Here is a 57,671-nt window from a genome sequence, read left to right as displayed (position 1 = left end):
GAGGTCGCCCGTTCAGCGGCAGATCACCGCGGAAATCCTTGCCACCTGCGCCTTCCGTCAGCGGTGACGCGTCGGCGGCTGCTCGTGCCGGCTGCTCCACGCTTCCAGGTAGGAGCTCACGGCCGAGTCCCACACGTTCGGCGCGGACTCCGACGACTGCCGCTGCGGCGGCGGCACGCTCCCGTGGTCACCACCGGGCTGCTGCCGCTGCGAGGACTTCTGCTCCTCGGTCGTGCGCACGGTTGTGTGGTCCACCTGGCCGGTGGCGGTCGGCGGCGTCGGGCTCACCGTCATCGTCGTGACGGCGGGTGGCGCTGACGACGGCTTCGACGGCGCCACCGGGACCTGCACCGGCTGGTCCGCCGAGCCGCTCTCCGGCGCGGGCCACAGCGCCCACGTGCCCAGCCCGGCCAGCGCGACGACCACGGCGCCCGCGAGCACCACGTACCGCGTGTTCCGGCGGTTCGACACCGGCGGCGCGGTCTGCGTCCGCTCGGCCGCCGCCTCCGGCCCCGCGGCGGCGAACATCGCGTCCAGCCCGACCGGCAGCTCGCCGACGATCGACTGCGGCTGCGTGAGCGGCCCCGCCGTGTGCGGCGCGGCGGTGAGAGACGCGGTGGCGGGCGCCGGGTACAGGCCACTCGGATCGGCCGCAGCGGCCTCGGAGTCGGGCTTCGGCCGCGTGACGAGCGGTGGCCGTTCGCCGTCGATGCGGGGCATCGGCGCCGTCTCGGACAGGCTCACCAGCTTCGCGACCGAGTCGAGCTCATCGCGATCTTCGCCGGGCCCCGTGCCTGCCATCAGACCTCCACACCGCCGCGGCCGCGGGCCTGCGGCTCGACCGGCGGCAAGATCCTATGAAGTTCCGCCCGATCGGGTAAACCCGCCCCCACTTGCGCACCCAGTGTGACGAACGTTCACTGGCCCGCGGGACCCCTCCCGACCGATGCCGGTTAGCGTGCGCGCTCCGAGATGAGGGAGGCCTGATGCGGGTTCGTTCGGCTGTCGCGCTGGGCGCGTTCGGCCTGGTCGCGGCGGGGTGCACGACGGGCGGGCACGCGCTGCCCGCACCGCTGCCGCCGGTGCCCTCCGCCACGCGGGCGCTCGTGGCGTGGTCGCAGGCCGTGTGCACGAACGTGCGGGGGCTCTCCGGCCTCGCGGGCGGGATCGACGAGGTCAACGCCACCGCCGCCGATCCGGCGCAGGCCGATTTCCTCTCGTCCTCGATCACGTCCTACCTCGACCCGGCGACCGGCCTGCTCAGCCGGACCCAGAGCGGGCTCGCGGGTGTGGCGCCGTCGGGGATCAAGGCCGCCGACTCGTACGTGACGCAGCTGGTCAAATCGCTCGACACGCTGGCGAAGAAAGCGCCGTCGGACCCCCAGGCGACACCGACGATCGCGCAGGCGCGGGACTTCGCCGCCGCGGCGGCCCAGCTCAGGCCCACGGCGACCGACCTGACGAGGGCGGTCCGCAGCGATCCGAAGCTCAACGCGTCGTACAACGTGGCGCCCGACTGCGGGCCGGAGCGCCAGTTCGGACCCGTCGACCCGGCCGCGCCCACCCGCCCGCTCGTGGTCTGGGCGGACACGATGTGCGGCGCCGCCGCTTCGGCCGCCGCGCTGAAGGCACGCAAGATCGAAGACCTGATCATCACCGACCCGCGCTACGCCCGGTTCAGCAGCTACGACCTCGGCAGCTTCGTCTCCTCGGCCGGCTCCACCGTCTCGACGCTCGTCGAAACCCTGGGCCAGGTCGAGCCGACCGGCATCCCCGCCGCCGACAAGTACCACGACAGTCTCCTGGCCTCGCTGCGCGCCGTGGCGCCGAAGCTGCCGAAGACCGACCCCGGCGCGCTGGGTCTGGACCAGTCCGTCGACGAGCTGAAACCCCAGGCCCAGCAGGTGATCGGGGTGCTGGCGACCATCGCGATGCCCAAGCCGGACCTGCCGTCGGTCGCGGGCGCGACGCCTGTGCTGGCGCATTCGCACGACGTCGCACCGCAGTGCCGGCCACTCGGGTCACCCGCGCCGGCCCTGCCGCCCGCCGCCAACGGGTCCGACTTCGGCGCGTGCGCCTCCGGCGGGTGCCAGGTCCTCGTGACCGGCCAGGCCGACATCACCGTGAGCGGCATGACGTTCACGGCCTCGGTCACCTCCGGCGGCGTCCGCTTGCTGCAGGAGCTCAGCGAGATGGTGCTGGGTGCCGGCGGTTCGGGCTCGTTCGGCTACTCCGGGCGCACGGTGACGGTCCGCGTCGTCGACGTGCTCGACGGCAAGGCCGTGCTGGACATCTCGACGAAGTGATCAGCGCCGCAGGGTCACCTCGAAGTCGCGGAACCCGTGGCGCCGGTAGAACGCGCGAGCGGTTTCGTTGGCGGAATACGCGGTGACTTCGAAACAATCAGCACCGCGGTTTTCGGCCCACTCGGAAAATCGCGAGATGAGCGCCGAACCGACACCCTGACGGCGCGCGCCATCGGCGACCCGCATGCTTTCCAGCACCGCCGTGACCACGCCGGGACGCAACGGGCCGGGCCGCCGCAGCCGGCCGACGAGGTGCCCGAGCACGCCGGATTCCCCCTGTGCCAGCAGGCAAAGCGCGGTGTCGTCGGCCAGCAGGCCCGTGTAGTACGCCGGTCCCTCGCGCGCGGGCCAGGTGAGGTCCATGTGCTCGTCGCGGCGGCCACCGTCCTCGCGAAACAACGCGGTCACCGAGGAAACGAGCGAAGAAAGCGATTCCGGGGAAACTGCGGTAATGGTGTGGTCCATGCACAAAACCGTAACCACGTCGATTGGTCCTGTAAATATCGGCTCTGACCGCGTGCGGCGAAAACGAGGTGGCAGCCGCCCGGATGATCAGTAGTCTGCCCGGGCTGCCGACACCAGGAGGACCACGCGATGACCTCGTTCCCGCTCTACGATCCGTACGACCAGGGCCTGCTCGACGTCGGCGAGGGGAACCGGATCCACTGGGAGGCCAGTGGCAATCCCGACGGCAAACCGGTGGTGTGCGTCCACGGCGGACCCGGTGGAGGCCTCACCTCCAACAGCCGCAAGGGGTTCGACCCGGAGAAGTTCCACGTCATCCAGTTCGACCAGCGTGGCTGCGGGAAGAGCGAGCCGAACGTCGCGGACCCGGCGGTGATCCTGGAGCACAACACGACTCACCACCTGATCGCCGATCTGGAGCGCCTGCGTGAGCACCTCGGCGTCGAGAAGTGGATGCTGTTCGGCGGTTCCTGGGGCCCCACGCTCATGCTCGCCTACGCCGAGCGCCACCCCCAACGCGTGTCGGAGATGGTGTTCATCGCGGCGTTCACCTCAACCCCCGACGAGGTGGACTGGCTCTACCGCGGCGCCGGGCGCCTGCTGCCGCGCGAATGGGAGGACTTCCGCGCCGGCGTGCCCGAAGCCGACCGCGACGGGGATCTGCTCGCCGCGTACTCCCGGCTGCTCGCCTCCCCCGACCGCGCCGTGCAGCTCAAGGCCGCGCGCGACTGGTGTGCCTGGGAGGACGCCGTGATCGCCCACGAGGCCAACGGCCGCCCCGGCCAGTACGGCGACCAGCCCGACCGGGAGCTCATCACGCTCGCCCGAATGTGCGCGCATTACTACGGCCACCACGCGTGGCTGGGTGAGACCGAGCTCCTCGACAACGTCGGCCGGCTGCGCGACATCCCCGCCGTGTTCATCCAGGGTCGGCTCGATCTGAGTGTGCCCCTGCTGGCGGCCTGGCGGCTCGTGCGGGCGTGGCCCGCGGCCGAGCTCGTCGTGATCGACGACTCGGGCCACACCGGCAGCCCCGCGATGGGCGAGGCCGTGCTCAACGCGATCAAGCGCTTCGAACCGGCCTGAGGTCAGCCGCGGTCGAACGTCACGTCGAGCCGGTCCGGGCTGCCCAGGCTCAGCCCCACCTGCCGCCGGATCTCGGCGCCGGGTGCGAGCCGGAACCGCGTCGTGCGGGCCAGCAGTTCTTCGAACGCCAGGGGCAGCTGGATGCGGGCGAAGTGCAGCCCGACACAGCGGTGGATGCCGAAGCCGAAGGACACGTGCGGTACGTTCGGCCGGTCGAACACCAGCTCGTCCGGGCGCTCGAACTGTGCCGGATCCCGGTTGGCGGCGGCGAAGAACACCGCCAACCGCTCCCCCGCTTTCACCGGCGTTTCCCCGATTTCCGTGTCCTGGGTGGCCGTGCGCGCCATGAACGCCACGGTGGTCTCGAGGCGCAGGAACTCTTCCAGCTCTCGTTGCCGGCCCTCGGGGCGAGGCAGGATGGGCTCGATGTCGTCGCGGGTCGCGAGGTGGTAGGCGATGTTCGCGATCACGCCGCGCGTGGTGTCGAGGCCGCCGAGGAACAGCGTGGTCACCATCCCGAGCCGTTCTTCGAGGGTGAGCGGGCGGCCGTCGATCGTCGCCGTGACCAGCGCGCGCAGCACGCTGTCCTCACCGTCGGGCGTCGCTTCGGCCTCGGCCAGCGCCTCCATGGCCAGGCCCGCGAGCGTCTGGAAGGCCTCCGGACCGCTGGTCACCGCCGCGTCCTTCGCCGCCGCCACCCCGCGGTCCACGAGCTCGCGGTTGTCCGTCGCGAAGACGATCCGCGCGAGCGAGGCGGCGCTGAACGGAATCGCGAAATCCGCCACGACGTCACACTCGCCGCGGTCCACAAAGGACTCCACGGCCGTGCGCGCGAGGGCGCGCAGCTGGGGCTCGTACCGGGCGAGGGCGGCACGGGTGAAGAACGGATTGAGGATCCGCCGGTATTCGCGGTGGCCGGGCGGGTCCGTGTCGATCGGGATCACGCGCACCGGCACACCGCGGATCGCGGGCTGCGCCGAGTTGAACAGTCCCGGCGCGGCGCAGACCGCGCGCACGTCGTCGTAGCGCGTGAGCACGTGGTAACCGCCGTCCGCGTCGGTGTGGAGCACGGGACACCCGGTGCGGGCGGCCGCGGCCGCCGCAAGCAGGTTCTCCTGTTGGTCGTCCGCGTACAGGTCGACGTTCGCCAGGATCTCCTCGACCGACTTGGCCACGTGTCCTCCCCGTTCCCTGAGGACTCACCACCGTAGGGGCGCGCGGGGATCCGGGGCATCGCCGCACGGGCGGAAATGCTCGTGCGTTCGGGTCACGGACGCCGGTCGGGCCGATCGGCCAGCAGCGGCAGCGCGGGATTCCACACCGTGCCGTCGGCGTGGTCGCGCCGCCGGCGTGCGATGCCCGACAGCGCTTCCAGCACCACCCGGTTCGCGAGGAACGACGTGATCTCGGCGTGGTCGTACGGCGGCGACACCTCGACCACGTCCACGCCGACCACCGGCATCTCGTAGGCGATGCGCCGCACCGAGTCGAGCAGCTGGCGGGCGGTCAGCCCACCCGGCTCGGGCGTGCCCGTGCCCGGCGCGTGCCCGGGATCGCAGACGTCGATGTCCACCGAGAGGAACACACCGTCGCAGTCGTCGGTGGCGATCGCGAACGCCTCGGTGAGGCAGGCGGTCAGGCCGCGCGTCACGATCTCGGTCATCTCGTAGGACCGCATGCCCTGCGCGGCCATCCAGTCGAGCGTCTCCGGGCCGGGCCAGTAGCCGCGCAGGCCGAGCTGCAGGAACCGGTCGCCGCGCACGGCCCCCGACTCGATGAGCCGGCGCATCGGCTGACCGTGGCCCACGAGCGAGCCGAACGCGATGTCGCCGGTGTCGGCGTGGGCGTCGAAGTGGAGCATCGACACGCGGCCCCGGCCGAGGTGCTGCGCCACCCCGGCCGCGTCGGGCCACGCGATCGTGTGATCTCCGCCCAGTACCACCGGAATCGCACCCGCCGCGGTGACCGCGTACACCGCTGCCTGCAGCGCGCGCACCGAGCGTTCGGCGTCGCCGGAGTACATCTCGACGTCGCCGGCGTCGAACACCCGCAAATCCTGCAACGCGTCGACTCGCAGGGCCAGCGACGGACGCGAACCGTCGGCGGGCAGGTAACAGCTCTGGCGGATGTACTGCGGGCCGAACCGGGTGCCCGCGCGGTGCGAGGTGCCGCCGTCGAACGGCGCGCCGAGGATCACCACGTCGGCGTCCGGGTAGGTGGCGGGGTCGGCCCAGTCGCACGGCGCCACGCCGACGAAGGTGAGGTCCGGGCCGAACTGGGTGCCGTAACGGGCCATGACGTCCTCCTTGCGCGCCAACCTACCGCCGCCCCGCGCGGGTTTCGCGCCGTTGCGGTCAGCTCGCGAAGTCGACCGACCGCCCGAGCTCGGCCCAGCGGGCGTCCTCGGCCGTCAGCTTCGCCATGCCGGCCCGCATGACCTCGACGGCGTCGCTGCCGAGCACCAGGTGCAGCGGCGGCTCGGCCATCTCGGTGACCTGGAGGAACACGCGGGCGACCGCCGCCGGGTCGATCGGCTCGATGCCCCGCTTGCCGCGCAGGTGCGCGATCAGCGGTCCCATCGAGGGCTCGTACTCCGGTTTGTAGGGCGGGATCTCCATCGACGGTCCGGACCAGTCGGTGCGCATCAGACCGGGCTCGGCCATGGTGACCTTGATCCCGAGACGGGACACCTCGTCGTTGAGCACGCCCGAGAAGCCCTCGGTCGCGAACTTCGCGCTCTGGTAGGCGGAAAGCCCGGGCGAGGTGCCGCGGCCGCCCACCGACGTGACCTGGATGAAGTGCCCCGATCCCTGTGCCAGCAGCACCGGCAGCGCCGCCTTGGTCACGTGCACCGTCCCGAAGAACACGGCCTCGACCTGCGCGCGGAAGTCGGCCAGCTCGACCTGCTCGATCGGCGCGATGTTCGCGTAACCGGCGTTGTTCACCACCACGTCGAGCCGCCCGAACCGCTGCACCGCCGCCGCGACGGCCGCCTCGGCCTGCGCCGGGTCGGTCACGTCCAGGGGGTGGCGCAGCAGGTGCTGGCCGTAGCGCTCGTCGAGGTCCTTCAAGGAATCGACGTTGCGCGCTGTCGCGACGACGTCGTGGCCCGCGGCCAGCACCTCTTCCACCACCGCGCGGCCCAGACCGCGTGAACCGCCCGTGACCAGCCACACCTTGCTCATCGTCGTTCCCTTTCGCCGCACGCGGGGCACCTCCCCGCACCACCAAGTTAGCGCAACGTCGTTCTCTTAACAACACAACACCGTTGCGGTAACCTGTGCACGTGGTCACGTCGGAGTTCCAGCGGGCGCGGCGCCCGGAGCACAAGGAGCAGCGCCGCGAGGCGATCCTCGCCGCGGCGCGCACGCTCGCGACCCGCGACGGCGTGCGGTCGGTGACGCTTGGGGACATCGCCGGCGAAGTCGGCGTGCACAAGTCCGCGCTGCTGCGGTACTTCGAGACGCGCGAGGAGATCTACCTGCAGCTCACGGCCGAGGGCTGGCACGACTGGGCGGACGCACTGCACACCGCGCTCGACGGGACCACCGGCGCCACACCCGCCGACGTCGCCGAGGTCGTCTCCCGCACCCTGGAGGAGCGGCCGCTGTTCTGCGACCTGCTCGCCCACGCGCCGCTCACCCTCGAACGGCACGTGTCACTCGAAGCGGTGCGGGCGTTCAAGGTCCACACGCTCACGGTCGTGCAGGACATCGGCACCGTGTTCGCCCGCGCGCTGCCCCGGCTGGGTGCCGACGGCGGACGCCAGGTCATCGGCGCGGTGACGTCGCTGGCCGCCGCGTTCTGGCAGTTCTCGCACCCGCCCGAGACCCTCGCGCAGGTGTACCGCGAGGCTCCGGAGCTCAGCCACGGCGTGCTCGAGTTCGCGCTGCGCCTGCGCCACCTCACCGAAGCCGTGCTCGTCGGGCTGGTCGCCTCAGCGCAGGACGCGTAACCACAGGTTCGTGGCGGGCGGCGCCTCGGACACGCACTTGCGTTCGAGCCGCACGAAGTCACCGCCGGACCGCTCGAACAACCGCACGCCGTCGCCGAGCAGCACCGGCAGGACCGTCACGAGGATCTCGTCGAGCACCCCGGCGTCGAGGCATGCGCGGGCGACGGTGGCACCGAGGACGTTCACGTACTTCTCCCCTGCCGCCGCCTTCGCCGCCTCGACACCACGGCGCAGGTCGCCGACGAACGTGACTCCGGGCCGTGCCTCGGCCGGCCGGTGCGTGAGCACGAACTCCGGCCCGGCCCAGGCGCCGCCGAAGGCCTTGCCCTCGGCTTCGGTGCCGCGGTACGGATCGTCGCCGCCGTAGGTGCGGCGGCCGACGAGCAGCGCCCCGATCTCGGACACGAGCCGGTCGACCTCCGGGTTCGGCCCGAAGAACTCGTTCACCCACTGCATGTCGCCACCCGGTCCCGCGATGAAACCGTCGAGCGACATCGCCGCCGAGTACAGCAGCTTGGCCATGACCCACCTCCGTCGGACGTTTCCCGTATCGACGGGCGGGGCCGCGGAAACTCATCGGTGCGTCGAGGCCGAGGCGTCGGGGACCGCGATGCCCTGGACGATCGGCGGGTGGGTCAGTCCTTCGGGGCCGCCGCGAGGACGAGCAGCCCGGCCACCGGGGCGATCGCGAGCGCGGCGGAGGCGCCCCACGCGTCCGCGACCTGCCCGACGAGCCACGCCGCTGTCGCAGAACCGGCGGCGCTGGTGGAGTTGTTCCAGGTCAACGCCTGGGTGAGTGCTGCGGGTTCAACCGACTGCTCGGTGAGGACGTTGAGCAGCACCAGCGTCGGCGGGACCGCGGCTTCGGTGATCACCAGCGCCGTGGCCAGCCACAGCGCGGACGGCGCGAAGGGCAGCAGCAGCGCCGCACCCGTGAGACACGCCGCGGCGCGCGCCAACTGTCGTTGCGGCGGCGTGCGGTGGCGGCGCAGCCCGTAGAGCCAGCCGGCGACCAGCCCGCTGACGCTTCCGGCGGCCACGATCGGCGCGGCCGGGGCCGCGTGCTCCGCGGCGAAGGAACTCACCGACACCTGCACGGTCCCGAAGTACAGGCCGAGGGCGAGGTTCGCGGCGGCAAGGCGGAAGACCGGCCGGCCCTTGCGTCGTTTGTGGACGCAGCGGGGTACCGGCGCGGTCCGGCGTTGGGCGGCCAGCGCTGCGCCCCCGGTGAGGATCAGACCCGCCGCCGTTGCCGTGGCCAGTGCCGAATCACCGGCCGCCGCGAGTGAGGTGACCAACACGGGCCCGAGCAGGAACGCGCCCGCGTTGGCGAGTGACTCCAACGAGAACGCGGTGGGCAACTCATCGGCCCGCGCGCCGCGCAACAGGAACGCCCACCGCGCCCCGGACAGCGCACCGAGCTGCGGCACCACCGCTCCGGCGCAGGTCGCCGCCACCACGTACCCCGCGGCCGTGCCCGCCGTGAGGACACCGGCGATCGCCGTTGCGTGCGCGAGGAGGCTGACCGGCAGCACGCGGGTCTGACCGAACCGGTCGACCAACCGCGCCACCCAGGGGCCGCCCACCGCCTCCGCGAGGGCGAACCCGCCGGCCGCGAGGCCCGCCGTGCCGTAGCTGCCGGTGCGGGCGTGCACCAGCCACACCACCCCGAGCCCGGTCATCGCGATCCCGGCCCGTCCGACCGCGGCCGCCGCGAAGAACGCCGCGGCTCCGGGTGTGGACAGCAACGACCGATAACCACCGACAACGCGCCGCATGGGGTGCCCTCCACCGCCACCCGACGGGGCGGGCCGCCCGGCACGAAGCAGGGCCCCGCCTGAGGACCTCCAGACCACGGCGCGGCGGGCCAACGCCGTCTGCCGCCGCCCTCGTCACCGGGGGAAACCGGGTGCCCGGACCAAGACGGGTCCGGACGACTGGGGCGAACCTAGCAGGACCCGCCCGTCACTCCGGACGCGGTCCGACGGCGGGCAGCAGGTGTTCGCGGGCGTCGGCCAGGAACGCGGTGGCGCGGGGGAAGTCGTGCAGTTGCGTGCCGAGGATCTCGAGCGCGGGCACCAGCGATGCGGCAGGCACCCCGCGGGAATCGAGGATGTCGCCGGTCCACGCGAGGAACGCCGTGAACAGGCTGCCCTCGCCGGTGTAGAGGGCGGTGGCGAGGAAGTCGACGATGTGGGCGAGGTCCTCGGCGGTGTACTGGCGTTGCAGCTCGGTGTAGTCCCGCATCGCCGGGATGCGGTCCTCGAGTCCGGTGTAGAGCGCCTTGACCAGCTGCGCGGCGGACCGAGAGACCATCGTGTACTCCTGGTCCGCGAGGTGCGGCAGGTCGTCGATGGGCTGGTGCGGCGGCTTCGGCCTCGGCAGCCGGCCGCGGGTGAGGCGGTCGGCGGCCGCGCGGGCATCGGGCGCCCAGGCCTCGGCGCCGAAGAGCCGCGCGTACCGGCCGTCCGGGCCGAACGCGGCGCCGCCGGCGATCACGGGGGTGCCCGCGGCCTGGCAGGCGGTGATGGTCGCGTGGGCGGCGGGCAGCCGCGTGGCGAGGGAACCCGAGAGCGCCACGGCGTCGGGACCGGTGCGGTGCAGGTGCGCGATCAGGTGCGGGGCCGGAACCTGCGCGCCCAGGTAGTCGACGCGGAATCCCCGCAGCCGCAGCACTTCCGCGAGCAGCCGGGCGGGCATGGCGTGCCATTCGCCGTCCACGCAGGCGACCGTGACCAGGCCGCGCGCGGGCTCCGGTCGCAACGAGCGCGGAAACGCGGCGAGCACCCGCTCGTTGATGGCCGTCGCCGCGTGTTCCTGGGCGACGGTGAACCGGTTCGCGGCCCACTCCTCACCCACTTTCCGTTGCACCGCGCCGATCACGTCGAGCAGGACCGCTTCGGGGTCGCAGCCGTCGTCGAGCGCGGCGGTGACCGCGTCGCCGGCCCGGTACTCGTCGCCCTCGGCCACGGCGTCCCACAGGCGGTCGGCGTACGCGCGCAGATCCGCGCTCCGCACGGCGGTCATGCGTTGTTCTCCTTCGGGTTCCGCCGTGCGCGGGGCGCGGTGATCGCCAGCACGGCCATGTCGTCGTGGGACGAGCGCGCCACCCACTGCGACGCGAGCATCTGGATCCGCTCGACCACCGCTTCCGCGGGCAGCCCGCCGCACTCCGCGAGTGTGCGGCGCAGCCGGTCCTCGCCGAACATCTCGTCGCCCAGCGGTCCGCCGCGGGCCTCGGTGATGCCGTCGGTGTAGAGCAGGCAGGTGTCGCCGGGACCGAGCACGACCTGCGCCGAGGTGGACTCGATCTCCGGCAGGACCCCGATCAGGCTGCCCCTGGTCGCGACCTCCTCGACGGCGCCGTCGGTCCGGACGATCAGCGGCGGCAGGTGTCCCGCCGCGGTGAGCCGCAGGTGCACGTCTTCGCCGCTGCGGCGGACGGACGCCAGGACGAGCGTGACGAACCGCGAGCCCGCGGTGTCGAGCAAGCCGCCGTTCACGAGCTCCAGCATCCGGCGGTGGTCGGCCGCCATGGGCCGCAGCGCCTGGAGCATCGTGCGGATCTTGCCGGTGAGCACGGCGGCTTCGAGGCCCTTGCCGCACACGTCGCCGAGCACCGCCAGCGACTCCCCACCGGCGGTGTCGTGCACGTCGTAGAAATCGCCACCGACGCGTTCGGTGTCCCGCGCAGCCCGGTAGCGCCCGGCGAATTCGACACCCCCGCGCTGCCGCAGGACGGGCGGCAGCAGGTCCCGCATCAGCGTTTCGGTGATCGTCGCCTGCTGCGCCAGCAGCCGCGCCGCCGACAGCGCGGCCCCTGCCCGCGCCGCGAACATCCTCGCGAACGCTTCCTCGTCTTCGGTGAACAGCTCGCGACCCACACCACGGAGCAGGATCAACGCGCCCGCCGGCACACCGTGGCCGGGCAGCGGCGTGATCACGATCGACCCGACCGCACCGAACTGTCCGCCCGTCAGCCACGCCGGGGCGGCCGCGGGGTCGAGCCAGCGCGACGGCACGGGCGGGAACCCGCGCAGGGCCTCGCCGAGACCGGGCACCTCGCCGGGGTCCGCCTCGACCGACCCGCGCACCGGCTCGCCACCACGGCGGCAGTGCGTGACCGGGAAGCCGGATCGCGACGAGGGCGCGACGACCAGCGCCGCGTCCGCGAGGTGCTCGGCCGCCAGGCGCGCGGCGAGCTCCGTGCACCGGTCGAGGTTGAGGGTCGCCAGCAACGCCGACGACACTTCCGACAGCAGCGCCGTGCGCGCGCGTTCGAGTCGCAGCGCTTCCCGGGCGACCCGGGTGTCGGTGTCCTCCACGAGCCAGAGGGTGACGCTGCCGTCACCGTGACGCACGGGGTGCGCCTCGAAGCTCCGCTCGGCCACGAGCCCACCCGCCGGCCTCGCGGTGCGCCACGACGTCATCAGCCACTCGGGGACCGCGTCTTCGAGGTGGTGCCGCCAGGCGGGGAACAGCGCACGCGCACTGCGGTTGGCCGTCGCGGCCCGGCCGTCCGCGTCGATCCGCAGGGCCGGGTAAGGAGCGTCGTCCCAGCTGGGACCGGGTTCGGCTCCGCCCACGGCAAGCCTGGTCCGGCGGTCGAGTTCCGTCACACCCTGTCGTTCCCGTCGCTGTCGTTCATCACCGAGGACGCGCCGCAGGGGGGCGGTACCGGCTGGTGGCTGAACCGGATCCAGGAGATGACTTCCCCCGAGTCTCCCCCAGCGGCGTGCCCCGAAGCAACCCGACCCGCCTGAGCGGCGACGGTCACTGCGCGCGAACGCGATCAGTCCTTTTCGGACTCGCTCGGTGCGCTGGTCGGCGGGTGGGCTCAGCGGCGCGTCAGCCGCCGGTTCACCGCGGTGTGGCAGCCGAGGCAGGCGGGCACGGCCCGCACGTCCGTGCCCGAAGCCAGGGTGACCGTCGCCCCCGGAATGGCGAGCTCGTCGCACACCGAGTGGTGGTGCCCCAGAACCGAACACACGCACCGGCACAACTGGACGGTGAACCTGCTGTCCGCGGCCATCGGAGCCCTCCTTTCGGAAATCCCCAGGACGCAGTGATAGCGCCCGGGCCGCCGAAAAGGCGCGGCCGCGCTCAGGGGAAGGTCGCAAAGGGCACGGTTAGTGCGCGGGTGTCAGTTGTCCCGGGTCGGCACCGGGGCCGGCACGGGACCGGGCACCGTCGGCAGCCCGGCGCGGATCTGCCGGTACAGCCGGGGCCCCGGCGACGCGAGCGCGGGTGCCGGACGCAGCTGGACGAGCCCGGTGGCCGTGAGATCACGCAGCACGAGGTACAGGTGGCTCAACGCCCTCAGCAGCGGATCCTTCGCCCGGTCCCCCGGCGCCGCCGGCGTGTAGGCGAACAACGCCACGTCCGCACTCGCCAGCGGACCGCGCACCGCCGTGGTGGGCTCGCCGACGGGCGACGCCGCCAGCTCCTCGACCGCCGCCGCCAGCGCCGTGCACGCGGCGACCGGGCCTTCGGGGTGGGAGCTGCACGTGCCCTGCGGCCAGCGCACGGCGACCGCGAGCGCGCGGCCGTGGGTGGCCAGCGCCGCGTAGAGCGAAAGCCGGTGCCGCAGCCGCGGCGAGTCCGTGCCGCCGAGGATGGGCCGGGTGAGCGGCCGCGCGACGAGCGCGAGCTGGTAGCGGCGGTGGTCCAGGGCGCGGGCGAGCGCGTCGAAATCGGGCTGCGGGTCCGCGGCCTTGCCGTGTTCGAGCCGGTCGGCCGCCGCCTCGAGGATCGTCCCGAGGGCGGCCAGCAGGTTGTTGCGCGCGTTGCGCACGGTGTCGCGGGTGGACAGCGGGATCACGAGCACGGCGACCACCAGCCCCGCCACGGCGCCGGCCGCGGTCTCCTCGAGCCGGAGCAGCAGCAGGCCCGCGGAGAACTCGTTGAGCACGCTGTAGAGCTGGCCGACCATGATCGTGACGAAGAAGATCATGTACGCGTACGAGATCTGGATCAGGTAGAAGCCGAAGAACATCGCGCCGCAGATCGTCACCAGCACCGCGGCCGTGTTGCCCGCGGTGAGCTCGGCGAACCCGACCGACGCGAGCAGCCCCACCAGGGTGCCCAGCACGCGGTTGAAGCCCTTGATGAACGTCTCGGTGCGCGTGGCCGTGCCGGTGAACATGAAAAACGCCGCCAGCACCGCCCAGTAGTACCGAGCGTCGGAGATCTCCTTGCCGATCACGATCGCCAGCGCACCGGCGAGCGCGCTCTGCACCGCCTGGCGCGTGATGAAGTCCAGGCGCGCCAAGGGGTTCCACTTCGACTGTCGCGCCGGCACGTCGCCCGCGGCGGCGGGTGAGCCGGGCAGGTTGCCGAAGGCGAGCCCCACGGCCGGTTCGAAGTCGTCCACCGGTTCGGCGGCGATCTCCTCGGGCTTGGGCGCCGCGTCGAACACCGCCACCACCTCGAGCGCGGCCGCCGCGAAGTGCCGCGCCGGCCACCAGGCACCCGCGGCACCGCCGGCTTGCTCGGCCAGGCCCGCGAGCCGGTAGGCGACCTCGCCCGCACCGCGGTCCTCGCGCCGCGCCAGGCGGTCGGCCACCTCCGCGGCCAGCACGGTCAGGCCCGAACCACTGCGCACCAACGAGTCCGCGGCCGTGGCGAGCTGGTCGAGCAGGTGGTGGGCGTCGACCATCTGCCGCCGCAGCGAAGCCGCCGAGCGGCCGCGCGGCACCGCGCCGGGCTGGGCGGACCAGCCCTCCACCATCAACGCCGTGTCGGCCAGGCGCGCCTGCCGTCGTTGCAACCGGCGGCGCAACTGCGCCTGCTGCTTCGGGTCGCGTTCGGCCAGCAGATCCGCGCACGCGCGCGCCACCGACCGGCCCCGCGCGTCGAACGCGCGCAGCACCCGGCGCAGGGTCTTGGTGGTGCTGCCCCGGAACACGGTGAGGAACAACAGCAGCAGCCACACGGTCGCCACGCACACCGCGAGCAGCAGACCCGGCAGCGTCGCGAACGTCGCGTGCAGGAACGCCGCGAAGAAGTAGCCCATCCAGCCCATGAAGCCGTAGAAGAAGAACGGACCGCCGAACTTGCGGACGTAGACCGACAGGAACATCACCACGACGAACACACCGAGCATGAGGTCGCCGTTGTTGCCGACGAGGACGCCGAGCGTCATGCCGGTGCCGAGCGCGACCGGGAAGAACGCGGCCGTGCGGGTCTTCACCCACGGACCGCCGTCGCCCAGCGCCATCGAGCCCATCATGCCGACGACCGCGCCGAGCAGCATCGAGGTGAGCGTGCCCATCGCGTCGGCACCCGTGAGCTTCGCCACGAGGTACTCCACGCCCAGGGCGCTGGCCATGCCGATCGTCGCGGAACCGGCTGATCTCAACCGGTTGAGGCCTGGATCGGACCCGATGACCCTGTCGCGCATCTCCCTGGCCGTGGGCAGCACAAAACCCGCCTTCCCATGCGTTCGGAGTGATCACCGGTATGATACCGATAAATACCGGTGTCATACAGGGGTTTGGAGTACCCAGTGATCGAACCGACTTTCGCGGCCTGCGAGCTGGCGGATCGGCTCGCCGAAACCGGCGACACCCTCGACGTGCTCGAACTCGCCACCGCGGTGTTCGTCCGCAACTCCGAGCTGCTGCGCCGCCGCACCGACGCCTACGCCGAACTGGACCAGGCGGAGTACCTGCTGCTGCGCACCCTGGACGAACTGGGTTCGGCGGACGTCGGAACGCTCGCCGGGGCACTCGGTCTAGACCCCTCCACCGTCGGCAGGCAGGGTTCGGTGATGCTCGGCAAGGGGCTCGTCGAGCGCAGCCCCTCGGCGGCCGACCGCCGGCGCAGCATCCTCACGCCCACGGAGGAAGGCCGCCACCGCATGCGCGCGACGCAGGCCCGCCGCCGCAATGCGACGGCCGAGCTGCTCGACGACTGGAGCGAAGACGAGCTGCGCTCGTTCGGCTCGCTGCTGAGCCGCTACAACAAGGCCGTGGCCCAGCGTTACCTGAGCGCCTCGGAGGACTGAGCGCCCTCGTGCGCCGCGAGATCAGCGTGGGTGTCGCGCAGCGCGCGCTTCACGATCTTCCCGCTCGGGTTCTTCGGCAGGGCGTCGGTGAAGACCACGTATTTCGGGCATTTGTAGCCGGCCAGCTGCTCGCGCGCGTGCGCGATCACGGCCTCGGCGGTCAGCCGGACGCCCTCGCGCGGGACGACCGCGGCGGTGACCGCCTCGATCCAGCGCGGGTGCGCCACGCCGAACACCGCGACCTCCGCCACACCGTCGAGGCGGTAGAGGGCTTCCTCGACCTCGCGGCTCGCCACGTTCTCGCCGCCGGTCTTGATCATGTCCTTCTTGCGGTCCACCACCGACAGGTAACCCTCGTCGTCGAGCACGCCGAGGTCGCCGGAGTGGAACCACCCGCCGGCGAACGCCGCCGCGGTCTTCTCCTCGTCCTCGTAATAGCCGAGCGTCGCGTGGGGACTGCGGTGCACGATCTCGCCGATCTCGCCCGGTGGCAGGTCGCGGCCTTCCTCGTCGACGATGCGGGTCTCGACGTTGAGCGAGGCCCGGCCCGCCGAGCCCGCCTTCGGCAGCTGCTCGTGCGGCCGCAGGATCGTGGCCAGCGGTGCCATCTCGGTCTGGCCGTAGAAGTTCCAGAACTCGACGTCGGGCAGGCGCCGGGCGAGCTCGCGCAGGACTTCGACCGGCATCGCCGAAGCGCCGTAGTACCCCTTGCGCAGGCTGGAGAGGTCCGTGGTGTCGAACGCCGGGTGGCGCAGCAGCGAGATCCACACCGTCGGCGGCGCGAACAGCTTCGTGGCGCGCTCGCGTTCGACGGCCCCGAGCAGCGCGGCCGGGTCCGGACCCGCCAGGATCACGCTGGTGGCGCCGAGGTAGACGTCCACGGAGAAAAAGCAGTCGAGCTGCGCGCAGTGGTAGAGCGGCAGCGAGTGCACCTCGACGTCGTCGGCGCTCATGCCGCCGTCGATCACGCACGACACGTACTGGGCGATCAGCGAGCGGCTCGAGAGCAGCACGCCCTTCGGCCGCGACTCGGTGCCGGAGGTGTACATCAGGCGCAGCGGGTCGTCGTCGGCGACCGGGACGCCGGGGTCGGACTCGTCACCGGGGTCGTCGATCCAGGCGTCGGCGTTCTCCCAGCCCTCGGCGCCACTCCCGCCGAGCCGGCCGCGCACCACCTCGCCGAGCCCGGCCTCTTCCAGCGCTTCGGCGCCGGTGGCGAGCAGCGCGTCCTCGACCAGCAGCCCGGACACCCCGGCGTGGCGCAGGATGAACGCGATCTCGCCGGCGCCGAGCATGAAGTTCACGGGCACGAGCACCACGCCGAGCCGGGCCGCGGCGAACGCGACCACAACGTACTGGAGGCTGTTGTGGCTCAGCAGCGCGAGCCGGTCGCCCTTCGCGAGCCCGCGCTCGGCGAGCCGGTGGGCGCAGCGGTTCACCGCGGCGTCGAACTCCGCGAAGGTCAGCCGCCGTTCGCCGTGGACCACGGCGAGCTTGGCCGGGTACCGCGCGGCCGTGCGCCGAAGCAGGTCCCCGACGGAGTGCTGACGCGCGTGCTGGATCGCTTCGCCAGTTTCGGCGCTGAACGGGCTCGGCATAGCCCGGAGTTTCATCCACGGCCGCGCGGGGCGCAACCCTGGCGCGCGACCACGTCCGCCCAGGCCGAGCGGCACCCCGGCCGCACCGGTTAAGCTCCGTCGGCGCACCTCGGGGGACGAAGAAGTGGACGAGACGGAAGCACCGACGCTCGACCGGCCGGACATCACCGGCCGGCTGCCTCGGTACCGGCTCCTGCGCCAGCTCGCGAAGACCAACATGAGCGAGGTCTTCGAGGCCTACGACCTCGTGGCGCAGCGGCCCGTGGCGCTCAAGGTCGTCGGGCCGGAGTTCATGGCCGAACCCGGGTTCCGGCAGCGCTTCGAACGCGAGACGAGCATCGCGCTCGCCCTGGCGCACCCGCACGTCGTCGCGTCCCACGACGCCGGGTTCACCGCCGACGGGCAGCTCGGTTACCTGGCGATGCAGTTCGTGCTCGGCACGAACCTCGCGCGGCTGATCCACCGGCGCGGCGCGCTGTCGTTCGAGCAGACCGTGGCGATCGGCCGCGGCGTCGGCGCGGCCCTCGACGCCGCGCACGCCCGCAACCTCGTGCACCGCGACGTGAAGCCGGGCAACATCCTGCTCGAAGACGCCACCGGCGGCGTGTACCTGTGCGACTTCGGCATCGCGCGCAACCTCGACCTCACGCGGCTCACCGCCACCGGCGGGTTCCTCGGCACGATGAACTACGCCGCGCCCGAGCAGCGCGAGGGACGGCCGGTCGGGCCGGCCGCCGACGTCTACGCGCTGGCGTGTGTCCTCTACGAATGCCTGTCCGGCGCTCCCCCGCACCACCACGCCGATTTCGCGCACCCCGGCGTGGCCGCGCTGCGCCGATCGCTCGACCACGATCCGGCGAAGCGGCACCGGACGTGCGGCGACCTGGTCGACGACCTCGTGGCCACGACCGCTGCGGCCGAACGGGCGCGGTGCCGCAGGCGTCGTTGGCGGGTCGCGGGCATCCCGGCCGCCGCGCTCGGGGTGGTGGCGCTGCTCGTGCTGTGGTTCACCACGGGCGGGTCACCGGACACCGCCGACTCGGCACTGGCACGGGTGCCCACCGCGCTGCACGACGACTGCGCCGCGGCGAGCCAACCGGTTTCGGGCGCGACCGCCACCGTGACCTGCCACGACGCGTCCGGACAGGCCGCGACCACGGCGCTCTACGCCAGTCCGCAGCAGGTCAAGGCCGCCTACGCCGAGGCCGTCACCCGCGCGGGCGTCGACGCGAACCAGGGCGACTGCGCCGCCGCGACGGGCGGTGAACACCGATATCCCGCGACCGGCCCGGCGCGGGGCCGGGTGCTGTGCGCGGACCGGGACGGCACGGCCACCGTGGTCTGGACCGACGACGCGGCCCGCACCGTCACCCGCGCCGAAGCGCCCGGCGACGCCGCCCTGCGCAAGGCGTGGGCCGGCTGGACGGACTGGGCCCCGGCCGCTTTCCCGACGCCCGACGAACGGGCGCTGGTCGACGTCGCCGCCGGCTCCGGGTGCGTGCGGGCGACGCCGGCGGACCTCGACTCGTATCCCGCGGCCGTCGCCGGGATCACGTGCACTCCGCAGGGCACGGGAGCACGTCAGGTTTCGTACTTCCGGTTCGCCGGGGTGCCGGCGTTGCGCTCGGCGTTCACCGGGCTCGTCAGCGCCGCGAAGGCACCCAGCGGGACCGGCTGCCCCGGCGCGCCGTTCCTCGGGACGACGCGGTTCGACTGGCTCAGCGTGGACCTCGGGCAGGTGCTGTGCCACCCCGGTCCCGGGGGCACGGTCGCGATGGACTGGAGCCTTGAGGCGTTCTCGATGATCGGCCACGTGACGGGTTCCTCGCCCGACGCCGTGGGCGGGTGGTGGTCGCAGTGGCACGTCGCGCCGTTGAGCCGGATCGTGAGCGAGGTGAACACCCGTGCCACGCCGACGTTCCCGACCACCGCCGAAAGCGCGCTGCTGCAGCACGTGCCCCAGCAGTCACGGCTCAACTGCGTGCGCCCGTCGGCGGACCAGAAGTGGCAGGACCTCGGCGCGGTGACCGCGGTCGCGGCCGTCGCGTGTGGACGGACGAGCGGCGCCGGACTGGTCGTCTACTACCAGCTGCCGGACGCCGCGACGATGCGGCAGGTGTTCAACAGCACCGGTACCAGCGACGCCGCGTGCACGAGCTCCCCCAAGGACTTCTCGGCCGACCAGCCCTACGCCCGCGGCGGGCGCACGGGCCGGCTAGCCTGCGCCACCGAGCAGCCCGGCGGCGAGCGAGTGCTCAAATGGACGGACGACGCCACGAACATCGAGACGATCGCCCACCGCGGCAACGAGACCTTCGCGCTGATCGACTGGTGGACCCACGACGCCGGACCCTCGTGAGCGCCCGGCTCAGCCCTGCACGGTCCCGCCGACGGACGCGCTGCCGCTGATGTGCGAGCCGGGCGAGCCCGCACTGCCGGCGCCGGTGTGGATGCCTTCCTTGCCGTCGACGATCGAAAACATGTCGACAGTGCCGACAGTGCCCTTCGTGCCGCCGGAGTAGGAGATCTCCAGCGTCCACTGGTGGGGCTTGCCGTCGGCCGGCACGGTGAGCGACTGGCGCCACGGCAGTTTCACCTCGCCGGTCTGCTTGGCCTCACCGTCGAGGGTGTACTTGATCTGGGTCAGCTGCCCTTCCCCGGTCGCGTTGAGCACGAGCGTGTGGGGCTCGCGGTCGGGCACGGACGTCGAGGGCGGGGCCGGGCTGGACGACGCCGGGGCCGACGTCTTCGGCGGTTGCGCGGCCGGTGCCGGGTCGCTGCCGCACGCGGTCAGGACGGCCAGCAGCGCCGCGGCGGCCACGAGGGCGGCGCTGCCCCGGGCAGTGGTGCGAAGATCCATGCGCGCACCGTACCGGCCGGCCACGGGACCGGTCCCCGATTCGAGAGGACCCGAGGTGACCGCCATCGACCCCGCGGCTCCCGGAGCAGTGGTCATGCGCGGCCTGTCGGGCACGGCCGTGGTGCTGCCCGCCGAGTACGCGCGGCTGCCCTTCGGGCCGCAGCCCCGGCGCGGGCGGCGTCCAGGTCGGCGAGGACGACCCGCGCGTGAGCCGGGAGCCGGCGCGCTGACCTGGCGGCTGGGCGGCCGAGCACGGTGAGCACGAGCCGCTGGGACTCGGGCATCGGCCGGTGGTGTCCGGGGGCGTTCACGCGGACCTCGAGCGGGTGCTTGCGCCCGCCGCCCCCGCCGATGAGCCGCGGCCACGTCGCCGAGCTCACCGGCCGCGCACGACCCGGCCAGTGAGTGGGACGTGAAGAAGGCCGACCGCGTGATCGTCGCCGTGGCGCGAGCGGCTCTCGGCCAGGCGTGCGCGGACTCAAGCGCACGGCGGTGCCGGAGCCGATCGGGAACTCGCTGAACCACAACCTGCTGACCGAGCCGACCATCACCACCAACTCGCTGACGCCCGCCGACCTGGAGGCGCTGGACCGGCTCGACTGACCGTCGGCTGCCACCGCGACCTCCGAGTTGTACCGCGTCGGCTCCGGCACCCGTGGGTCGGTCCCGTCGGTCACCGCGGCTGACCGAGGCTGACCGGCGCGCCACACCGTCCACTGTGGTCCCGCCACACGGCGGTGCCCGGGACCACTACGATGCAGGCGAGCCGACAGGAGAGTGATCCGATGCCCGACGACGCCACCCCCGCCGACGGCGGTGATTCGCTCACCGAGCGGATCACCGGCCGCCTCGCCGGGATGTCGCGGGCGGAGCGCGCCGTGGCCGAGTACCTGCGCCACCACGCGCGGGAGGCGATTTTCGCGACCGCCGAGCAGATCGGGCAGGCCACGGGCACGAGTGACGCCACCGTGGTCCGGACCGCGAAGACGCTCGGCTACAGCGGGCTGGCCGACATGCGCCAGCACCTGGCCCAGCAGGTGGTGACCGAGACCAGCCCGTCGATCGAGCTGCGGCACCGGCAGGTCGGCGAGGCCGCGGGCCAGCAGGCCACCGTGCTCGCACGGGTGTTCACCGAGGCGACCGAGCGGCTGGCCGAGACCTGGCGCCTGGTGTCGGAGGACGACTTCGAGAAGGCCGTGGACCTGCTCGCCGGCGCGCGGGAGGTGCTCGCGTTCGGCATCGGGCCCTCCAGCTTCCTCGCGGGGTACGTCGCACTGCGCCTGGGTCGCATGGGCCGGCGCGCCCGGGCGAGTGGCGCCACCGGGTTCCGGCTCGCCGACGACCTGCTCGGCCTGGGCAAGGGCGACGTCGTGGTGTTGTTCCTGCCGAGCCGGCTGCTGGGCGACATCGAGGTGCTGCTCGACCGCACGCGCGAGGTCGGTGCCTCGACGCTGCTGATCACCGACTCGCTCGCACCGGTGTTCGGCGACCGCGTGGCCGTGGCGCTGCAGGCCACCCACTCCCCCAGCAACTTCACCGGCGAGATGCTCAGCGCCGAGGTGCTCGCCGACGCGCTGCTGCTCGGGCTGGCCTCGCGCGACGAGGAGCACGCCAACCGGACGTCCGAGCTGCTCACCACGCTGCGGTCGCGGCTCATCCAGGGCGACAGCCGCGACTACGTGCCCCGCCGCAAGTCCGGCAACCCGCGCAAGGGCTGATCCCGCGCCCGGAATGTCCGGGATTCACAAGCTCGGCGAAGGCATTTGTACGGCGCGTGTACCGGCGCGGGCGAACCTGGTTCCCACACCCACCGGGGATCAGGAGGACCGAGGATGAATATCGCGAAACGCACGCTGGGCCTGGTCGCGTTCGCCGCGGCGCTGACGGTGTCGGGGATCGCCCCGGCCATGGCCGCCACCGCGAACGGCACCGTGCACACCGACTCCGGCGCACCGCTCACCGTGCGTTCGGCGCCCGGCACCGGCGCGAGCTCCGTCGGCACCATCGCCGACGGCACCGCCGTGGTGATCGACTGCCAGACCACCGGCGACACCGTGACCGGGAAGTACGGCACCAGCAACGTCTGGGACCACGTCTCCGCCAGCGGCGGCTACGTGACCGACACCTACGTCTACACCGGCTCCGACGGCCGCGTCGCCCCGGACTGCACCAACGTGCCGCCGCCCCCGGCGTCCACCTGCTCCACCTCGGGTCTCGGTGACGGCAAGACCTGCGCGGAGGCCGTCGCCTACGCGAAGACCCGCGTGCACACCACCAACATCGCTTCCTACGACGGCTGGTGCGACCGCATCAACGCGCAGAACTACGGGTTCTCCGCCAGCGGCTCCACGACCGCGTACGTGCACTGGACCCAGATTCCCGCGCAGTACAAGCACGCCGGTGACCAGAACGTGCCGGCCGGCGGCCTCGCCTTCTTCTCCAGCGGCGGCGCGGGCCACACCATGATCTCGATCGGCGGCGGCCAGTTCCTGTCCAACGACATCCACGGCGCGGGCACCTACACCCAGACCACGATCGCGGAGATCAAGAGCAAGTGGGGCCAGACCTACCTCGGTTGGTCGCAGCCGTGGTTCAAGGTCAACCACTGACCCTTCGGCCACCCCGGCTTCACCCAGGCCCCGTCCGGCAACCGCCGGACGGGGCCTCGCCTTGTGTCAACCCCTTGACCCCGCCCGGTTTTCCCGCTGATCGGGACCGTGCGGCGCGCGGTTCGATTTCGCACCACCGGCCACGCGGGCGGACCAGTCAGTACCACCGGACCGGTCCTGGTCCGGCTTCGCGGACGGAATCTGTCCGCGTGAGCCCGTCCGGCGAGGCGTTCACGAACAACCGCCGCGACGCGACAACCCCTGCCCGGTAAAGGTTTTCCACCTCACCACCTGCGCTTTTGCGCCCCATACCGGTAACCGCGCGGACACTCAGCGTCAAACTGCCCGACGCGTTTACAACGTCTTGGCAACCGGCTTGACACCAGCTGTGGTCCGGACCACTCTGCCCAACATTGGTCTACACCATTTGTCACCGACCGGCAGGGGTGCCGGGCACCGAAAGGACAGACAAGTGAAGCGCTGGCTCAAACTGGCGGCGGGGGCCGCCGCCCTCACCCTCGCGACAGCCGGGTGCGCCGGTACGGGCGGCGGTGACACCGCGTCCGGCTCGGGTGGTTCGCAGGGTGGCACGCTCACGGTCTGGCTCATGGACGGCTCCGCGCCGGACAGCCTGACGGGCGCGCTCAACAAAGAGTTCGAGGCGGCCCACGCCGGGGTCAAGGTCAACTACCAGATCCAGCAGTGGAACGGCATCCAGCAGAAGCTGACCACCGCGCTCGCGAGCGACACCCCGCCCGACGTGATCGAGATCGGCAACACCCAGACCCCGGCGTTCGCCTCCGACGGCGCGCTCACCGACCTCTCGGCCGACGTCGCGAGCCTCAACGGCCCGCAGTGGCTGGCCGGGCTCAAGGCTTCGGGCGAGTTCGAGGGCAAGACGTACGGCGTGCCGTTCTACGCCGCCAACCGCGAGGTCCTCTACCGCAAGGACATGTTCGAGCAGGCGGGCATCACCGCGCCGCCGACCTCCAACGCGGAGTGGCTCGACGACATCGCGAAGCTGAAGGCGAAGTTCGGCAGCGACAAGGACTTCCAGCCGCTCTACCTGCCGGGCCAGTACTGGTACACGCTGCTGTCGTTCATCTGGGACAACGGCGGTGACATCGCCCAGGCCGAGGGCAAGGGCTTCAAGTCCACGCTCGACTCGGCCGGTTCGAAGGCGGGTCTCGAGTTCTACAAGCAGCTCGTGGACGCCTCCGGCACCACCGCGCCGAAGGACAACGACGAGGCCACCCCGCAGCAGGCCGGCATCTACGGCGCCGGCAAGGTCGCGATGTTCATCGGCACGCCGGGCGAGGTCGCCACGGCCGCCAAGACCGACGCGTCGCTGACCGGGAAGACCGGCGCGTTCCCGATCCCGAGCAAGACCGCCGGCCAGACGGCCCCGGTGTTCCTCGGCGGCTCCAACCTGGTGATCCCGCTCAAGAGCAAGAACGCGGACCTCGCCAAGGAGTACCTGAAGCTGTTCACCAGCACCAAGTACATGAGCCAGATGGCCGCCGCCGGTTACGTGCCGGGCACCTCGACCGACACCAGCGCGCTCGACAAGGACCCGCTGGGCGGCGTGATGGCCAAGGCCTCGAAGAACGGCCGCGCGGTGCCGACCAGCCCGAAGTGGGGTGAGGTCGAAGCCGGCCAGAACCCGCTCAAGGACATGCTCACGGCGTACCTGACCGGGAAGAAGTCGATCGACCAGGCCACGGCCGACGCCAACGCGGCCCTCGACAAGATCATCGGCGGATGACCGCCACCAAGGACGTGCCGATGCCGGCGGGGGCGACCCCGCCGGCATCGGCGCGCGTCACGCCCGCGAAGCGCCGGCGGCGGGGCGGGTTCGGCGAACGGGCGACGCCGTACCTGCTGCTCCTGCCCGCCCTCGTCGCCGTGCTGGTGCTGCTCGGCTGGCCCACGATCCAGATGCTCGGCATCAGCCTGCGCAAGCTCGACCTGCGCGAGCTCGTGACCGGGCAGGCGGTGTGGGTGGGCTTCGACAACTACACCGAGCAGTTCACGGACCCGGACTTCTGGACGGTCGCCGTGCGCACGGTCGTGTTCACCGCCCTGCTGGTGGCCGCGACGCTGCTGGTGGCATTGGTGATCGCCGTGCTCATGCGGCACCTCGATCCGGTCATCCGGATCATCCTGCAGATCACGCTCGTGCTCGCGTGGGCCGTGCCCGTGATCGCCACGACCACGGTGTTCCAGTGGATTTTCGACCAGCAGTACGGGATCCTGAACAAGACGCTCGACAAGCTGGGGTTCCACTCGTTCATCGGCTACTCGTGGTTCTCCACCGGCACGAGCACGCTGGTGGTGGTCGGGCTGCTGGTGCTGTGGCAGGCCGTGCCGTTCGTCGCCTTCACGCTGTACGCGGGCCTGATCGGCGTGCCCCGGGAGCAGTACGAGGCGGCGGGCATCGACGGCGCCGGACCGTGGCAGACGTTCCGCGCGGTCAGCTGGCCCGCGATCCGGCCGATCCTGACGATGGTCACGTTCCTGTCGGTGCTGTGGGACTTCAACATGTTCGGCCAGATCTGGGCCATCCGCCAGGGCGGACCCGACGGCGCGAGCACCACGCTCGCGATCCTGCAGTACCTCAAGGGCATCGCGGGCAGCCACTTCGGTTCCGCCGCGGCGATCGCCACGATCATGCTGGTGATCCTGCTGCTGGTCACCGCCCGCTACGTGCAGCTGCTGGTGCGTTCGAAGGACGGTGAGCTCGCGTGAAGAAGTCCTTGACCCAGCGGATCACGCTCTCGGTGGTCGGCCTGCTGATCGCGCTCGTGTTCTTCTTCCCGACGTACTGGATGTTCACCACGTCGCTGAAGACGCCGGGCGAGGTGCTCTCGCCGAAGTACGACCTGATCCCCACCTCGGCGACGCTGCAGAACTTCGTCTCCGCGATCACCAAGCCGGGGTTCGTCACGTACTTGACCAACAGCCTCATCGTCACGCTCGGGGCCGTGATCGCGGCGCTGATCGTCGGCGTGCTGGCGGCGATCCCGCTCGCGCGGTTCCGCTTCCACGGCCGCAAGGGGTTCCTGCTGCTCATCCTGGTCGCGCAGCTGGCACCGCTCTCGGCGCTGTTCATCCCGATGTACCTGCTGATGCGCGACATCGGGCTGCTCGACAAGCTGCCTTCGCTGCTGCTGGTGTACTTCGCGACGTCGTTGCCCTTCACCGTCTGGATGCTCTACGGCTTCATCAACGGCATCCCGTACGACCTCGAAGAGGCCGCGATGATCGACGGTTGCAGCCGCGCGGGCGCCTTCCGCCGGGTGACGCTGCCGCTGCTCGGGCCGGGACTGGTGACCACTTCGGTGTTCAGCTTCATCACCGCGTGGAACGAGTTCCTGTTCGCGCTCGTGTTCATCAACGACAAGAGCAAGCAGACACTGCCGGTGTGGCTGTCGTCGTTCAGAACGGCCTTCACGGTCGACTGGGGTGCGATCATGGCGGCCGCGGCGGTGTACGCGGTGCCGGCGCTGATCTTCTTCCTGATCGTGCAGCGCAAGCTGGTGTCCGGGCTCACGGCCGGCGCCGTGAAGGGATGAGGCATGGCTGATCCTCGGGCCTGGGCGGAGGCCGTGCTGCTGCCCGGTTTCGCGGGCACGACGGCGCCGGACTGGTTGCGGCGCCGGCTCGGCGAGGGCCTCGGCGGCGTGATCCTGTTCGGCCGCAACGTGGTCGACGACGAGCAGGTGGCCGCGCTGACGAGCGCGCTGCGGGCCGAACGCGACGACGTGGTGGTCGGCATCGACGAGGAGGGCGGCGACGTCACCCGCCTCGACGTGAACACCGGCTCGTTCGTGCCCGGCCCGCTCGCGCTCGGCGCCGCCGACGACCCGGAGCTCACCACGGCCGTCGCGGCGGCGCTGGGCGAGCGGCTGGCCGCGTGCGGGGTGACGGTGAACCTGGCGCCGTGCGCTGATCTCACGTTGGCGGAGCAGGACCCGATCATCGGGGTGCGGGCGTTCGGCTCGGACCCGGTCCGGGCGTCGCCGCACGTGGCGGCGTTCGTGACGGGGCTGCAGAAGTACGGCGTCGCCGCGTGCGCCAAGCACTTCCCGGGACACGGCGCGGCGACGGAGGACTCGCACGTGGCGCTGCCGGTGCTGCCGCGGACGCTGGAGGAGCTGCGGGAGATCGAGCTGGTGCCCTTCGCCGCGGCGGTCTCGGCGGGTGTTCGCTCGATCATGTCGGGCCACCTCGTGGTGCGGGCGTGGGGCGACGACCCCGCGACGCTCAACCACACCGCGCTCACCGACGTGCTGCGGGGCGAACTCGGCTTCGACGGCGCGGTGATCACCGACGCCCTGGAGATGGGAGCTGTGTCCGGCGCGTACGGCCGGCACGACGGTCTCGGCACGGCCGCCGTGCGCGCACTGGTGGCCGGCGCCGACGCGCTGTGCCTCGGCGGCGCGGCCTTCGAGGCGGACACCCTGGACCACATCACGGCGACGATCGTGGCCGCGGTGGCGGACGGCACCCTGTCCGCCGAACGGCTCGCGGACGCGGCCGCCCGCACGGCTTCACTGGGCACGTCACCTTCGCCCGCCGAGCTGCGGCCGGTCGACTACGACCTCGGCCTCTCGGCGGCTCGCGCGGCCCTGCGGATCCAGGGCGCACCACGGCTCACGGCCCCGGCGCTGGTCGTCGACGTGAGCACCGATCCGACCATCGCGGCCGGGCCGATGCCGTGGGGGCTGGGCCCGCACCTGACGGCACTGGTGCCGGGCACGCGGGCCCTGACCGTGTCTCCCGCCGACGCTTCGGTGGTGCGCACGGAAGCCCGGGACTTCGCGAGCGTGGTCGTGGTGACCCGGGAGGCGCACCGTCATCCGGCGGTGCTCGCGTTCCTCGCGGAACTGTCCGATGTGGACTACATCCGGGTGGAAACCGGCGTGCCCGGGCCGGATTCCGGCACCGGGCCGCGGATCGACACGTTCAGCGGCTCGTGTGTGAGCCTGCGGGCGGCCGCGGAGTACCTCGCCTGATCCCCGGTCCGTGGGCGCGGTCCCCCGACTCGCGCCCACGGACGGGTCTCACGCCGGCGCTGGGGTGACCCGCACCCACCCGACCAGCCTCACAGCAACGTCGGGTCGACCAGAATCTTCGGCCCCGCGCCCGCCGGCCGGCGACCGGCGAAGACGTCGGCGAGGTCGGCCAGGCCGACGGTCGCCGCGACGATCGGACGGGGGTCCACGGTCGCATCGGCGTAGCGGTCGATGGTCGCTTCGAGGCCCGGCGACGCGCTGAGGATGCCGACGGCCGTGACGTCCTTCAGGGCCAGCTGCCGCGTGTCGATCCGGCTCGGTTCGCCCGCCAGTCCGATGTAGACGATCCGCCCCGCCGGCTCCACCAGCTCCAGCGCGGCCGCCGGTACGGCCGGGTCGCTGGTGGCGTCGACGACCGCGTCGACGGGCAGCCGCGGCGGGTCGGTGGCGGCCGCGAAGCCCAGTTCCCGGGCGAAGGCGACCGAGTCCGGAGTGATGCCGACCAGGTGGACGTCGGCACCCGCCGCCCTGAGGAACATGGCGGTGAGCAGCCCGATCGTCCCGGGGCCGTAGACCACGACCCGCGCGGCGCCCGTGTCGCCGCCGAGCGCGGCCTGTGCGGACCTCAGCGCGTTGCCGCCTGGTTCGACCAAGGCACCCGCGACGAGGTCGACGTCCGGGGGCAGCTCGTGCAACGACGTCACCGGCACCGCGATCCGCTCCGCCAGCGCACCGGCCCGGCCGCCGCGGATCCCCACCTCCTGCCGCGTGGCGCACACGTGCTGGTGCCCGCCGCGACACCGCCGGCAGTGGCCGCAGCCCAGCATGGTGTCGCCGACCACGCGACGGCCGGCCCACGCCGGGTGCACGCCTTCGCCCGTGGCGACGACCGTGCCGCACCACTCGTGCCCGATCCGCATCGGGTAGCGCGCCTGCCCGTCCGCGAGGTAGTGCATCTCGCCGGTGAAGAACTCCCGGTCGGTGCCGCACACCCCGGCGCGCTCCACCGCCACCACGACCTCGCCGACGCCCGCGACCGGCTCCGGCACCTCCACCACGCCGGCCTCGCGGGGACCGGTGATGACAAACGCCCTCACCGGGCAACCTCGGTCTGTCCGCCCATGGCTCCGATGCTAGTGGCCCGCCGGAGCGGCTCGGCACCACCGGCGGACCGGTCTCACTCGCCCGGGGGGAAGTCCGCCGAGCGGCTCACGTCCGCCCACCTCTCGGCCTCGGCGGCGCGCTCGGCCGACGAGCGGGCGGCCAGCTCGACCGCGGCGGCACCGAGGATGAGTCGGCGCGGCGGGTCGGCGTGGTCGACGACGTCGACGATGATCTTCGCCGCGCGGGCGGGGTCGCCGGGCCAGGTCGCGGAGTCCTCACGCCGGCGGTTCATCGCGCCGACGGACGGCTCGTAGTCCGCGCCGACGGCGTCCACGCGCATGGATGAGCCCGCCCAGTCGGTGCGGAACGCGCCGGGCTCGACGATGACGACCTTCACCCCGAAGGGCGCCACCTCGTTGGCCAGCACCTCCGAAAACCCCTCGACCGCGAACTTCGCCGCCTGGTAGGCGCCCATGCCGGGCGAGCCCCCGACGCGACCGCCGATGGACGAGAACTGCACGACGGTCCCCGAACGCTGGGCGCGCAGCACCGGCAACGCCGCCTTGGTGACGTTGACGACGCCGTAGAAGTTCGCGTCGATCTGGGCGCGGAAGTCATAGTCGGGCATTTCCTCGATGGGCGCGGAGGTGGCGTAGCCCGCGTTGTTCACGACGACGTCGAGCGAGCCGAACGCGTCCACCGCCGCCTGCACGGCCGCACGGGCCGCGACCGGGTCGGTGACGTCGAGAGCGAGAGCGCGGACGCGGTCGCCGTGGCGCGCCACGAGGTCGTCGAGCTGCTCGGGCTTGCGCGCGGTCGCGACGAGGCGGTCGCCGTGGTCGAGAACCGCGTTCGCCAGCTCCCGCCCGAAGCCGCGAGAGCTGCCGGTGATGAGCCAGGTCTTGGACATGAGTGCCTTCCGGAGTGGTGTTCCTGCACCCTCCATCAGACACCGCTTCGGCCAGCTTCGCAACCAACCAGTTGGTTATTTAGCCCACCCCCGAGAACCCGGTCCTCAGCGCCGGATCCGCTCCATCCCCGGATCCACCAACGGTTCGGCCGCCACCGTCGCCGCGACCCGCCCGCCGAAGTAGTCGATCTCCACCGCGGCTCCGACCTCGACCGTTCCCGGCAGCCAGGCGTACGCGATCGGCCGCCGGACCGTGTACCCGTAGGCCGCGCTCGTCACGTACCCCGCGGCGGCGCCGTCGACGAACACCGGTTCCTTGCCCAGCACCACCGTCCGGCCGTCGTCGACGGTCAGGCAGCGCAGCCGCCGCGCGGCCGTGGCCTCGGACCGCCCGTCGAGCGCCTCCCGCCCGGCGAACGGGCCTTTCGCGGGGCGGACGGCGAAACCGACCCCGGCCTCGTACGGGTCGTGCTCGGTCGTCATGTCCGTGCCCCACAGCCGGTAGCCCTTCTCGAGCCGCAGGCTGTTGAACGCCGCCCGCCCGGCCGCGATCACCCCGAGCGGCTGCCCGGCCGACCACAGTGCGTCCCACAGCCGCAGGCCGTTGTCGGCCGAGGTGTAGACCTCCCAGCCGAGCTCGCCCACGTAGGACAGTCGCATCGCCGTGACCGGAACCCCCGCGATGCGGGCCGGCCGCGCCCGGAAGTACTTCAGGCCCGCATTCGAGAAGTCCTCCGCGGACAACGGCTGCACCAGGTCACGCGCGAGCGGCCCCCACACCCCGACGCAGCAGGTGCCCCCGGTGACGTCCCGAACCCGGACCCCGGGCGGCACCAGCGAGGTCAAGTACGCGACGTCGATGTTCCCGTTGATCCCCACCTGGAACACCGAGTCCTCGAGCCGCGCCACCGTCACGTCGCTGCGCACCCCGCCCGCGTCGTCGAGCATCAGCGTGTAGGTCATCGAGCCGACGGATTTCTCGAGCTGGTTCGTCGTGAGCCCCTGCAGGAACTCCAGCGCGCCCGGCCCGCTCACCTCCACGCGCTTGAGCGGCGTCATGTCGTAGAGCGCCACCCCGTTGCGCGTGTGCCACGCCTCCGCCGCCACGATCGGCGAGTGGAACTGCCCGGCCCACGCATCGCGCGCCGGCGGCCGGTAGTCGTGGGGCAACGCGGAAACCAGCGGCGCGTTGGCCTCGAACCAGTGCGGCCGCTCCCAGCCACCCGCTTCCAGGAACACCGCACCCAGCTCACGCTGGCGCACGTGGAAGGGGCTCACCCGCAGGTCACGCGGCGAAAGCTTGGGCTGCAACGGGTGCAGCACGTCGTAGATCTCCACGAAGTTCTGCTGCGAAGTCTCGCGCACGTACTCCGGCGCGAGCTGCACGTCCTCGAACCGGTGCACGTCGACCTCGTGCAGATCGGTCCCGGACCGGCCGTGCACCAGCAGCTCCGCCACGGCCTTCGCGATGCCGGCCGAGTGCGTCACCCACACCGCCTCGGCGATCCAGAACCCGCGCACGTGCTCCGACTCCCCCACCAGCGACCCGCCGTCGGGCGTGAAGGAGAAGATGCCGTTGAAGCCTTCCTCGACCTTCGTGCGGCCGAGCGCGGGCAGCAGCAGCTTGCTCTGCTCCCACGAAGGCGCGAAGTCCTCTTCGGTGAACGGGAGGATCGACGGCATCGACGACTCCGTCACCTCCCCGACCACGCCGCTGGGTACCACGGGCATCGGCCGGTGCGCGTAGGAGCCGATGCCGAGCCGGTCGACGTGCTCGCGGAAGTAGAGGTCCTGGTCCTGGTGACGCAGGATCGGCAGGCTCGCCTCGGTGGTCTCGGTGTTGCGCCCCACCAGTTCCGCGACCTGGCCCGTCTTCGCGTACTGGTGCGCGAGCGGCAGCAGCGGCACGGACATGCCCGCCAGCGCGCCCAGTTCGACACCCCAGAACCCGGCGCACGACACCACCACGTCGGCCGCGAAGTCACCCTGGTCGGTCTCGACGCCGGTCACCCGGCCCCCGGCCTGCTTGAGCCCGGTCACCTTCGTCGAGCCCACGAACCGCGCGCCGCGCGACTCGGCGCGCCGGGCCAGCGCGACGACAGCGCGCGACGCCTTCGCCAGCCCGTCGGTGGGCACGTACAGCGCGCCGTGGAGGCGGGAGCCGTCGAGCAGCGGCCAGCGCCGCAGGCATTCGTCGACGTCGATCAACCTCGCCTCGACGCCCCACGAGGTGGCCCAGCCGTGCTTGCGGTGCAGGTCCTGCCACCGCGCGGGTGTGCTCGCCACCTCCATGCCGCCGACCTGGTTGAAGCACGGCAGCCCGTCGACCTCCAGGCCGCTGAACTTCTCGACGGTGTAGCGGGCGAACTCCGTCATCGTCTTCGAGGGGTTGGTCTGGAACACGAGACCGGGCGCGTGCGAGGTCGAGCCGCCGGTGAGCGGCAGCGGCCCCTGGTCGAGCACGGTGACGTCGGTCCAGCCGCGCGAGGTGAGCTCGTCGGCGAGGTTGGCGCCCACGATGCCGGCGCCGATGATCACGACTCGGGACATGGGAAGAACACTCCTTACCGGAAGACGACGGTGCTGGTGCCGTTGAGCAGGACGCGGCGCTCGCTGTGCCAGCGGACCGCCCGCGACAGGGCGAGCGCCTCGGCGTCGCGCCCCACGGTCACCAGCTCCCGCGGCGAGTACGTGTGGTCCACGCGCTGCACCTCCTGCTCGATGATCGGGCCCTCGTCGAGGTCGGGGGTCACGTAGTGCGCGGTCGCGCCGACGTACTTCACGCCCCGGTCGTAGGCCTGGTGGTAGGGCTTGGCGCCCTTGAACCCGGGCAGGAACGAGTGGTGGATGTTGATCGCGCGGCCCGCGAGCTTGCCGCACAGCTCATCGGAGAGCACCTGCATGTACCGGGCGAGCACGACGAGGGCGATCTCGTGCTCCCACACCAGGTCCAGCAGCCGCTGCTCGGCGCCGGCCTTCGTCGCCGGGGTCACGGGCACGTGCTCGAACGGCACCCCGGCGGCCTCGGCCATCGAGCGCAGGTCCTCGTGGTTCGACACCACCAGCGCGAGGTCCGCGCCCAGGCTGCCCGCGCGCCAGCGGAACAGCAGGTCGTTGAGGCAGTGCCCGAACTTCGACACCATCACCAGCGCCCGCGGCGGCGTGCCGTCGGCGAACTCGAATTCCATGCCGAAGTCACCCGCCACCGGCACGAACGCCCTGCGCAGATCGTCCACAGTGGCCGGTACGGAACAGGTGAACGACGTGCGCAGGAACAGCGAACCGCGCACGTCGTCGTCGAACTGCTGGTGCTCGACGATGTCGCACCCGCGCTCGATGAGGAACGTCGTGACGGCGTGGACGATGCCCGCGCGTTCGGGGCACTTCAGCGTGAGGGTGAACGCCACGGCCCCTCCTGGGTGTACTCGGCGGCGGCGTCGGCCAGCCACCTCCGGAAGTAGCCGGCGAACGACTGGCGCACCAGAACCGTGAACCCCTCGTCCCGCACCAGGAGCACGATCCCGGTGCGTGCGAGCAGGGTCTGGACACAGGTGCCGGGCGGCGACACCGCCGGGTCGAGGTCGATCGAGCAGCCGTGGGCCAGGACGTCGCGCGCGTGTGAACCGGTGAGCCGCACGGTCACGCGTTGCGCCGAGACGTCGGTGACGGCCGCCGCGCCCGCCGCGCGCAGCTCGGCTTCCAGCTCGGTCTGGCGGCCGGGCGCGGCCAGCACGAGGTACTCGTCCGGCCCCAGCCACAGCACGTCGACGCCGTCGCCGCTGGTGAACGTGCACGGTCCGGGCAGGTCGAATCCGGCCAGGCCGGCGCGGACGCGCACGGCGAGCTGCGTGCGGAACGGTTCTTCGAGCGCGTCAACCGTCACGGCGGGCTCCTTCCTTGTCGAAGAGCACGGAGCCGGTCACGCACACCGGCACCACCCGTTCGCCGACCGGCACGTAGAGGGTTTCGCCGACTCGCTCGCGACCGGACCGCACGAGCGCGAGCGCGAAGGTGCGGCCGAGAGCCGCGCTTTCGTAGCTGGAGGTGACGTGGCCGAGCATCCGCACCGGGGGTTCGGGCACGACCTCGGACTCGATGATCTGCGAGCCTTCGGGCAGCAGCACCGACGGGTCCACCGGCAGCAGGCCGACGAGCTGCTTGCGATCGGGCCGCAGGTTCTCGGCGCGCGCGAAGGAGCGTTTGCCGAGGAAATCGGGCTTCTTCTTCGACACCGCCCAGGACATCCCGAGATCTTGGGGCGTCACGGTCCCGTCGGTGTCCTGGCCGATGATCGGGTAGCCCTTCTCGGCGCGCAGCACGTGCATGGCTTCCGTGCCGTAGGGGGTGATCCCCTCTCCGGCGCCGGCTTCGAAGAGGGCTTCCCACAGCGCGGTCGCGTGCCACGAGGGCACGTTGATCTCGTATGCCAGCTCACCGGAAAAACTGATCCGGCACACGCGGGCCGCGAGCCCGGCCACCTCGGCGTCGCGCCAGGTCATGAAACCGAACGCGTCGTTGGACACTTCGAGGCCGGGCGCGGCCTTCGCGAGCACCGCGCGCGAACGGGGCCCGACGAGCGGGATCGTGGCCCAGTGCTCGGTCACCGACGTGGCGTACACGCGCAGGTGCGGCCACTCGGTCTGCAGCCACACCTCCATCCACTCCAGGACCATCGCCGCGTTGCCGGTCGTGGTCGTGACGAGGAAGCGGTCCTCGGCCAGGCGGATCACAGTGCCGTCGTCGATCACCATGCCGTCGACGCCGCACATCACGCCGTAGCGGATGCGGCCGACCTCGAGCGAGCTCATCAGGTTCGTGTAGAGCAGGTCGAGGAACGCCGCGACGTCCGGGCCTTGCACGTCGATCTTGCCGAGCGTCGAGCCGTCCATGAGCGCCACTCCGGTGCGGGCAGCGCGGCATTCGCGCAGCACGGCGTCGCGCATCGACTCACCCCGTCGCGGGTAGTACCACGGCCGCTTCCACTGGCCGACGTTCTCGAACTCGGCGCCGTGCTCGACGTGCCACGGGTGCAGGGTCGTCACGCGCACCGGATCGTGCAGCTCGCCGCGGTGGCGCCCAGCCAGCGCGGCGAACGACACCGGTGTGTAAGGCGGGCGAAACGTCGTGGGCCGCTGTTCGGTGAGCTCACGGCCGAGCGCCTCGGCGGTGATGCCCGCGGCGGGCAGCCCGGACGTCTTGCCCTGGTCGTGCGCGGTGCCGATGGTCGTGTAGCGCTTCACGTGCTCCAGCGACCGCAGGCCGGCCCCGGTCGCGCGCAGCACGTCGGACACGGTCACGTCGCGCTGCAGGTCCACGAACCGGGTGTCCACTTCGGACGCCGCGGCCGGCACCTGCCACAGCACCTTCGCCTCCGGCAGCCCGTGCCCCGCCGCGGCGCCGACGACCCGCACCGAGGCCAGGTCGCCGTCGGGCACGTACGCGCCCAGCCCGGCGTCGTAGCGCAGGGCGCCGCGGGCCTGGCTGAACAGGTGCACGACGGGGTTCCAGCCGCCGGACACCAGCAGCAAGTCGCAGGCGAAGCGATCGCCGTGCACCGCGCCGAGCTTCGCGACGACCGCCGAGGTGATCCGGTCGCCACCCGCGGTGCCGATCACCCCGTGGCCGGTGCGGATCTCGATGCCCCGAGCGGCCGCCTCCGCCCGCAGCGGCTCGGAGACGGTGTCCCGCGCGTCGGCGATCACCGCGATCTCCGCCCCGGCGCCGGCCAGGTCGAAGGCCGCGGCATACGCGCTGTCGTTCGTGGTGAACACGAGGGCGCGCTGCCCGGCGAGCACGCCGTAGCGGTTGAGGTACGTCCGCGCGGCGCCGGCGAGCATGATGCCGGGCCGGTCGTTGTCCGGGAACACGACCGGCCGTTCGTGCGCGCCGGTGGCCAGCACGATCCGCCTCGCCCGGATCCGCCAGACCCGCTCGCGCGAGATCCGCTCGGGTGCGGAGTTCTCGCCCCGCCGTTGCAGCGCGAGCACGAACCCGTCGTCGTACACGCCGAACGCCGTGGTGCGCGAAAGGAACCGGACACCACCAGGGACTTCGCCCCTCGGCTCGGGCTGGTCGTCGACCAGGAGCACCCGGCCGGTGGCTTCGGCCGCGGCGGCGAGGCCCGCCGGCCCGGCGCCGACGACCAGCACTTCGCAGTGCACGTGCTGGGCGTCGTAGCGGGCCGGGTCCGGTTCGCCGGCCAGCCGGCCCCGACCGGACAGGCCGCGGGCGACCAGGCCGTCGTACAGCTCGACGGTGGTCGCCGACAGCATCGGCTCCGGGAACGGCGCTTCGATCTGCACCAGCGCGGACGGGTCCTCGACGCCGGCCGCGACGATGCCGCGCGGGCGGCCGTACTTGATGCTCGTCGCAACCCGGTGGATGCCGTTCGCGAGCAGGGCCGAGGCGAGCGTGTCACCGCGGAAGCCGCTCAGCTCCTGGCCGTCGAAGATGAACTTGAGCGGCGCGTGGCGGTCGACGACACCGCGGTCGGGCAGTCGGGTCACGGGATCACCGGCCCGGGTTCGTCGAGGCGGTAGACCGCCAGGAGGTCGTGGGTGCGGGTGTCGCGCACGGCGTTGAACCACCGGCGGCAGCCCGCGGAGTGGCTCCAGCGCTCGGCGAGCGGGCCGCTGGGGTTCGCGCGGAAGAAGAGGAACTTCGCCCAGTCCTCATCGGACAGTGCGGCCGGGTCCGCCGGATAGGCGACGTGGGCTTGGCCGCCGTAGTGGAACTCGGCCTCTTCACGCGGCCCGCACCACGGGCAGGGAATGAGTTGCACGGTGACGACTCCTGATCGGCTAATGCGCCACGGCGGCGGCGCCGTGTTCGTCGACGAGGGCACCGGTGGTGAACCGGTCGAGCGTGAACGGTTCGGCGTACTCGTGGGGCTTGCCGCGCGCGATCGTGCTCGCGAAGACGTCGCCGACACCCGGAGTGGCCTTGAACCCGCCGGTGCCCCAGCCGCAGTTGAGGAACAGGTTCTCCACTGGGGTGAGCCCGACGATCGGCGACGCATCGGGTGTCACGTCCACGATCCCGGCCCACGTGCGCAGCAGGTGCGCCCGCGCGAACACCGGGAACAGCTCGACCGCGGCCGCCATCTGGTCCTCGATGATGTGGAACGCGCCGCGCTGCCCGTAGCCGGCGTAGGAGTCGATGCCGGCGCCCATCACGAGCTCGCCCTTGTGGGCCTGGGAAACGTAGACGTGCACGGCGTTCGACATCACCACTGTCGGGTGGATGGGCTCCAGCAGCTCGGACACCAGCGCCTGCAACGGGTGCGACACCAGCGGCAGGTCGAACCCCGCCATCTTCGCCACCACCGACGAATGCCCGGCGGCGCACAGCGCGACCTTGCCCGCCGCGATCCGGCCGCGGGTCGTGTCCACCGCCGTCACCCGGCCCGCCGTCGTCTCGATGCCGGTGACCTCGCAGTCCTGGACGAGGTCCACGCCCAGCGCGGCGGCGGCGCGGGCGAATCCCCAGGCCACGTAGTCGTGTTTCGCGATGCCGGCCCGCGGCTGGTAGGTGGCGCCCAGCACCGGGTACCGCACGTCGGGTGAGGTGTCGACGATCGGGCAGAGCTCCTTCACCCCGGCCGCGTCGACCCACTCGGCGTCGATGCCGTTGAGCTTGTTGGCCTCGACGCGGCGCACGCTGTCACGCACGTCCTGCAGGCTGTGGGCGAGGTTGAGCACCCCGCGCCGGCTGAACAGGATCGGGTAGCCCAGGTCGTCTTCGAGACCTTCCCACAGCTTCAGGGAGTGCTCGTAGATGCCGGAGCTCTCGTCCAGCAGGTAGTTGGACCGGATGATGGTGGTGTTGCGGGCCATGTTGCCGCCCGCGAGCCAGCCCTTCTCCAGCACCGCGACGTTCGTGATGCCGTGGACCTTCGCGAGGTAGTAGGCGGTGGCCAGGCCGTGCCCACCGCCGCCGACCACGACGACGTCGTAACCGCGCTTCGGTTCCGGGTTGTCCCAGAGGAAATCCGGGTGCTCGGGCAGGTCGGTCATCGGGTGCCCTCCCAGGTCTGCGCGCTGGTCGGCTTCTGATATATCAATCTTCGCTGTAGGGTAGGCGGCGTGAGCACCCCGGTCAACAGCCCGATCCCGGTCAGCGGTCCTTCCCTCGCGGAGCAGGCCTACCTGTTCATCCGCGACCGCCTCGTCATGCTCGACATCAAGCCGGGCGACCCGATCAACGAGGACTGGCTGGGCGGCACGCTCGGCATGGGCCGCACCCCGGTGCGCGAGGCGCTCAAACGCCTCGAGACCGAGCACCTCGTGGTCGCTTACCCGCGGCGCGGCACCTTCGCCACCGACGTGAACATCTCCGATCTCGCCCACATCTCCGAGGTGCGCCGCACGCTCGAACCGATGGCGACGGCGGCCGCGGCCGAGCGCGCGACGGACGCCGACCGCGCCGCGCTCACGGCGCTGCGCGAACAGCTCGTCGCCGGCGACCCGGCGAGCCAACCCGACAACACCGAACTGCTGCGCACCGACCTCGAGCTGCACCGCGCGATCTACGGCTGCGTGCACAACCCGTTCCTCGAGGCCACGCTCATCCACTACGACAACCTCGCGACCCGCATCTGGTGCGTGTTCCTGCCCCGCCTGCGCGGCATGGCCGGCCACGTGAACGAGCACCTGCCCCTGCTCACGTCGATCATCGAGGGCGACGCGAAGAAGGCCGCCGACCTCACGCTCGACCACGTGTCGGGGTTCGAACAGGCGATCCGCGCACTCATCTAGGTCTGTTACGTCCGAAGCGTGTGCGTCACAGTTCGGTTTGTGTTCTGATATGCCCCGCTACCCGATTTGTGACCCAGGGGGATATCGATGAGAAGCGTGATTTGGTGGTCCATCGGCCTGCTCTTCGGGCTGGGGCTGATGACGAACGGCCTGTTCTACACCCCGAGCCCCGACGGCAAGGTGCTGTGCGGCGGCGAAGAGATGCGGCCGGGAACGACCTGCGAGCGAACTCAATACGGAGTGACCTCCACCGAGACCTACGAGGAGAAGCTCCAGGAATCGAGGGACAGCGCGAAGTCCTTCAACGGGGGCGGCAAGTGGGTCAGTTTCGGCATCGGCACGGGGATCGCGGCCTTGTGCGGCTGGCGGCTGACCGTGGCGATCCGGCGCCGGGCCAAGCAGGGCTCCGGCCCCGCCGCCGCGGCCGACCCCGGGCAGCAGCCTGGTTTCCCCCTTCCGCAGGGGTTCCCGCAGCAAGACCAGTTCCGTCAGCAAGGGCAGTTCCCGCAGCAGGCGGTTCCGGTCGGACAGGACTTCCAGCAGCAGGGATTCCCTCCGCAGGCCGCCTATCCGCAGCAGCAGGGTTATCCGCAGCAGCAGGGTTTCACGCCGCCGCAAGGCTTCCGGCAGGCTCCGCCGCCGGGACACCAGCCGCCGAGCGGGCCGTACCAGGGCTAGCGAACACGGGCGACGCTCCGATCGTCGCGTCGGGTGCTGGTCAACGCGGTCCTGCTGCCAGGATCGCGTTGATCAGCACCCCGGCCGTGCTCAGTCCCCGGTCCGCGCCCGCACCCAGTCGTGGAACGCCCCGATGTGGTGCTCGCTCGGCACGAGCACCCCGCCACGGGCGTACGAGCGCGAGTCCATCGCGAGCTGGCACCGTTCGCACGCCTCGAAGTCCTGCAGGTTCACGCGGTGGAACAGCTCCACCGAGCGGTCGAGGTCCACTCCGGACTCCACGACCTCCGGCAGGTACAGCCAGTCGCACACCACGAGCGTGCGGTCGGGGGCGAGCGGGCACATCCGGTGCAGGATCACGTGGTCCGGCACCAGGTTCACGAACACCTGCGGCCGGATGGTGATCGCGTAGTAGCGGCGGTCCTGGTGCTCCCCCACCCCCGGCAGCCGCGTGAGGCCGGCGCTGCCGTCCACGGTGAAGCCGGCGATCCGCTCGCCGAACTCCGCGCCGTGGCCCACGTAGTACTGCGCGGCGTATCCACCGGCGAACTCCGGCAGCACCTCGGTGAGCTCCGGGTGGATCGTCGCGCAGTGGTAGCACTCCATGAAGTTCTCGATGATCTGCTTCCAGTTCGCCTTCACGTCGTACTCGACGCGCCGGCCGAGCGCGAGGCTTTCGAGCGCGTACGACTCGATCTCCCCCGGCCCGCCGAGCCGCTCCGACACGTCGGCCATCACCGTGGCCTCGAACGACGGCGGTTCCTCGGCGAGGCACACCCAGGCGTAGCCCAGCCACTCCCGCACGGCCAGGCGCGTGAGCCCGTACTCGGTCCGGTCGACGTCCGGCATGCCGGTGAGGTTGGGCGCGGCGATCAGCTTGCCGTCGAGGCCGTAGGTCCACGCGTGGTACATGCACTGGAACGCGCGCTTCACCTGACCGCTCGCCTCGGTGCACAGGCGCGCGCCGCGGTGGCGGCAGACGTTGAGGAACGCGTTGACGTGACCGTCACGGCCGCGGGCGACGAGCACGCCCTCACGGCCGATCTGCACGGTCTCGAACGCTCCGGGCGCCGCGAGGTCCGCGGTGCGCACGGCGCAGAACCAGTCCGTCTCGAAGATCCGTTCCTGCTCACGGGCGAAGATAGCCGGGTCGGTGTAGTGGCGGCCGGACAGCGTCGGCAGGAGGCTCTGCGGGAGGTCGGTGGTCGTCACCGGCGGTGCTCCTCTCGGGGCGGGGCGGTCGGTGCGGAGAAGGCACGACTGCGGAGCGGAACCCGGTGATGATGTTGCGCATTACGCGTGCGGTTGCCCTCTCCGGAACACAATGCGGGCGCCCGGCGACGCTGTCAAGCACGGGATTTTCGCGTCACCCGATTACCGGACGCCGCCGGGAACCCGTTGCCGCGGAAGCGGTTCCGACGCGAATCCACGGCGAACTCCTCAGGCCGCCGGACCTTCGATGGCCCGGCGGAACAGAGCTTCGATCTCCGGCCGCGCCGGCTGCGGGTCGGCCAGCGCCGCCTGCATCAGCAGGCCGCAGAACAGCCCGGCGAGCAGCCGGCCGGTGAGCGGATCCGTCCGGGTGGAGAAGAGGTTGATCAACGCGTCGTCCCACGCCGCGCTCGCCGGGCGCAGCCGCGGCCGGTGCAGCGCGGCCACGTAGAGGTCGTACTCGACGACGGTGTGCGGGTAGAGCTCGTGGATGTAACCCATCACCAGATCCGCCAGCGCCGCGGCGAAGTCGGCACCGGGCGCGAGTGCCTGTTCCCACTCGCGCAGCTCGCGCACGTTGTTCGCGGCCGCCGCGTGCAGCGCCACCTCGAGCAGGTCGTCGAGCGTCGCGAAGTGGTAGGTCGTCGAACCCAGCGGCACGCCGGCCGCCGCCGCGACGGCGCGGTGGGTCAGCCCGTCGATGCCGCGTTCGGCCACGACCTCGATGGCCGCCTTCGCGATCCGCGCGCGCCGCTCCGGGTCGTTCGGGCCGCGCAGCTTCCTGCGCCCGGCGGTGTCACTCGTCGCCATCGCCGCGAAGCTCCTTCACTCACCGATCTCGTCAGCCACCACTGATCGTCGCACGGCGCCGCGCGAACGTCCGGTGACGACGTCGAGAACTCGTTGTGGACATGTGTACACAGTTAGCGTACAAATGTACGCACTCGAAGTGCCGCGTGTCACACCTCGCGTGGCGAAAGGCTGCGCGAACTGCAGGAAGGCCTGATGAAGGACCTCCACATCGACGGAATCTGGACCGAAGCCGCCGACGAGGCGCGCTCGGAAGTGCTCAACCCCGCCACCGGCGAGGTGCTGGCGACGGTGTCCGTGGCCGGCCCGGACCAGGTCGGCGCCGCCGTGGCCGCGGCCCGCCGCGCGTTCGACGCCGGGCCGTGGCGGAGAACCACCGCGGCCGATCGCGCCGACCTGCTCACGCGTGTCGCCGCGCTGCTGCAGCGCGACCGCGAGGACCTGGCTCGCACCGAAACCCTCGACACCGGCAAGACACTCGCCGAGGGCCGCATCGACGTCGACGACGTCACCGCCGTCTTCCGCTACTACGCGGCCCTGGCGGCCCAGGACGCCGGACGGGTGGTCGACACCGGCGACCCGCGCGCGATCAGCCGGATCACGCACGAACCGGTGGGCGTCTGCGCCCTGATCGCGCCGTGGAACTACCCGCTGCTGCAGATGTCGTGGAAGCTCGCGCCCGCGCTGGCCGCGGGCAACACCACGGTGCTCAAGCCGAGTGAGGTCACCCCGCTCTCCACGATCCGGCTGGTGGCGCTCGCCGAGGAAGCGGGGGTCCCGCCCGGGGTCGTGAACCTGCTGCTGGGCCCCGGTCCGGTCGGCGCCGCGCTCGTGGCCGACGCCGGGGTGGACCTCGTGTCGTTCACCGGCGGGCTCGCGACCGGCGAGAAGATCATGGCCTCGGCCGCAGTAGGTGTCCGGCGCGTCGCCCTCGAACTGGGCGGCAAGAACCCCAACGTGGTGTTCGACGACGCCGATTTCGAGACCGCGCTCGACTACGCGCTCGCCGCCGCGTTCGTCCACTCCGGACAGGTCTGCTCGGCCGGCGCGCGGCTGATCGTGCAGGACGGTGTGCACGACCGCTTCGTCGACGAGCTCGCCGCGCGCACCGACCGCATCCGCGTCGGCAACGGGCTCGACCCCGCCAGCGAAGCGGGCCCGCTGGTGTCCGAGCAGCACCGCGCGAAGGTCGAAAAGTACATCGCCGGCGCGCTCGAAGCGGGCGCGACCCTGCGCGCCGGTGGCGGCCGCCCCGACGACCCGGCGCTGCGGCGTGGGTTCTTCCTGCGTCCCACGGTGTTCTCCGGCTGCACCCGGGACATGGCCGTGGTGCGCGAGGAGGTGTTCGGCCCGGTGGTGACCGTCGAGCGGTTCACCGACGAGGCCGAGGCGATCACGCTGGCCAACGACACCGACTACGGGCTCGCGGGTGCCGTCTGGACGTCGGACGCCGGGCGGGCACAACGCGTGGCCGGAGCCCTGCGCCACGGCACCGTGTGGATCAACGACTACCACCCCTACCTGCCGCAGGCGGAGTGGGGCGGGTTCGGCCGGTCTGGCATCGGCCGTGAGCTCGGCCCGTCGGGGCTGGCGGAGTACCGCGAGACCAAGCACGTCTACCACAACATCGATCCCGTGCCGCAGCGCTGGTTCAAAGGCTGATTCTCCCCCACAGGAAGAAGAACCATGACCACACGTGCCAAGCCGGCGGGCGGCGGGTCCGCCGCGGACCCCTCCGACAGCTCCGAGCTCGCCAAGTTCGGTTACCGCCAGGAGCTCGAACGCTCGCTGGGCTCCTTCTCCAGCTTCGCCGCCGGGTTCAGCTACATCTCGATCATGACCGGCGTGTTCCAGCTGTTCTTCTTCGGCTTCGGCTCCGGCGGGCCGGCCTTCATCTGGACGTGGCCGCTGGTGTTCCTGGGCCAGCTCGCCGTGGCGCTGTGCTTCGCCGAGCTCGCCGGGCAGTTCCCGCTCGCGGGCTCGGTGTACCAGTGGGCCAAGCAGATCGCGAAACCCGCGACGTCGTGGCTCGCGGGCTGGATCATGATCGTCGGGGCGATCGTGACGGCCGCGGCCGTCGCGGTGGCGTACCAGATCATCCTGCCGCAGGTCTCCACCGCGTTCCAGATCGTCGGCAGCGACTCCGACGCCGGCCTCACCTCGACGCCCGGAGGGGCGCAGAACGCGATCATCCTCGCGCTCGTGCTCGTGGTCTTCGCGACGATCGTGAACATCATTGGCGTGAAGCTCATGGCGAAGATCAACAACTTCGGCGTCGCCGTCGAGCTCGGCGCGAGCATCCTGCTGATCATCGCGCTGGCCGTGCACATCAAGCGCGGCCCCGGCATCGTGTTCGACACCCACGGCACCGGCGACGGCACCTCGCTCGGTTACCTCGGGGCGTTCCTGGTGGCGTCGCTGATGAGCGCGTACGTGTTCTACGGCTTCGACACCGCGGGCTCGCTCGCCGAGGAGACCACCCAGCCGCGCAAGCACGCGCCGCGCGCCATCATCCGAGCGCTCACCGCCGCGTTCCTCGTCGGCGGGCTGATGATGCTGATCGGCATGATGGCCGTCGGCGACCTCGACGCCGAGGAACTGTCCACTTCGGGCATGCCGTACCTGCTCAAGAGCACCCTGGGCACCGGCCTCGGCGACGCGTTCCTGATCTGCTCGGCCATCGCCATCACGGTGTGCTGCCTCGCCGTGCAGACCGCCGCGATCCGCATGACGTTCGCGATGGCCCGCGACGGGCGGCTGCCCTTCGGCAAAACGCTCGCGAAGGTGTCGCCCCGCTCGAAGACGCCGGTCGTGCCGGCACTGATCACCGGAGGGCTGACCGTGGTGGTGCTGCTGATCAACCTCGGCAACCAGCGCGCGTTCTTCGTGCTCACCTCCACCGCGATCATCCTGTTCTACATCCCCTACCTGATGGTCACCGTCCCGATGCTGATCCGCCGCCTGCGCGGGCACTGGCCGCGCCCCGAGCACGGTCCGTACTTCAGGCTCGGCCGCTGGGGCACGCTCGTGAACTTCGTCGCGGTGGTCTACGGCGCGGGCATGACGCTCAACCTCATCTGGCCCCGGGCCGAGGTCTACGGCGACGACCACTGGTACTTCCAGTGGGGCGCCGTGCTCATCACCGCGCTCATCGTGCTGGTCGGCGGGGTGCTGCTGTGGGTTCGCCGCCACCGCTGGGCCGCGGCGCACACGAGCGCCGAGCACCGGCCGGAGGACCCGGCGACCCAGGTCTGAGAGAAGGAGGAGACATGAGTACCGAGACCTACGACTTCGTCATCGTCGGCGGCGGGTCGGCGGGCTGCGCGCTCGCCAACCGCCTCTCGGCCGATCCCGCGACGAAGGTGCTGGTCCTCGAAGCCGGCCGCGAGGACGCGAAGTGGGACGTGTTCATCCACATGCCCGCCGCGCTGACCTTCCCCATCGGCAGCAGGTTCTACGACTGGGGCTACCGCAGCGAACCCGAGCCCCACATGAACCGGCGGCGCATCTACCACGCACGCGGCAAGGTGCTCGGCGGGTCGAGCAGCATCAACGGGATGATCTTCCAGCGCGGCAACCCGCTCGACTACGAGCGCTGGGCGGGTGAGCCCGGCATGTCCGATTGGGACTACGCCCACTGCCTGCCCTACTTCCGCCGCATGGAGAACTGCCTCGCCGACGCGCCCGACGGGCCGTGGCGCGGACATGACGGTCCACTGGAGCTGGAGCGAGGCCCGGCGACCAACCCGTTGTTCGAAGCGTTTTTCGACGCCGCCGTGCAGGCGGGCTACCCGCGCACCGACGATGTGAACGGCTACCGGCAGGAAGGTTTCGCCGCCTTCGACCGCAACGTCCGCAAAGGACGGCGGCTCTCTGCCGCCCGCGCGTACTTACACCCGGTGCTGCACCGCAAGAACCTCACGGTGAAGACCCGCGCGTTCGTGTCACAGATCCTCTTCGACGGCACGCGCGCGATCGGCCTTGAGTACGCGCAGGGCCGCGGCGCGCCCGGTGAGGTGTACGGCAAGGAGATCATCCTGTGCGGCGGCGCGATCAACACGCCGCAGCTGCTGCAGCTCTCGGGTGTGGGCAACGCGGGCGAGCTCGAAAAACTCGGCATCGACGTGGTGCGCGATCTGCCGGGCGTCGGCGAGAACCTGCAGGACCACCTCGAGGTCTACATCCAGTACGCGTGCAAGCAGCCGGTGTCGATGCAGCCCTCACTCGCGAAGTGGAAGCGACCGTGGATCGGCGCGCAGTGGCTGTTCCTGCGCTCGGGCCCGGCGGCCACCAACCACTTCGAGGGCGGCGGGTTCGTCCGCAGCAACGACGAGGTGGCCTACCCCAACCTGATGTTCCACTTCCTGCCCATCGCGATCCGCTACGACGGCTCGGTGCCCGCGGGTGGCCACGGCTACCAGGTGCACGTCGGCCCGATGTACGCCGACACCCGCGGCTCGGTGAAGATCACCTCGACCGACCCGCGCGAGCACCCGGCCCTGCGCTTCAACTACCTGTCCACGGAGAACGACCGCCGCGAGTGGGTCGAGGCCGTGCGGGTGGCGCGCAAGATCCTCAACCAGCCCGCACTCGACGCGTACAACGGCGGCGAGATCTCCCCCGGTCCCTCGGTCGAGACCGACGAGGAGATCCTCGACTGGGTCGCCAAGGACGCCGAGACCGCGCTGCACCCCTCCTGCACCGCGAAGATGGGCGTGGACGAGCTGGCGGTGGTCGACCCGGGCAGCATGCGCGTGCACGGCACCGAGGGCCTGCGGGTGGTCGACGCGTCGGTGCTGCCCTACATCCCCAACGGCAACATCTACGCGCCGGTGATGATGACCGCCGAGAAGGCCGCCGACCTGATCCTCGGCAACACCCCGCTCGCGCCGATCAAGCAGCCCTTCCACCGCCACAGTCCCGCGTGACGACGGTCAGGCCGGACCCGTGCGCCCCGCGGCGCACGGGCCGTCGGCGTGCCCGCGGACAGGGCACAAAACCGGCCTCGATCGGCCCCGGGCGCCCCCTTGACGGCGGCCCGACCGCACCCGCAGACTTGTTGCGTATCGCGTCGTGAGTTTCCTCATATGCAACACCCCCAGCTCCTCACCGGAGGCCCAGATGCTGCGCGCGTGCACGGTGGACGAACTGCCCCCCGGCGAATCCGTCCGGATCGCGGGGCCCGAGCCGATCGCGGTGTTCAACGCCGACGGCGAGCTCTACGCGATCGGCGACACGTGCAGCCACCAGGACGCGTCGCTGGCCGACGGCTGGCTCGAGGGCTGTTTCGTCGAGTGCCCGCTGCACGCCGCGTTGTTCGACCTGCGCACGGGGGTGCCGTCGGGCCTGCCGGCGAAGCAGCCGGTGCGCACCTACCCCATTCACGTCGAGAACGGCGTGGTCTTCGTGCTCGCGGAAGCCACCGCCAACACCGAGGACGCCGCGTGAAAAGCGTCGCGATCGTCGGCGCCTCACTCGCCGGTGCCCGGGCCGCGCAGGAGCTGCGGGCCCAGGGGTTCGACGGCCGGGTCGTGCTCGTCGGCGCCGAGCCGCACCTGCCGTACGACCGCCCGCCGCTGTCGAAAGCGTTCCTCGCCGGCACGGCGGGCCGCGCGTCGCTCGACCTGCTCGACGCCGACGACACGGCGTCATTGGAGCTGCGGCTGGGCACCCGGGCCGAACGGCTCGACCCGGCCGGCGGACGCCTTGTGCTCTCCGATGGCGACCTGGCGGTCGACGGGGTCGTGCTCGCCACGGGCGGCCGAGCCCGCACGCTGCCGGGCACACGCGGCGTCGCCGGCGTTCACGTGCTGCGCACCCTCGACGACGCGCTCGCCTTGCGCGGTGAGCTGGTGCCGGGGGTGCGCGTGGTGATCGTGGGCGCGGGCTTCATCGGAGCCGAGGTCGCCTCGACGTGCCGCGCGCTCGGCCTCGACGTCACGGTGCTCGAAGCGCTGGCCACGCCGTTGGCGGGGGTGCTCGGTCCGCAGCTGGCCGAGGTGTGCTCGCGGCTGCACGAACGCCACGGCACGGTCCTGCGCTGCGGTGCCGCCGTCGACGAGCTCGTGACCCGCGACGGGCGCGTGACCGGCGTGCGGCTGGTCGGCGGCGAGGAACTGCCGGCCGACGTGGTCGTCGTCGGGATCGGGATGGTGCCGGAAACGGAGTGGCTGGCGGATTCGGGTCTCGCACTCGGCAACGGCGTGCACGTGTGCAGCGGGCTCGTGACCGCGCTGCCCAACGTGGTCGCGGTCGGCGACGTCGCCGCGTACACCTCGGCTGAGACCCGGCAACGGCACCGGCACGAGCACTGGACCAACGCGAGCGAGCAGGCCGGTGTCGCCGTCGCGAACCTGCTGGCGGGCACCACGACCCGGCACTACACGCCGAGCGGGTACGTCTGGTCGGACCAGTACGCGGGCACCCTGCAGCTGGCGGGCCACCCCGAACCCGGTGACGAGGTCGTGTTCACCGAGGGCGGCCCCGACGATCCCGCGTTCGTGGCGACCTACCGGCGCGACGACGTGCCGGTCGGGGTCTTCGCGCTCAACAGCGCCCGGCAGTTCACCCGGCTGCGGCGCCAGGTGTTGCGGCGGCCCGCCCCGGTCGCTTGACTCCCGGGGGATGGAACGCCGGCAGTTGCAGTACTTCCTCGCCGTGGTCGACCACGGCGGGTTCACCAACGCCGCACGACGGCTGCACGTCGCGCAGCCTTCGCTCTCGCACGCCGTGCGGGCACTGGAAAAGGAGCTCGGCGGGCTGCTGTTCCACCGCCTGCCCCACGGTGTGACGCTGACGCCGGCGGGCACGGCGCTCGTCGACCCGGCCCGCCAGATCCTGCGTGACCTGCGCACGGCCGAGGTGTCCGTGCGCGAGATCCTCGGACTCGGCGGCGGCACGCTCGACCTCGCGTCGCAGACGACGCTGGCCGTCGACCCGCTCGCGCGCCTGCTCGGCCGGTTCCGCGCTGCCCACCCCAAGGTCCTCGTGCGCGTGCGGGCACCGGAGACCGGCGCCGACGTGGTGCACCGGGTCCGAAGTGGACAGAGCGAGGTCGGCCTGGTCGAGTCCGGTGCCGAGACGCCGGAGCTGGCCGGGCTCGACCTGGCCGAGCAGGAGGTGTTCGCCGTGCTGCTGGCGGACTCGGCGGTGGGCGACGCGCTGCCCGTGGCCGAACTGGCCACACTCGACCTCGTGACGACCCCGCCCGGCACGGCCACGCGCTGGATCGTCGAGGAAGCGTTGCGCGGCACCGCCGAACCGCGCGTGGTCGTGGAGACCGAGCACCGCGCGATGATCGTGCCGCTCGTACTAGCCGGAGCTGGTGCGGCGCTGCTGCCCCGGGCCATGGCCGAGGACGCCCGTCGCCAGGGCGCGGTCACCGTGCCGCTCGCCCCGCCGCTGCTGCGGCGCGGCCGCATGGTGTGGCGGCCCGGGCCGCTCTCCCCCGCCGCCGAACGGTTCCTGGCACTGGCCGATGGTTCCGCCTGAACACGGGGCCCATCAAGATCGGCTCTGGGCCTGATCGAATTCCGGTCTGGGCCACCCCCTTCCGGAGCCTGGCCGCGGCGGACACCGCGCTGTGAAGCTGGTTTCTTCCCCGTTCGGAAGGAGACCTCCATGTCCGCGTTCCCCGCCGGGCGCCACGTGCTGCCGCGCCCGGACGTCACCGTGCCCGCGCCGACGGCGCTCGACGTGCGCGAAAGCCGTGACCGGGGAACGCCGATCGGACCCGTGCCACCGCCCGAGGGCGCGCCGAACGTGGTGCTGGTGCTGGCCGACGACCTCGGGTTCGGCACGTCCAGCGCGTTCGGCGGCCCCTGCGCCATGCCGACAGCCGACCGGCTGGCGGCGGGCGGGCTGCGCTACACCCGGTTCCACGTCACCGCGCTGTGCTCCCCCACCCGCCAGGCACTGATGACCGGGCGCAACCACCACTGCGTCGGCATGGGCGGCACCACGGAGATGGCGACCTCGGCGCCGGGCTACCACGGGTTCCGCCCCCGCAGCGCCGCCACGCTCGCCCAGATCCTGCAGGGAAACGGGTACAGCACCGCCGCGTTCGGCAAGTGGCACCAGACACCGCCGCGTGAGATCAGCGCCGTCGGACCGTTCGACCGGTGGCCGACCGGTGAAGGCTTCGACACGTTCTACGGGTTCCTCGGCGCGGAGATGAACCACTGGCACCCGTTGCTGTACCGGGGAACCACGCCGGTCGAACCCGCTCGCGGCCCCGAAGACGGCTACCACCTGACCGAGGACCTCGTGGACCACGCCGTCGACTGGGTGCGCACGCAGCGCACGCTCACGCCCGACCACCCGTTCTTCACCTACCTGGCCCTCGGCGCCGCCCACGCGCCGCTGCACGTCGGGCGCGAGTGGCGCGAACGCCAGCGCGGCCGTTTCGACCACGGCTGGGACCGGCAGCGGGATCTCACGCTGGCCCGGCAGAAGGCACTCGGCGTGGTGCCGGAGGACACCGAGCTCGCACCGTGGGCCGAGGGTGTGCCGCGCTGGGCCGAGCTCGACGACACCCGGCGCCGGCTCGCCGCACGGTTCATGGAGACCTTCGCCGCGTTCGTCGAGCACGCCGACACCGAGGTGGGCCGGTTCGTGACCGCGCTGGAAGAGCTCGGCGCGCTCGACAACACGATTTTCCTCTACCTGCTGGGAGACAACGGCGCCTCCGGCGAAGGCGGCGTCGAGGGCACGCTCGTGGAACACCGGCTCGGGCACGGGCTCGTCGACGACCCGCAGGAGATGATCCGGCACCTCGACGAGATCGGCGACCCCAGCACCTATCCCATCGCGCCCGCCGGCTGGGCGCTCGCGCTGAACACGCCGTACCAGTGGACGAAACAGGTCGCCTCACACCTCGGCGGCACGCGTGACGGGCTCATCGTGCACTGGCCCGCGGGCGGCGCCGAAGCCGGCGGGCTGCGCCACCAGTACGGCCACGTGATCGACGTGCTGCCCACGATCCTCGACTGCGCGGGCATTCCCGCACCCCACAGCGTCGACGGGGTGCAGCAGCAGCCGATCGAAGGCGTGAGCCTGCGCGACACGATCACCGACGCGGCCGCGCTGGAGCGCCACCACACGCAGTACTACGAGATGTGCGGCAACCGCGGGATCTACCACCAGGGCTGGACCGCGCTGACCCGCCACGGCGTGCCGTGGGAGATGGTGGCAACCGAACGGCGCCCGTTCGCCGACGACGTCTGGGAGCTCTACGACCTCACGCGCGACTGGAGCCAGTCCCACGACCTCGCCGCCGAGCACCCGGCGAAACTCCGGGAACTGCAGGACCTCTTCCTCGTCGAAGCCGCGCGGCACCAGGTGTTCCCGCTCGACGACCGCGTGACCGAACGCGAGAACCCCGTGCTGGCGGGCCGGCTCGACCTGCTCGGAGCGCGCACGTCGGTCACCTACCGCGGCGGGATGCGCCGCTTCACCGAGGAGACCACGCTCAACGTGAAGAACCGCTCGCACGTGATCACCGCCGACGTCGAGCTGCCGAGTACACCGGCGTCCGGGGTCGTGATCGCGCAGGGCGGCCGCTTCGGCGGCTGGACGCTGTACTTCACCGACGGCCGCCCGGTGTACGTCTACAACTACTTCGGCCTGGAGCAGTCCACTGCGGCGGCGCCCGACCCGCTCGGCCCGGGCCGGCACGAGCTGCGCCTCGAGTTCACCTACGACGGCGGCGGGCCAGGCCTCGGCGGCGACGCCGTGCTGACCGCGGACGGGGAGAAGATCGCCTCGGCCCGCGTCGAGCGGACGATCGCGTACTACTTCTCCTTCGACGAAACGCTCGACGTCGGCGTCGACCTCGGCACCCCCGTGTCGGACGGCTACGCCGCGGGGGCCAACGCGTTCACCGGGACCGTCCACACGGTCCGCGTCGACCTCGGCCCGGCCGCCGAGCACGGCCAATTCGACGGTGGCCTGCAGCGACGAATCATGGGCGCCCAGTAGTCACCCGACCGAGCGCGCGGCAGGTCGAGCACACCGTGCGGCTCGGCGAGCTCAAGCGGGCGACCAGCTGCCGACGGTCAAGCGCTCGGGGAAGGAGTGAGCACACCGGCGATCGCCGCGCGGAACAGTCTTTTTGTCCACTGTGGACCCAGCGGATGACTTGGCTGGTGCGCCCGACCCGCGCTGCGGCGACTGGCCGGCACTGAGAATTTCGTGCGCGCCCGACTGCTGTCGCCGGTGCTCACCGAGCAGGCGCACCGGGGTCCGCCGCCTGGCCTGAGCACGGCGTGCTGCGCGGCGGAGCGGGTGAGCACCCGGGCGGCGGTGAAACCCGGTGGCACCCGCCCTGCCCGCAGCTGCGCCCGCACGATCCGCGCTCTGGCCACGTGCCGCGCGAACGACCGACTGCGCACGAGCCGCGCCCGGCTGTGCTGCCCGGCCAGCGCTTCCTCGGCCGTCGCGTCCAGCCACAGCAGCCGAGCCGGCCGCCGCGTGCCGCGGGCCACCAGGCCGAGCCAGCGGCGGGTCGAGGCGCGGGTGGCGGGCTCGTGGACGACCAGCGGGCCCCGCCGCAGCGCGGCGCACAGCACGATCCGCACGCGGTGGCACCCGTGCACCACCGGCCGGTAGAACCGGTACGGCACCACGGCGGGCACCACCGCGTCGAGACGGCCGCGAACCTGATCGGAATCGAGCACCCGCAGGTCGCGCGCGGCGTGGCGCAGCATCGTCGTCTTGCCCGCTCCGGGCAGCCCCGCGACCACGAGCAGGTCCCGGTTCCCGAGCTCGATCACGGTGCGTTCCATGCCCTGACAACGGGCAACGAAAGGTAATGGTTCCTTTACCCTTCGTTGCTGTCAGACCTTCGCCACCCGATCGGCTCCACGCCCTTTCAGCTGCCGGGCCGTCAGCTGCCGGGCCACGGCCTTGCCGGCTTCCCAGAGGATCAGCAGCGAGGCCGCCGGAACCAGCGCCCAGAAGAACTGCGTGAGCGTGAGGTCGGTGGTGCCGAGCAGCGTGTTGAACACCTCCATCTTGAACGCCAGCACCGCCAGCACGAACTCGCCGAGCATCGCCCAGTTCATCTGCTTGCTGTCGAACGTCGCCGTCGTGAGCGCCGTCGCTGTCTCGCTGCGGCATTCGACGGCCGCCACGATCAGGCACAACGCGAACGCCGTGAAGGCGATCGTGGTGGCGACCTCGGCACTGCCGTAGTAGTCCCCGCCGAGCGAGAGCAGCAGGAGCAGGCCGACGGTCACGGCCAGCCCGGCGAGCCCGACCGTGATGAACACCGGCCGCGTGAGCACGGACTCGCCGCGCGGCCGCGGTTTGAGGCCCATCAGCCCCGGGGTTTCGCGGTCGAAGCCGAGCGCGAACCCGAAGGGCGCGTTGACCACGAAGTGGATCCACAGGACCTGCGCGGGCGTGAACGGTTCGCCGGCGGCGATGTTGAACAGGCTCGCACCCAGGAACGTCAGCACGAACACGACGAGCAGCACCAGCACGAAGCGGATGTACTTCGTGAGGTTGTCGTAGATCTTGCGGCCTTGTTCGACGGCGAACACGATCGTCGCGAAGTTGTCGTCGGACAGGATCATCCGGCTCGCGTTCTTCGCGACGTCGGTGCCGCTGCCCATCGCGATGCCGAGGTCCGCCGCCTTGATGGCCGGCGCGTCGTTCACGCCGTCGCCGGTCATGGCGACGACGTCGCCCTTCTTCTTGAGCGTCTCGGCCAGGATCACCTTGTGTTCCGGGGAAACCCGGCCCACCACGCCGATGTCGTCGATGCGCGCGAGCCGTTCCTCCTCGGGCAGGTCCGCGAACTCCGAACCCAGCACGGCCTTCCCCGGGATGCCCAGCTGCTTCGCGATGGCCGCGCCGGTGGTCACGTCGTCGCCGGTCACCATCCGCACGCGGATGTGGGCCGCCTGCGCACTGGCCACCGCCCCCTTCGACTGCTCGCGCGGCGGGTCGACCATCGCCACCAGGCTCGTCACCCGCAGGTCCCGCACGTAGGAGAGCAGGTCACCGCCGGCGTCGAACGCCTCCGGGTCGAGGTCGCACTGGGCGGCCGCCATCACGCGCCGGCCCTGGCCTTCCATGCTCTTCATGCGCTCGTGGGCCCGCCGGCGCACGCTCTCGTCCCAGGCCACGGTGCCGCGGCCCGCCAGCGCGGTGGCGGCGCGGTGCATCACCGCGGGCGCGGCGCCCTTCACGAAGCAGCGCACCACCGCGCGCCCGGTGTCGTCGACGGTCGGGTGGAAGGTGGCCATCAGCTTGTACGACGGGTCGAAGGGCAGCGTCGCGGTGCGCGGCAGCTTCTCCCGCGTCGCGTCGACATCGAGACCGGCCTTGGCGCCGAGCACGAGCAGCGCGCCCTCCGTGGGGTCGCCGACGACCTTGCCGTCGACGATCTTGGCGTCGCTGGCGAGCAGGTACGGCAGGATCGCGCTCTCGATGCCACCCGCGGTGCCGGCGGCGTGGTGGACCTTGCCGTCGAGGCCGTACCCGATCCCGCTCACGGTGTAGCGGTCGGTCTCGGTCACCACCTCGACGGCGGTCATCTGGTTCATCGTCAGCGTGCCGGTCTTGTCCGAGTTGATCGCGGAGGTGAACCCGAGCGTCTCGACCGAGGGCAGGTCCTTGACGATCGCGCTGCGCTTGGCCAGATCGACGCTGCCGAGCGAAAGGATCACCTGGCTCACCGTCGGCAGGGCCTCCGGGATGGCCGCGATCGCGAGCGAGATCGCGCTGACGAACAGCACGTCCCACGACAGGTCGCGGCTGCGGCCCAGCACGAACATCACGACCATGGTGATCCCGGCGGCCCCGGCGATCCACAGCGTGAGCGTGTTGAGCTGCCGGGTCAGCGGCGACTGCTCCCGCGCGGTGGCCGAGAGCATCCCGGAGATCTTGCCCAGCTCCGTGCCCTGGCCGGTGCCGGTCACGATCACCGTGGCGCTGCCGTGCGTGACCGGGCAGTTCATGAACGCCATGTTCGACTGGTCACCCGGGCCGAGCTTCCCGGCCGGCAACGCGGTCGCGTCCTTCGCCGCCGGCGTGCTCTCGCCCGTCAGCGCGGACTCGTCGATCTGCAGCGCGTTGGCCTCGACGATGCGGCAGTCGGCGGGGATCTGGTCGCCCGCCGTGATCAGCACGACGTCACCCACCACGAGCTGCTCCGCCGGGACCTCCTCCTCGACGCCGTCGCGGCGCACGCGCGCGGTCGCCTTCATCATCGACTTGAGCGCGTTCATCGCGCTCTCGGCCTTGCCTTCCTGGCGCAGCCCGGCCACGGCGTTGCCCACGGTGAGCACGAGCAGCAGCACCGCCGTGCCCCACTGCATGATGACCAGTGACACCACGGCGGCCGCCACGAGGATGAGCTGCATGTAGCTGCGGTACTGGTCGAGAAACCGCAGCCAGCCGGGTTTCGGTTTCTCCTCGGGCAGCGCGTTGGGCCCGTTCACGCTCAGCCGTTCGGCCGCGGTGGCCGACGAGAGCCCGAACCCGAGGTCGACGCCGAACGCCGACGCGACGTCTCCGGGGGTGCGCGAGTACCAGTGGTGCTCTTTCACCGGCACGTGTTCCTGTGCGACCATTTCCGCCCTCCGATCGCCGTTGAGCCGGCCCGGCGGCCTTCAGTGCTTCTTCTGCTTCTTGCGCTTCTTCTTTCCCTTGCGTCGCTTCGTCTCCTCGGCCGCCGCGTACGGATCGGCCGGCGCGCCTTCCGGTGCCTGGCCTTCCAGCTCGGCCCTCGCGACGAGCAGGTCGCTGCGCCGCTCGTCGCTCACCGTCGGGTACTGGGGATCGATGTCGATCAGGGTGTGCACGAGCACGGCGGCCGCCGACATCCGCGCGAACCACTTGCGGTCCGCCGGGATCACGTACCAGGGCGCCCATTCCGTGCTGGTCGCCGAAAGGACCTTCGAGAACGCCCGCTGGTAGTCGTCCCAGAACCGGCGTTCCCGGGCGTCGGCGGCGGAGAACTTCCAGTTCCGGTCGGGCCGGTCGATGCGCCGGAGGAACCGTGCCCGCTGTTCTTCCTTGGACAGGTTGAGGAACAGCTTCACGATCTTGAACCCGTTGTCGGTCAGATAGCGTTCCCACTCGTTGATCTCGCGGAACCGGCGCGCCCAGACCTTGCCCTGGCGCGCCGAAGGCGGCAGCCGCTGGCGGTCGAGGTGCTCCGGGTGCACGCGCACCACCAGCACTTCCTCGTAGTGCGAGCGGTTGAAGATCCCGATGTCCCCGCGCGCGGGCAGCCGGCACGCGTAGCGCCACAGGTAGTCGTGGTCGAGCTCTTCCGACGAGGGCACCTTGAAGCCGCTCACGCTCACACCCTGCGGGTTGACGCCGCTCATCACGTGGCGGATCGTGCCGTCCTTGCCCCCGGCGTCGAGCGCCTGCAGGCACACGAGCACGCCGTAGGTGTTCTGGGCGGCCAGGCGCCGCTGGTAGTCCGCCAGCATCGTGACGCCGGTGGCCAGCAGCTCGCGGCCGTCCTTCTTGCGCAGGGTGTCGCCGCGGTAGGCCGGGTCGAAGTCCCGGTCGAGGCGCACCTTCGACCCCGGCTCGACCCGCAACGGCTCGATGAACTTCGCGATCCGCTCGGCCCGCTCGTCGCCCACCATGGTTCAGTCCTCTTCCGCCGACCAGGGTCCAGTTCCCCGGCGACGCCTGAACCTCTCAGGCCGCGCTCGCGCTCGCCTCACCCATCGCGGGTGATCCGGTCAGTCCCCCAGCCCGAGGTCGCGCAGGATCTGCTGCGCGACGGGCTCCGCGCTGCCGTCTGGCACCGGATGACCACCCAGCGCCGCCCACAGCGAACGGCGACCGCGGACGTACACCAGCACACCCGAACCGACGTCCGTGATCTCGGCGAGCGACTCGCGCACGGCCCGCGCGCACCCGCAGTGCCGAGCACCGAACGCGTCGCCGGCCGGGCATTCGACGTGGACGCGCACCACGGCGCCTTCGCCCGGCTCACCGTGCACGAGGGCCACGTGCTCACCACCGTCGACGAGGTCGCGGTAGCCGAGCGCGCGGAAACCGCCGGGTGCCAGGGGAAGCCGGGCCGCCGCGGCCCGCTCGACGAGCCGCTCGTGCGCCCGCCGGTAGGCGATCAGCTCCGAGACGGTCACCCACGGCAGGCCGTCGGCGGCCACGTCGAGCTCCACGAACGCCGCAACCGGTGACCCGACCGCGATCCGGGCGAGGTCGACGGCCGCGTCGGCGAGGCCGGGGTGCTCCAGGACCCCGAGCCGCCGCGCACGGGTGGGGAACACCGGCCCCGGGACGCGGAAGTCCTCGCGCCGGGCGGCGGGATCGGCCAGCGTGCGAAGCGTGGCCGCCGGCGAGCCGCGGGCGCCGACCCCGACGTGGACCGCGGAGCCCGGCACCATGACCGGGATTCGCAGCCGGTCGAGCCACTGGCCGGGCAGCGCGCAGCCCACCGGCCCGCCGTGGGCAGCGAGGAACCGCACCGTCTCGCCGGTCACGAGCTCGGCGGCGGCGACCAGCGCCGTCCCCGCCTCGCCCGCGACCAGCACGACCTCACCCCGGGCCAGCGCCGCGGCAGCGTCGGTGACCCCGTCGCCGGTGAGCGCCTCCCAGGCCGGCGACAGCGTCACGCCGCGCTCCACAGCCGCGCGAACCCGCACACCTGTCGCCCCACCGTGGCCAGCTGTTCACCGACCTTCACGTCGGCGATGCCGCCCTCGGCGTCGAACGGCCTGGTCGCCGAGTTCACCACCACCCCCAGCGGCGTCGGCCACCCACGCAGGGCATGGACCGTGGAGCGCAGCGAGGTCAGCGTGGTGACCCCGGCCTGCCAGCCACCCGTCGCGACGACGCAGCCCACGGCCTTGCCGTCGAGGTAGGGCACCGGGTCGTCGGCCAGCTCCTGCAGGTGGTCGAGCGCGTTTTTCAGCAGCCCGGAGATCCCGCCGTGGTAGCCGGGCACGGACAGCACGAGCGCGTCGGCCCGCCGGACGGCTTGGAGCAGCGCCACGGCGTCGTCGGTCAGCGGCGCCACGCCCGGGTCGTACATCGGCAACGACAGCTGCCTGGCGGTGATCAGTTCGGTCTCGGCGCCCTCGGCCTCGGCGCTCGCGAGCGCGTGGCGCAGCGCGCGCTCCGACGTCGAGCCGGGCCGCAGCGTGCCGCCGATCCCCAGCACGCGCACGGGGTCTTCGCCGGTGCTCGGCAGTGCGGTCATGACCTGTCCTACCTTTCGAGTACGGGTTTGATCTGGTCGTTCGTAGGATCGGAGGACCCGGGGGTTTCGGGTATGGCTGTCATGACTGAGCCGTCGGA

The 57,671-nt window shown here is 71.8% G+C and carries 50 protein-coding genes; 22 read left to right on the top strand and 28 right to left on the bottom strand.

The genetic code is table 11. From position 1 onward, the window contains the following. Positions 1-57 precede the first annotated feature (57 nt). On the bottom strand, positions 58-801 hold the full coding sequence (locus ACWEOE_RS30900) for a hypothetical protein (protein WP_452015340.1): 744 nt from the start codon (positions 799-801) through the stop codon (positions 58-60). Between the two features lie 185 nt (positions 802-986). Here ACWEOE_RS30900 and ACWEOE_RS30895 point away from each other — a divergent pair, with 185 nt between their 5' ends. Then, positions 987-2,306 carry a hypothetical protein gene (locus ACWEOE_RS30895; protein ID WP_452015338.1) on the top strand — a complete coding sequence of 440 codons (1,320 nt, stop codon included), beginning with the start codon at positions 987-989 and terminating at the stop codon, positions 2,304-2,306. On the opposite strand, the gene ACWEOE_RS30890 is transcribed toward ACWEOE_RS30895, so the two are convergent. Continuing rightward, entirely contained in the window at positions 2,307-2,771 is a 465-nt protein-coding gene (locus ACWEOE_RS30890; RefSeq protein ID WP_452015337.1) for an N-acetyltransferase family protein, read from the bottom strand. A gap of 129 nt (positions 2,772-2,900) precedes the next feature. Here ACWEOE_RS30890 and pip point away from each other — a divergent pair, with 129 nt between their 5' ends. Then, entirely contained in the window at positions 2,901-3,857 is a 957-nt protein-coding gene (gene pip / locus ACWEOE_RS30885; RefSeq protein ID WP_452015335.1) for a prolyl aminopeptidase, read from the top strand. Between the two features lie 2 nt (positions 3,858-3,859). On the opposite strand, the gene ACWEOE_RS30880 is transcribed toward pip, so the two are convergent. The 3 genes from ACWEOE_RS30880 to ACWEOE_RS30870 all read right to left on the bottom strand — a co-directional run bounded on the left by ACWEOE_RS30880 (position 3,860) and on the right by ACWEOE_RS30870 (position 7,042). Next, a complete protein-coding gene (locus ACWEOE_RS30880) occupies positions 3,860-5,032 on the bottom strand; it encodes a cytochrome P450 (RefSeq protein WP_452015333.1) in 1,173 nt (390 codons plus the stop codon). A gap of 92 nt (positions 5,033-5,124) precedes the next feature. Continuing rightward, a complete protein-coding gene (gene speB, locus ACWEOE_RS30875; RefSeq protein ID WP_452015331.1) occupies positions 5,125-6,153 on the bottom strand; it encodes an agmatinase in 1,029 nt (342 codons plus the stop codon). Between the two features lie 58 nt (positions 6,154-6,211). Beyond that, complete coding sequence (locus tag ACWEOE_RS30870) at positions 6,212-7,042, bottom strand: SDR family NAD(P)-dependent oxidoreductase (protein ID WP_452015329.1); 831 nt, start codon at positions 7,040-7,042, stop codon at positions 6,212-6,214. Positions 7,043-7,143: 101 nt separating this feature from the next. Here ACWEOE_RS30870 and ACWEOE_RS30865 point away from each other — a divergent pair, with 101 nt between their 5' ends. Then, a complete protein-coding gene (locus ACWEOE_RS30865) occupies positions 7,144-7,812 on the top strand; it encodes a TetR family transcriptional regulator (RefSeq protein WP_452015327.1) in 669 nt (222 codons plus the stop codon). On the opposite strand, the gene ACWEOE_RS30860 is transcribed toward ACWEOE_RS30865, so the two are convergent. From ACWEOE_RS30860 to ACWEOE_RS30835, 6 genes are all read right to left on the bottom strand, one after another. Next, positions 7,795-8,334: a dihydrofolate reductase family protein gene (locus ACWEOE_RS30860; RefSeq protein WP_452015325.1), complete on the bottom strand. Its 540-nt coding sequence runs from the start codon at positions 8,332-8,334 to the stop codon at positions 7,795-7,797. The genes ACWEOE_RS30865 and ACWEOE_RS30860 overlap by 18 nt on opposite strands. Positions 8,335-8,447: 113 nt before the next feature. Next, positions 8,448-9,590, bottom strand: coding sequence for an MFS transporter (locus tag ACWEOE_RS30855; protein WP_452015323.1), 1,143 nt, complete (start codon positions 9,588-9,590; stop codon positions 8,448-8,450). A 187-nt stretch (positions 9,591-9,777) separates the two neighbouring features. Continuing rightward, positions 9,778-10,839 (bottom strand): cobalamin B12-binding domain-containing protein, encoded by a 1,062-nt coding sequence (locus tag ACWEOE_RS30850; protein ID WP_452015321.1) that lies wholly within the window; start codon positions 10,837-10,839, stop codon positions 9,778-9,780. Next, positions 10,836-12,431, bottom strand: a complete 1,596-nt coding sequence (locus ACWEOE_RS30845) for a PP2C family protein-serine/threonine phosphatase (RefSeq protein WP_452015319.1) — start codon at positions 12,429-12,431, stop codon at positions 10,836-10,838. Before ACWEOE_RS30845 ends, ACWEOE_RS30850 begins: the two co-directional genes overlap by 4 nt. A gap of 218 nt (positions 12,432-12,649) precedes the next feature. Further along, the gene (locus ACWEOE_RS30840; protein WP_452015317.1) at positions 12,650-12,844 is read right to left on the bottom strand and encodes a hypothetical protein; all 195 of its coding nucleotides are present in this window, start codon (positions 12,842-12,844) and stop codon (positions 12,650-12,652) included. Between the two features lie 111 nt (positions 12,845-12,955). Beyond that, complete coding sequence (locus ACWEOE_RS30835) at positions 12,956-15,142, bottom strand: FUSC family protein (protein WP_452015315.1); 2,187 nt, start codon at positions 15,140-15,142, stop codon at positions 12,956-12,958. 177 nt (positions 15,143-15,319) lie between these two features. Between ACWEOE_RS30835 and ACWEOE_RS30830 the strand changes: the two genes are divergently transcribed. Continuing rightward, positions 15,320-15,820: a MarR family winged helix-turn-helix transcriptional regulator gene (locus ACWEOE_RS30830; protein ID WP_452015313.1), complete on the top strand. Its 501-nt coding sequence runs from the start codon at positions 15,320-15,322 to the stop codon at positions 15,818-15,820. On the opposite strand, the gene ACWEOE_RS30825 is transcribed toward ACWEOE_RS30830, so the two are convergent. Continuing rightward, positions 15,796-17,418: an acyl-CoA synthetase gene (locus tag ACWEOE_RS30825; RefSeq protein ID WP_452015311.1), complete on the bottom strand. Its 1,623-nt coding sequence runs from the start codon at positions 17,416-17,418 to the stop codon at positions 15,796-15,798. The two genes, ACWEOE_RS30830 and ACWEOE_RS30825, sit on opposite strands and share 25 nt — an antisense overlap. Positions 17,419-17,542: 124 nt before the next feature. On the opposite strand from ACWEOE_RS30825, the gene ACWEOE_RS30820 reads away from it, so the two are divergent. Further along, positions 17,543-19,777 (top strand): protein kinase domain-containing protein, encoded by a 2,235-nt coding sequence (locus ACWEOE_RS30820; protein WP_452015309.1) that lies wholly within the window; start codon positions 17,543-17,545, stop codon positions 19,775-19,777. A 9-nt stretch (positions 19,778-19,786) separates the two neighbouring features. Here ACWEOE_RS30820 and ACWEOE_RS30815 read toward each other — a convergent pair whose 3' ends face one another. Then, the gene (locus tag ACWEOE_RS30815; protein ID WP_452015307.1) at positions 19,787-20,278 is read right to left on the bottom strand and encodes a hypothetical protein; all 492 of its coding nucleotides are present in this window, start codon (positions 20,276-20,278) and stop codon (positions 19,787-19,789) included. Positions 20,279-20,333: 55 nt separating this feature from the next. Between ACWEOE_RS30815 and ACWEOE_RS30810 the strand changes: the two genes are divergently transcribed. From ACWEOE_RS30810 to ACWEOE_RS30775, 8 genes are all read left to right on the top strand, one after another. Then, complete coding sequence (locus ACWEOE_RS30810) at positions 20,334-20,537, top strand: hypothetical protein (RefSeq protein ID WP_452015305.1); 204 nt, start codon at positions 20,334-20,336, stop codon at positions 20,535-20,537. A gap of 209 nt (positions 20,538-20,746) precedes the next feature. Continuing rightward, positions 20,747-20,881: a hypothetical protein gene (locus tag ACWEOE_RS30805; RefSeq protein ID WP_452015303.1), complete on the top strand. Its 135-nt coding sequence runs from the start codon at positions 20,747-20,749 to the stop codon at positions 20,879-20,881. A 182-nt stretch (positions 20,882-21,063) separates the two neighbouring features. Further along, entirely contained in the window at positions 21,064-21,996 is a 933-nt protein-coding gene (locus ACWEOE_RS30800; protein ID WP_452015301.1) for a MurR/RpiR family transcriptional regulator, read from the top strand. A 114-nt stretch (positions 21,997-22,110) separates the two neighbouring features. Further along, complete coding sequence (locus ACWEOE_RS30795) at positions 22,111-22,887, top strand: SH3 domain-containing protein (protein WP_452015299.1); 777 nt, start codon at positions 22,111-22,113, stop codon at positions 22,885-22,887. 472 nt (positions 22,888-23,359) lie between these two features. After that, positions 23,360-24,652, top strand: coding sequence for a sugar ABC transporter substrate-binding protein (locus ACWEOE_RS30790; RefSeq protein ID WP_452015297.1), 1,293 nt, complete (start codon positions 23,360-23,362; stop codon positions 24,650-24,652). Further along, a complete protein-coding gene (locus ACWEOE_RS30785; protein ID WP_452015295.1) occupies positions 24,649-25,635 on the top strand; it encodes a carbohydrate ABC transporter permease in 987 nt (328 codons plus the stop codon). The genes ACWEOE_RS30790 and ACWEOE_RS30785 overlap by 4 nt, the downstream gene beginning before the upstream one ends. Beyond that, positions 25,632-26,462 (top strand): carbohydrate ABC transporter permease, encoded by an 831-nt coding sequence (locus ACWEOE_RS30780; protein ID WP_452015293.1) that lies wholly within the window; start codon positions 25,632-25,634, stop codon positions 26,460-26,462. The genes ACWEOE_RS30785 and ACWEOE_RS30780 overlap by 4 nt, the downstream gene beginning before the upstream one ends. Positions 26,463-26,465: 3 nt before the next feature. Continuing rightward, positions 26,466-27,905, top strand: a complete 1,440-nt coding sequence (locus ACWEOE_RS30775) for a glycoside hydrolase family 3 protein (RefSeq protein ID WP_452015291.1) — start codon at positions 26,466-26,468, stop codon at positions 27,903-27,905. Positions 27,906-27,994: 89 nt separating this feature from the next. Here the strand turns inward: ACWEOE_RS30775 and ACWEOE_RS30770 are convergent, their stop codons facing one another. The 8 genes from ACWEOE_RS30770 to ACWEOE_RS30735 all read right to left on the bottom strand — a co-directional run bounded on the left by ACWEOE_RS30770 (position 27,995) and on the right by ACWEOE_RS30735 (position 37,934). Next, positions 27,995-29,002 carry a zinc-dependent alcohol dehydrogenase gene (locus tag ACWEOE_RS30770; protein ID WP_452015289.1) on the bottom strand — a complete coding sequence of 336 codons (1,008 nt, stop codon included), beginning with the start codon at positions 29,000-29,002 and terminating at the stop codon, positions 27,995-27,997. Positions 29,003-29,082: 80 nt separating this feature from the next. Beyond that, positions 29,083-29,919: an oxidoreductase gene (locus ACWEOE_RS30765; protein ID WP_452015287.1), complete on the bottom strand. Its 837-nt coding sequence runs from the start codon at positions 29,917-29,919 to the stop codon at positions 29,083-29,085. A 105-nt stretch (positions 29,920-30,024) separates the two neighbouring features. Then, a complete protein-coding gene (locus ACWEOE_RS30760; protein WP_452015285.1) occupies positions 30,025-32,469 on the bottom strand; it encodes a GcvT family protein in 2,445 nt (814 codons plus the stop codon). Positions 32,470-32,483: 14 nt separating this feature from the next. Further along, positions 32,484-33,326 (bottom strand): formyltetrahydrofolate deformylase, encoded by an 843-nt coding sequence (gene purU / locus ACWEOE_RS30755; protein ID WP_452015283.1) that lies wholly within the window; start codon positions 33,324-33,326, stop codon positions 32,484-32,486. After that, positions 33,305-33,802, bottom strand: coding sequence for a sarcosine oxidase subunit gamma (locus ACWEOE_RS30750; RefSeq protein WP_452015281.1), 498 nt, complete (start codon positions 33,800-33,802; stop codon positions 33,305-33,307). The genes purU and ACWEOE_RS30750 overlap by 22 nt, the downstream gene beginning before the upstream one ends. Next, positions 33,792-36,425 carry a 2Fe-2S iron-sulfur cluster-binding protein gene (locus ACWEOE_RS30745; RefSeq protein ID WP_452015279.1) on the bottom strand — a complete coding sequence of 878 codons (2,634 nt, stop codon included), beginning with the start codon at positions 36,423-36,425 and terminating at the stop codon, positions 33,792-33,794. Before ACWEOE_RS30745 ends, ACWEOE_RS30750 begins: the two co-directional genes overlap by 11 nt. Then, positions 36,422-36,700: a sarcosine oxidase subunit delta gene (locus ACWEOE_RS30740; RefSeq protein WP_452015277.1), complete on the bottom strand. Its 279-nt coding sequence runs from the start codon at positions 36,698-36,700 to the stop codon at positions 36,422-36,424. Before ACWEOE_RS30740 ends, ACWEOE_RS30745 begins: the two co-directional genes overlap by 4 nt. Before the next feature lie 19 nt (positions 36,701-36,719). Then, positions 36,720-37,934, bottom strand: a complete 1,215-nt coding sequence (locus ACWEOE_RS30735) for a sarcosine oxidase subunit beta family protein (RefSeq protein WP_452015275.1) — start codon at positions 37,932-37,934, stop codon at positions 36,720-36,722. 69 nt (positions 37,935-38,003) lie between these two features. Between ACWEOE_RS30735 and ACWEOE_RS30730 the strand changes: the two genes are divergently transcribed. Both ACWEOE_RS30730 and ACWEOE_RS30725 read left to right on the top strand, forming a co-directional pair. After that, on the top strand, positions 38,004-38,675 hold the full coding sequence (locus ACWEOE_RS30730) for a GntR family transcriptional regulator (protein WP_452015273.1): 672 nt from the start codon (positions 38,004-38,006) through the stop codon (positions 38,673-38,675). Between the two features lie 87 nt (positions 38,676-38,762). Continuing rightward, positions 38,763-39,353, top strand: coding sequence for a hypothetical protein (locus tag ACWEOE_RS30725; protein ID WP_452015271.1), 591 nt, complete (start codon positions 38,763-38,765; stop codon positions 39,351-39,353). A gap of 90 nt (positions 39,354-39,443) precedes the next feature. Here ACWEOE_RS30725 and ACWEOE_RS30720 read toward each other — a convergent pair whose 3' ends face one another. Together ACWEOE_RS30720 and ACWEOE_RS30715 are read right to left on the bottom strand one after the other, a co-directional pair. Then, positions 39,444-40,565: an aromatic ring-hydroxylating oxygenase subunit alpha gene (locus tag ACWEOE_RS30720; protein ID WP_452015269.1), complete on the bottom strand. Its 1,122-nt coding sequence runs from the start codon at positions 40,563-40,565 to the stop codon at positions 39,444-39,446. 228 nt (positions 40,566-40,793) lie between these two features. Further along, positions 40,794-41,375, bottom strand: a complete 582-nt coding sequence (locus ACWEOE_RS30715) for a TetR/AcrR family transcriptional regulator (RefSeq protein ID WP_452015267.1) — start codon at positions 41,373-41,375, stop codon at positions 40,794-40,796. Positions 41,376-41,570: 195 nt separating this feature from the next. Between ACWEOE_RS30715 and ACWEOE_RS30710 the strand changes: the two genes are divergently transcribed. The 7 genes from ACWEOE_RS30710 to ACWEOE_RS30680 all read left to right on the top strand — a co-directional run bounded on the left by ACWEOE_RS30710 (position 41,571) and on the right by ACWEOE_RS30680 (position 51,353). Next, positions 41,571-43,037 carry an aldehyde dehydrogenase family protein gene (locus ACWEOE_RS30710; protein WP_452015265.1) on the top strand — a complete coding sequence of 489 codons (1,467 nt, stop codon included), beginning with the start codon at positions 41,571-41,573 and terminating at the stop codon, positions 43,035-43,037. A 24-nt stretch (positions 43,038-43,061) separates the two neighbouring features. Next, positions 43,062-44,630: an amino acid permease gene (locus tag ACWEOE_RS30705; protein WP_452015263.1), complete on the top strand. Its 1,569-nt coding sequence runs from the start codon at positions 43,062-43,064 to the stop codon at positions 44,628-44,630. Positions 44,631-44,644: 14 nt separating this feature from the next. After that, positions 44,645-46,303: a choline dehydrogenase gene (betA, locus tag ACWEOE_RS30700; protein WP_452015261.1), complete on the top strand. Its 1,659-nt coding sequence runs from the start codon at positions 44,645-44,647 to the stop codon at positions 46,301-46,303. A 193-nt stretch (positions 46,304-46,496) separates the two neighbouring features. Continuing rightward, positions 46,497-46,823, top strand: a complete 327-nt coding sequence (locus ACWEOE_RS30695) for a bifunctional 3-phenylpropionate/cinnamic acid dioxygenase ferredoxin subunit (protein ID WP_452015415.1) — start codon at positions 46,497-46,499, stop codon at positions 46,821-46,823. Further along, positions 46,820-47,989 (top strand): NAD(P)/FAD-dependent oxidoreductase, encoded by a 1,170-nt coding sequence (locus ACWEOE_RS30690; RefSeq protein ID WP_452015259.1) that lies wholly within the window; start codon positions 46,820-46,822, stop codon positions 47,987-47,989. Before ACWEOE_RS30695 ends, ACWEOE_RS30690 begins: the two co-directional genes overlap by 4 nt. A 10-nt stretch (positions 47,990-47,999) precedes the next feature. Then, positions 48,000-48,866, top strand: a complete 867-nt coding sequence (locus ACWEOE_RS30685) for a LysR family transcriptional regulator (protein ID WP_452015257.1) — start codon at positions 48,000-48,002, stop codon at positions 48,864-48,866. A gap of 129 nt (positions 48,867-48,995) precedes the next feature. Next, positions 48,996-51,353 carry an arylsulfatase gene (locus ACWEOE_RS30680; protein ID WP_452015255.1) on the top strand — a complete coding sequence of 786 codons (2,358 nt, stop codon included), beginning with the start codon at positions 48,996-48,998 and terminating at the stop codon, positions 51,351-51,353. A 77-nt stretch (positions 51,354-51,430) separates the two neighbouring features. Here the strand turns inward: ACWEOE_RS30680 and ACWEOE_RS30675 are convergent, their stop codons facing one another. The 5 genes from ACWEOE_RS30675 to ACWEOE_RS30655 form a co-directional block, all read right to left on the bottom strand. Then, a complete protein-coding gene (locus tag ACWEOE_RS30675) occupies positions 51,431-52,147 on the bottom strand; it encodes an AAA family ATPase (RefSeq protein ID WP_452015253.1) in 717 nt (238 codons plus the stop codon). 63 nt (positions 52,148-52,210) lie between these two features. After that, complete coding sequence (locus ACWEOE_RS30670; protein WP_452015251.1) at positions 52,211-54,955, bottom strand: cation-translocating P-type ATPase; 2,745 nt, start codon at positions 54,953-54,955, stop codon at positions 52,211-52,213. A 39-nt stretch (positions 54,956-54,994) separates the two neighbouring features. Beyond that, positions 54,995-55,987, bottom strand: a complete 993-nt coding sequence (locus ACWEOE_RS30665; protein WP_452015249.1) for a polyphosphate kinase 2 family protein — start codon at positions 55,985-55,987, stop codon at positions 54,995-54,997. 99 nt (positions 55,988-56,086) lie between these two features. Then, a complete protein-coding gene (locus tag ACWEOE_RS30660; protein ID WP_452015247.1) occupies positions 56,087-56,986 on the bottom strand; it encodes a 3,4-dihydroxy-2-butanone-4-phosphate synthase in 900 nt (299 codons plus the stop codon). Further along, positions 56,983-57,573, bottom strand: coding sequence for an NADPH-dependent FMN reductase (locus ACWEOE_RS30655; RefSeq protein ID WP_452015245.1), 591 nt, complete (start codon positions 57,571-57,573; stop codon positions 56,983-56,985). Before ACWEOE_RS30655 ends, ACWEOE_RS30660 begins: the two co-directional genes overlap by 4 nt. Positions 57,574-57,671: the final 98 nt, after the last annotated feature.

Source organism: Amycolatopsis sp. NPDC004368 (assembly GCF_053602515.1).
Note: the sequence above shows the minus strand (reverse complement) of the source record. Positions and strands in the feature narration are given on the sequence as shown.

What these genes read in the sequence shown, in the direction of transcription:
- ACWEOE_RS30900 (WP_452015340.1), bottom strand. Translation starts at nt 801, where the DNA reads ATGGCAGGCACGGGGCCCGGCGAAGATCGCGATGAGCTCGACTCGGTC.
- ACWEOE_RS30895 (WP_452015338.1), top strand. Translation starts at nt 987, where the DNA reads ATGCGGGTTCGTTCGGCTGTCGCGCTGGGCGCGTTCGGCCTGGTCGCG.
- ACWEOE_RS30890 (WP_452015337.1), bottom strand. Translation starts at nt 2,771, where the DNA reads ATGGACCACACCATTACCGCAGTTTCCCCGGAATCGCTTTCTTCGCTC.
- pip (WP_452015335.1), top strand. Translation starts at nt 2,901, where the DNA reads ATGACCTCGTTCCCGCTCTACGATCCGTACGACCAGGGCCTGCTCGAC.
- speB (WP_452015331.1), bottom strand. Translation starts at nt 6,153, where the DNA reads ATGGCCCGTTACGGCACCCAGTTCGGCCCGGACCTCACCTTCGTCGGC.
- ACWEOE_RS30870 (WP_452015329.1), bottom strand. Translation starts at nt 7,042, where the DNA reads ATGAGCAAGGTGTGGCTGGTCACGGGCGGTTCACGCGGTCTGGGCCGC.
- ACWEOE_RS30860 (WP_452015325.1), bottom strand. Translation starts at nt 8,334, where the DNA reads ATGGCCAAGCTGCTGTACTCGGCGGCGATGTCGCTCGACGGTTTCATC.
- ACWEOE_RS30855 (WP_452015323.1), bottom strand. Translation starts at nt 9,590, where the DNA reads ATGCGGCGCGTTGTCGGTGGTTATCGGTCGTTGCTGTCCACACCCGGA.
- ACWEOE_RS30850 (WP_452015321.1), bottom strand. Translation starts at nt 10,839, where the DNA reads ATGACCGCCGTGCGGAGCGCGGATCTGCGCGCGTACGCCGACCGCCTG.
- ACWEOE_RS30840 (WP_452015317.1), bottom strand. Translation starts at nt 12,844, where the DNA reads ATGGCCGCGGACAGCAGGTTCACCGTCCAGTTGTGCCGGTGCGTGTGT.
- ACWEOE_RS30835 (WP_452015315.1), bottom strand. Translation starts at nt 15,142, where the DNA reads ATGGCCAGCGCCCTGGGCGTGGAGTACCTCGTGGCGAAGCTCACGGGT.
- ACWEOE_RS30825 (WP_452015311.1), bottom strand. Translation starts at nt 17,418, where the DNA reads ATGCCGAGCCCGTTCAGCGCCGAAACTGGCGAAGCGATCCAGCACGCG.
- ACWEOE_RS30815 (WP_452015307.1), bottom strand. Translation starts at nt 20,278, where the DNA reads ATGGATCTTCGCACCACTGCCCGGGGCAGCGCCGCCCTCGTGGCCGCC.
- ACWEOE_RS30800 (WP_452015301.1), top strand. Translation starts at nt 21,064, where the DNA reads ATGCCCGACGACGCCACCCCCGCCGACGGCGGTGATTCGCTCACCGAG.
- ACWEOE_RS30795 (WP_452015299.1), top strand. Translation starts at nt 22,111, where the DNA reads ATGAATATCGCGAAACGCACGCTGGGCCTGGTCGCGTTCGCCGCGGCG.
- ACWEOE_RS30785 (WP_452015295.1), top strand. Translation starts at nt 24,649, where the DNA reads ATGACCGCCACCAAGGACGTGCCGATGCCGGCGGGGGCGACCCCGCCG.
- ACWEOE_RS30775 (WP_452015291.1), top strand. Translation starts at nt 26,466, where the DNA reads ATGGCTGATCCTCGGGCCTGGGCGGAGGCCGTGCTGCTGCCCGGTTTC.
- ACWEOE_RS30765 (WP_452015287.1), bottom strand. Translation starts at nt 29,919, where the DNA reads ATGTCCAAGACCTGGCTCATCACCGGCAGCTCTCGCGGCTTCGGGCGG.
- ACWEOE_RS30760 (WP_452015285.1), bottom strand. Translation starts at nt 32,469, where the DNA reads ATGTCCCGAGTCGTGATCATCGGCGCCGGCATCGTGGGCGCCAACCTC.
- ACWEOE_RS30735 (WP_452015275.1), bottom strand. Translation starts at nt 37,934, where the DNA reads ATGACCGACCTGCCCGAGCACCCGGATTTCCTCTGGGACAACCCGGAA.
- ACWEOE_RS30725 (WP_452015271.1), top strand. Translation starts at nt 38,763, where the DNA reads ATGAGAAGCGTGATTTGGTGGTCCATCGGCCTGCTCTTCGGGCTGGGG.
- ACWEOE_RS30715 (WP_452015267.1), bottom strand. Translation starts at nt 41,375, where the DNA reads ATGGCGACGAGTGACACCGCCGGGCGCAGGAAGCTGCGCGGCCCGAAC.
- ACWEOE_RS30710 (WP_452015265.1), top strand. Translation starts at nt 41,571, where the DNA reads ATGAAGGACCTCCACATCGACGGAATCTGGACCGAAGCCGCCGACGAG.
- ACWEOE_RS30705 (WP_452015263.1), top strand. Translation starts at nt 43,062, where the DNA reads ATGACCACACGTGCCAAGCCGGCGGGCGGCGGGTCCGCCGCGGACCCC.
- betA (WP_452015261.1), top strand. Translation starts at nt 44,645, where the DNA reads ATGAGTACCGAGACCTACGACTTCGTCATCGTCGGCGGCGGGTCGGCG.
- ACWEOE_RS30695 (WP_452015415.1), top strand. Translation starts at nt 46,497, where the DNA reads ATGCTGCGCGCGTGCACGGTGGACGAACTGCCCCCCGGCGAATCCGTC.
- ACWEOE_RS30685 (WP_452015257.1), top strand. Translation starts at nt 48,000, where the DNA reads ATGGAACGCCGGCAGTTGCAGTACTTCCTCGCCGTGGTCGACCACGGC.
- ACWEOE_RS30680 (WP_452015255.1), top strand. Translation starts at nt 48,996, where the DNA reads ATGTCCGCGTTCCCCGCCGGGCGCCACGTGCTGCCGCGCCCGGACGTC.
- ACWEOE_RS30670 (WP_452015251.1), bottom strand. Translation starts at nt 54,955, where the DNA reads ATGGTCGCACAGGAACACGTGCCGGTGAAAGAGCACCACTGGTACTCG.
- ACWEOE_RS30665 (WP_452015249.1), bottom strand. Translation starts at nt 55,987, where the DNA reads ATGGTGGGCGACGAGCGGGCCGAGCGGATCGCGAAGTTCATCGAGCCG.
- ACWEOE_RS30655 (WP_452015245.1), bottom strand. Translation starts at nt 57,573, where the DNA reads ATGACCGCACTGCCGAGCACCGGCGAAGACCCCGTGCGCGTGCTGGGG.